The sequence below is a fragment of the Photobacterium sp. DNB22_13_2 genome (assembly GCF_052873915.1).
The window spans coordinates 403,700-461,370 of sequence record NZ_JBNNXU010000001.1; the positions used below are offsets into that span (position 1 = coordinate 403,700).

Sequence of the window (57,671 nt, forward strand, 5' to 3'; positions counted from 1 at the left end):
GAAACATGCTATTGAAACTCTGAAAGACAAAGGTTTTCTTTCTACTGGTGACTTAGTCATCGTCACTCAGGGTGATGTCATGGACACAGTAGGCAGTACCAACAACATGCGTATCCTAAGCGTAGAGTAATCTACAGCCTGAATACAAAAAGCGTGATGGTGTTCGCCATCACGCTTTTTTCTATCCATTTCCCAATGCTCTCACCACTTACGGATAAGTTTTATCTACCCTCACCCCGTTGGCGAAGTAGAGGATCCTCACTTTATCCTTTGGCTGGAATAGCATCGTGCTATCGACATCTTGAATGACATCAATCAAGGTTCCGTCATCTGCTTTAATCAGTAACTCAACTAACCTGTACTGGACTATCTGTTGAGTTGTCTGCCGCTGATGAGCAATACCCGCCCCAGCCACTGCACCAACTGCTGTCGCAACTTCTCGTCCCGTTCCGCCTCCAAACTGATTGCCGACCAAGCCGCCGATAACTCCGCCCAATAAGGTCTCCCAGCCATTTCGCTGAGATTCAATCACATCTTGGTGGGTGATATAACGAACACTATCAACCATTCCAAAAACCACCTTGTTAACGGTTCTGGCCTGATTTCTGTTATATGGCGCAGCAGAAAGAGTCAAAGGCAAAATTAACAATAACACTAACCATTTTCTCATCATATAATCCTCTTTCCGGTCTCACCTGAGCCCCTTTATCTATAAATAAAATAAGCTACATTTAGTGTAATTATGGCAATTTATCTTCCGGAACTTGATCCGGTCAATATTGATTTTCCTGCCCCTGAAACGGCGCTAGCAGATCCTAATGGTCTGCTTGCCTTTGGTGGCGACCTACGACCTGAACGCCTTGTCAGTGCCTACCGCCAAGGCATCTTCCCATGGTTTTCCGAAGGTGAACCTTTGCTCTGGTGGAGCCCGGCACCAAGAGCCGTCTTCGTGCCAGATCAGTTCCAGCCCAGTAAGAGCTTACGGAAATTCTACCGAAAGTCTGACTACCAAGTCACACTGAACCGAGCTTGCCACGATATTATTGAACTCTGTGCCAACACCCGTAAAGCAGAAGAAACCTGGATCACCGCCGAGATGATCCAAGCCTACCAGCACCTGCATGACCTTGGCTATTGCCATTCAGTGGAGGTATGGCTGCAAGGGCAACTCGTCGGTGGGCTGTATGGTATCAGCGTGGGTGGCATGTTTTGCGGCGAATCCATGTTCTCACTGGCAGACAATGCGTCAAAGATTGCCCTCTGGTTGTTTTGTGAACACTTTAGTGCCCATGGCGGCCAGCTTATCGATTGCCAAATCATGAATGACCACCTTGCCTCACTTGGAGCTGCCGAAATGGAGCGAAACCTGTTCACCCATTTTCTCCACCAGCAAAGAGATGCCATACTCAATGAAACGTGTTACCACAGTCAGGAGTTAACTTACCCACCATCATGACCAACCTTAACAAGCTCCCGCTGCGCATTGGCCTGACGCCGGAGTCTCATTGCAGCTACCTTCCTGGTCAAGATGAACAGCTTGGGGTAGTAATGGATCAACACTGGCTTTCACCGCCTGGCTATGGCGTGTTGCTGGCATCAGGCTACCGTCGCAGTGGCAGTGCCGTCTATAAGCCAATGTGCCAACACTGCAGTGCCTGTGTGCCTCTTCGAGTTGATTGTCCCGCTTTTTACCCATCGAAAAGCCAAAAACGCCAGCTCAACCAAATGGCTAAACTGCAATGGGAATTCAAGACTGAGCTGGATCCCGGCTGGTATCCATTGTATGAGCGCTATATTACCCAACGCCATGCCGATGGCAGTATGTACCCGCCTAACAAAGCGCAATTTTTTGAATTTTGCACCGCTCCATGGATGGATACCCTCTTTCTCCATGTTTATGAGGAAGAACGGCTGATAGCCATTGCGGTCACCGATGTGTTCGACGATGCAATGAGTGCGGTGTATAGTTTTTTCGACCCCGATAGCTCGTTATCCCTCGGCACGCTCTGTGTCTTGTATCAAATCCAGTACTGTAAACATTCGGGACGTCGCTGGCTGTACCCCGGGTACCAAATCGATCAGTGCAAAGCCATGAACTATAAAACTCGTTTCAAGCCATACGAAAAGCTTACAGCAGAGGGATGGCAACATTTTGATGAAAACTAAGCTGCATTTTTCACCGCTGCCTGAGGTAAATACGATAAAATACGTATTAATGCGTTAGAGTAGCTGACAAAGTACACCCGCAGATGTAAAATTGCGGCCTAAACTTTACACTCAAACAGTTTCAAGGCATTATCCAGCCCGATCAGATGAATGGCTGGTAGCCTAAGAGGATTCAATGGCAAAAGAAGACGTAATTGAAATGCAAGGTACTGTACTTGATACACTGCCTAACACCATGTTCCGCGTAGAGCTTGAGAACGGTCACGTTGTTACCGCTCACATTTCTGGCAAAATGCGTAAAAACTACATCCGTATTCTTACTGGTGACAAGGTAACTGTGGAATTGACTCCATACGACCTAACCAAAGGCCGCATCGTCTTCCGCGCCCGTTAATCTTAAAATAAGATTACAGAATACAAATAAAACCCGGCCTATTGCCGGGTTTTATTTTTTCTGGGCGCCAAAAATAGGCCCCTTTTAAACCTATCGGTGATAGATTCGAAAACTAGGTTTGCTAAACAGATTCGATAAGTAATACTCATCAACACCACAAAATTATTTTATTTGCCTCGATCCACATTCGGTTGTCTAATCCCCCTGCACCCAAAGGCCATAAGCGAACGAGGTGTATGCGAGGGAGCCGCCCTCACCTTACTCTGTCATACCGTGAAATCTGTCAGCAGCACGGCCGTTTAGGAATGACAATGAAAGCTATCGCAATGCATGATATGCAGTTAGAACTTAGCCTATTGAACATGTGCGACATCGCAGCCACCATTCACCCCAAAGACCGACCGCTTAACACATCGCCACAACTTGGCCGTCGTAAAAAGCGTATGTCGCAAAGGCGAACACAAAGGACGCTATCTAGCTCCGTCTAAATCAACTTGGTTCACCGATGATGTTGCTGAAGCCCATAGCATTCCCTGCACTTCGCACATCTGCATGATGAGTTTTAACTAACCTGGTGCTTACAGTCCTGAGGCTGGGCCTTGCCGCAGCTATCGATACACTGTCTGTACCCAATCACTGTTCGAGGACAAATTAATGAGTGATTGGCCTATCCAAAATGCGCGTGACGTTTACAACATCCCTTACTGGGGACAAGGCTACTTTGACATCAACCCTCAGGGTGAGGTGGTTGTCAGACCCGATAGCCAAAACCCGTTCAATACTATTGCCTTGTCCCAGCTGGCTGATCAGTTAATTGCCAAGGGCGCGTCTTTACCTGTACTGGTACGATTTCCCGATATTCTTCACCACCGGGTCGATACCCTGTGTACGGTATTCAACCAGGCGATCGACCACTACCAATACCAAGGCGAGTATTTAGCAGTCTACCCAATCAAGGTTAACCAACAGGAAGCTGTGGTCAGTGAGATCCTCGCTAGCCAATATGCCAAGCAGCAGCGTCAACTGGGTTTGGAAGCCGGCAGTAAGCCTGAGCTGATGGCGGTACTGGCCATGGCTCAACAAGCCAGCTCAGTGATTGTCTGTAACGGTTACAAAGACAAAGAGTACATCCGCTTAGCGCTTATCGGCGAAAAACTCGGCCATGACGTCTATATCGTGCTGGAAAAACTGTCCGAGCTTAAAACCGTGATGCAAGAGGCTATTGAGCTTGGCGTAAGGCCACGCCTCGGCCTGCGTGCTCGACTGACTTCACAAGGCAAGGGGAAATGGCAGGCCAGTGGCGGTGAGAAGTCCAAATTTGGTCTGTCGGCTTCACAAGTGCTATCGGTGGTCAATCAACTGCGCGACAGCGATATGCTCGATTGTCTGCAGCTGTTGCACTTCCACCTCGGCTCGCAAATCGCCAATATCCGCGATGTTCGCAATGCTGTCGGCGAAGCCGGTCGAGTCTATGCCGAGCTGAAAAAGCTTGGGGCAGGGATCACTACGGTGGACGTGGGTGGTGGCTTGGCTATCGACTATGAAGGTACCCGCAGCCAGAGCAGCTGTTCAATGAACTACAGCCTGCGCGAGTATGCTAACAATATTGTCTACACCCTGGGCGATATCTGTAAAGAATACAGTATCCCTATGCCGAGAATCATCTCGGAATCCGGCCGTAATCTGACCGCTCACCATGCGGTACTGATCACTGACGTCATCGGGGTAGAAAGGTATAAACAAGAGCAGGTGAATCCACCAGAGACAGCAGCACCGCAGATCCTGCACAACATGTGGCACTCCTGGCGTGAGCTCATGACACTGAACGATGCCCGCTCTCTGATTGAGATTTACCATGACAACCAAAGCGATTTAGCGGAAGTACATACTCAGTTTGCCCTAGGGATGCTGAGCTTTACCGAGCGGGCTTGGGCGGAACAAATTAGCCTTAGGCTGTGCTACGAGCTGGAAAAAATGCTGTCAGCGAAAAACCGGGCCCACCGCCCGCTGCTGGATGAACTGCATGAGCGCCTTGCTGACAAGTTTTTTGTCAACTTTTCGCTGTTCCAGTCGCTGCCTGACGCATGGGGAATAGACCAAATCTTCCCAATCCTGCCGCTGAGCAATCTCGACAAGGAGCCTGAGCGCCGAGCGGTGATCTTGGATATCACCTGTGATTCTGACGGCGCCATCGAGCAATACGTCGAGGGCCAGGGGATCGAAAAGACACTAGCTGTACCTGCTTGGAGTGATGAATCACCATATCGTATGGGGTTCTTCCTTGTCGGCGCTTATCAGGAGATCTTGGGAGATTTGCACAACCTGTTCGGTGATACCGATACCGCGATTGTCCGCGCCCAGCGAGAAGGCGGTTATGAGATCGAGCGAATTGATCACGGCGACAGCGTCAAAGACGTCCTACGTAGTGTCCATCTCGACTCTGCTAAATTCTTGGCGCAATACGAGCAGATGGTCAAACAGCATCTGCCTGAAAGTGAACATCGCGCTATCTTAAGCGAGCTTGAAGAAGGGCTGAACGGCTATACCTACTTGGAAGATGTCCAAAGCCAGCGCTAATGCGTTAACCAAAACTATAAACACAACTGGCCACCAGCCCACTGGTGGCTTTTTACTGACTCTAGGAGCCAATTATGGCCACGCTTGCCACTCATCCTGATTATTCGCTAACGGCGAATGCCTTCGGCTTTCTGCGCCAACCGCTAGAATTCACCCCACTCGCAACCGATGCAGATGTGATCATTACCGGTGTCCCGTTCGATATGGCGACCACAGGACGCTCAGGCAGCCGCATGGGGCCTAATGCGATTCGCCAAGTGTCCACACATCTTGCTTGGGAAGGAAAGCGCTGGCCATGGACATTCGAGCTAAAAGACAAGCTCAGTATTGCTGATTGCGGCGATTTGATATTTGACAGCGGTGATGCTGCCCAGATGTGTGAGCGCCTTGAGCACCATGCGACGTCACTGCTTGAAGCAGGCAAAACGCTACTGACCTTCGGCGGCGATCATTTTGTTACCTTGCCGCTATTGCGCGCCCACGGCAAGAAATTCGGCAAGATGGCCCTGATCCATTTTGATGCCCATACCGATACCTATGATATGGGCAGCCAATTTGACCATGGTACCATGTTCTACCATGCGCCAAACGAAGGCTTGATTGACCCAGAGCACTCTGTTCAGATTGGGATCCGTACTGATTATGACAACAATCTTGGTTTCAGTGTACTGGATGCCGGCACGGCCAACGACTGGTCGGTCGAGCAGATTGTCGAGAAAATCAAACTGACAGTGGGTGACATGCCGGTATATCTCACCTTCGATATCGATTGCTTAGATCCTGCCTTTGCCCCAGGCACAGGTACCCCAGTATGTGGTGGACTGACATCAGATAAAGCACTGAAAATCATCCGCGGTTTGCAGGGTATAAATCTGATCGGCATGGATGTCGTTGAAGTTGCGCCTGCATACGATCATGCTGATATGACCGCCTTGGCCGCAGCGACCATTGCAACGGATTTGTTGCATTTGTTCGCGAGTGGAAAATAGTACCTAAGGCCAGCTCTTCCTGGGGCCAAATAAAAAAATAACCGCCAGCAGGCGGTTATTTTATATCAGAGCTAAATATGCTGTGATTTTAGTGGGCAGGTTCGAGATCGCTACTGAACTGGAAGTCCAATTCATCGTTAACGATATTTACGCGCACCGAACCACCATTGACCAAGCTACCAAATAACAACTCGTTTGCCATAGGCTTCTTCAGATTATCCTGAATCACGCGGGCCATTGGGCGCGCGCCCATAGCCTTGTCATAACCTTTATTGGCCAACCACTCACGGGCTTTCGACGATACTTCCATCGATACACCGCGAGCATCCAACTGGGCCTGCAGTTCGACAATGAACTTATCGACCACCAGAGAAATCACATCTTTCTCAAGGTGGTTAAACCAAATAATGCCATCTAGGCGGTTACGGAATTCAGGTGTGAAGACGCGTTTGATTTCGCCCATAGCATCAAGGCTGTGATCCTGCTGGATCAAACCGATCGACTTGCGGACGGTCTCGGTAACACCGGCATTGGTAGTCATCACCAAAATCACATTACGGAAATCCGCCTTGCGACCGTTATTATCCGTTAGCGTACCGTTATCCATCACCTGGAGTAGCAAGTTAAAGACATCCGGGTGGGCTTTCTCGATTTCATCTAGAAGTACAACCGAATGTGGATTTTTGATCACGGCATCAGTTAACAAACCGCCCTGATCGTAGCCCACATAGCCCGGAGGCGCACCAATCAAACGGCTCACCGTATGACGCTCCATGTACTCGGACATATCAAAGCGAAGCAGTTCAATACCCAGCGTACGAGCTAGCTGTACCGTCACCTCTGTCTTACCTACGCCCGTCGGGCCAGCAAACAGGAATGAACCCACAGGTTTATTTTCGGCACCCAGTCCTGCACGGCTTAGCTTAATGGCCTCGGTAAGGACATCGATAGCCGGGTCCTGACCGAACACCAGCATCTTGAGCTTGTTATCGAGCTTCTGCAACACATCACGATCACTGGAAGAAACCGACTTTTCAGGGATACGTGCCATCTTGGCAATCATCGCCTCGATATCACTGACATTAACGGTTTTCTTACGACGGCTGGCCGGTGCCAAACGACAGCGGGCACCCGCTTCATCGATCACGTCAATGGCTTTATCTGGCAAGTGACGCTCATTGATATACTTAGCTGATAACTCGACAGCCGCACGAATAGCCTTGTTGGTAAAACGAACTTCATGGTGCGCTTCGTACTTCGGCTTCAAGCCCATCAGGATCTTGGTTGTATCGTCGAGCGATGGCTCGATAATATCAATTTTCTGGAAACGACGTGACAAGGCACGTTCTTTCTCGAAAATGTTGCTGTATTCCTGATACGTCGTCGACCCCATACAACGCAGCTTACCATTGCTCAGCAAAGGCTTAATCAAGTTAGCCGCATCGACCTGACCACCGGAAGCTGCACCCGCACCAATGATAGTGTGGATTTCATCAATGAACAGGATGGCTTGATCTTCTTTCTCAAGCTGCTTCAGAATCGCCTTGAAACGCTTCTCGAAGTCACCTCGGTATTTGGTTCCAGCCAGCAGTGAACCGATATCCAGAGAGTAAATAACACAATCTTTGATAACATCAGGTACTTGGCCTTCAACAATACGCCATGCCAGACCTTCAGCAATCGCGGTCTTACCTACACCCGCTTCACCGACCAATAATGGATTATTCTTACGACGGCGGCACAATACCTGCACCGTTCGCTCGAGCTCAGTATCACGGCCAATTAGCGGATCAACCCCACCAGCACGGGCAAGTTGGTTGAGGTTAGTCGCAAAGTTCTCGAGTTTATCTTCCGAGTTCTGCTCTGCACGTGGCTCTTCGCCCCCAACTTCTGGGCCGTTGATATCGTCGTTGTCGCTGTCTTTGACCGTTCCGTGTGAAATGAAATTAACGACATCCAAACGGCTGATATCACTTTTCTTAAGCAAGTAAGCCGCATGGGATTCCTGCTCGCTGAAAATAGCAACCAGTACGTTGGCTCCAGTCACTTCGCTGCGACCAGAAGACTGAACATGAAATACAGCGCGTTGTAATACACGCTGGAAGCTGAGTGTAGGCTGAGTTTCCCTGCTTTCATCATCCACTGGGATCAGTGGCGTCGTTTGTTCAATAAACGAATCAAGCTCTTTGCGTAGCGTATCCAGATTAGCTCGGCAAGCCAGTAAGGCCTCCTGTGCTGCTGGGTTTTCCAATAATGCCAACAGCAGATGTTCAACCGTCATAAACTCATGACGTTTCTCTCTCGCTCGCGCAAAAGCAGCATTCAAGCTCGCTTCAAGTTCTTTATTTAGCATAAGGCACCTCCCCTAAATACCACTCAATTATGGCGTGCCGGAAAAAGACTAAGCCTTTTCCTTCGTACACAGTAGCGGATGTTCATGCTCCCTCGCATACATCATCACCTGGGCTACCTTCGTTTCGGCAACCTCGGCGGTGAAGGTTCCGCACACCGCTTTCCCCTCGTAATGCACAGTTAGCATCAACTGTGTTGATTTCTCCAGATCCATGGAGAAGAACTTCTGTAACACTTCTATCACAAAATCCATCGGTGTGTAATCATCATTGCTCAAAATTACTTTGTACATCGATGGTGGTTTGACTTGGACTTCCTCTTCTTCCAAAACATCAGAGTCAGGAATTATCCACTCGTATAACTTACTCATAAACTTAACTTACCAGTACGGTAGGAATAGTCTACCAAGAAACAATGAGTTATCACTCAATAGTGCTTACATGGCTTAACCGACTAACATTTCCCTACCTCTATATTCAGACTAATGCACACATTGTATTCCAGCAAATCAGAGATGACTATGACTAAGCCGACAATCCGGACTAATTGCCGCCGTTTTGAGTCAAACTGGGAGATACCGCCACAACGCCACATGTTGCATAAGATATATACCAAAAAAGCAAAAAAATGCAGTAAAACGTGAAAAACGTAATGTAGCACCATATTTTAACAAAATGTTATGCAACCAGCTTGACTGCCCAACTCTTTTTACTAAAGTGTAACTTGTAGTAGATATTAACTGCATCAAATTAGCATTAGTATGCAAGTCATGTTAAAAAGAGATAGCAGACTAATGCAAAATGGAACTTGAATGCACAGAAGGAAGTAAGCATGGCAACAGGTACAGTTAAATGGTTTAATAACGCTAAGGGATTTGGTTTTATCTGCCCTGAAATAGGCGAAGGCGATATTTTCGCCCATTATTCAACTATTCAGATGGATGGCTACCGTACACTTAAAGCAGGCCAGCAGGTCAACTATACAGTTGAGACTGGTCCTAAAGGGTTCCATGCCAAGGAGATCGTTCTAGTTGAGGGTGAAGCCATCAAATAGCCACTTTCATCTTTACGATTCTTTCTGAAGGCGAGCAACTGCTCGTCTTTTTATTACCTTCTGTCTTTCTATACAACAAAACACGATGTTCCCCCAGAAAACATCCCTCTTCGACCTCGCAAGAAACTGCATAATTAATGCATATCCCATCACTGAAAAACACCCGCAAGAATTAACACGACGATTACAACACCTCATGACTATCCAACTTTATAGCATTAAACAGGCACAAAAAAGCCCAGCACTTGGCTGGGCTTTTTCTTACTTTATCGCAATGATGACACAGAATTACATCTGTTCAATCATATCATCAGCAAACTCAGAACACTTACGCAGTGTTGCACCTTCCATTTGGCGCTCGAAATCGTAAGTCACCGTCTTGTTGCTGATAGCCGCTTCCATCGAACTGATGATCAAATCAGCCGCTTCAGTCCAACCTAGGTGACGAAGCATCATCTCAGCCGAAAGGATCAACGAACCAGGGTTCACTTTATCTTGGCCTGCGTACTTAGGTGCTGTGCCGTGTGTTGCTTCAAATAGCGCCACACCATCACCGATATTAGCTCCTGGTGCGATACCGATACCACCAACTTGTGCAGCCAGTGCATCAGACACATAATCACCGTTCAGGTTCATCGTCGCAATGACATCATATTCAGCAGGGCGAAGCAGGATTTGCTGTAGGAATGCATCAGCAATGCTGTCTTTGATGATAATTTCTTTACCCGTATTAGGGTTTTTCAGTGTCATCCACGGGCCGCCGTCTAGCAACTCAGCGCCATACTCTTTCGCTGCCACTTCGTAACCCCAATCTTTGAAGGCACCTTCCGTGAACTTCATGATGTTACCTTTGTGGACTAGCGTTAGCGAGTCACGGTCGTTGTCGATAGTGTACTGAATAGCAGCACGAACAAGACGTTTAGTACCTTCTTCAGATACAGGCTTGATACCGACACCACATTGCTGTGGGAAACGGATTTTCGTGGCACCCATCTCATCTTGCAAGAATTTGATGACTTTATCAGCTTCTGCAGTACCCGCCTGGAACTCGACACCTGCGTAGATATCTTCAGAGTTTTCACGGTAAATAACCATGTCAGTCAGATCAGGGCGTTTAAGTGGGCTTGGTACACCATCGAAATACCGTACTGGGCGAGCACAGATGTATAGGTCGAGCTCTTGGCGAAGTGCAACGTTGAGTGAACGGATACCGCCACCTACAGGAGTCGTCAAAGGACCTTTGATTGCAACTTTGTAGTCGCGGATATAATCAAGGGTTTCTTGCGGTAACCAAGCATCTTCACCGTATACTTGCGTCGATTTCTCACCGGTGTAGATTTCCATCCAGGCAATCTTGCGGTCACCGCCATACGCTTTATCGATAGCGGCATCAACGACTTTAATCATAGCAGGGCTTACATCAACCCCAATACCGTCACCTTCAATGTAAGGAATGACAGGGTTGTTAGGAACGACCAGTTTACCTTCAGAATCCAGAGTGATTTTCTGACCTTCAGCTGGTACAACTACTTTACTATCCATTTAAATCTCCTAGCGTCCATTTGTTATCTTTTTGTAAGATGCGCGCAAATCATACTTGAATTTTTATCGATACGCCACTCATGGAATTTTTCGAGTATAATAGGCTTGTCAATTTTCATTTCCCTTGTACAACACGCTATTTATGAAGCCAAACACCTCTTCGCGTCAACCCAAACGTGCCAATAATGAGCGCCGACCATCAAGAATGCGCAATAAACCAAGGCGTCCTCGCGGCCCCACAAAAATCATATTATTTAACAAACCTTATAACGTTCTCACCCAGTTTACTGGTGAGCCAGGAGATCAAACCCTGTCGGATTTCGTTCCGGTCAAAGATGTCTATCCCGCAGGTAGACTGGATAAAGACAGTGAGGGCTTGTTAGTGCTGACTAACGACGGCGTGTTGCAAGCGCAGTTGACCCAACCTAAATCCAAGCAACCAAAAACCTATTGGGTTCAGGTTGAAGGAGCACCTAACGAGGAAGAACTTGAACAGTTGCGCCGAGGCGTGACTTTAAAGGATGGTCCGACCCTACCGGCTGGCGTCGAAGTGATCGACAGCCCAGAAGTTTGGGAACGTGTTCCGCCAATCCGCGAACGCAAAAACATACCGACCACTTGGTTGGCGATAACCCTCAAAGAAGGCCGTAATCGGCAGGTACGTCGAATGACCGCCCATTTAGGCTATCCAACCCTGCGCCTTATTCGTTATCAGATGGCAGACTGGACAGTCAGCGACCTCGCCCCGGGCGAGTGGAAAGAAGTCCAAATTAGTCGCTCTTGATCCGGTTTACTGGCAGTATTTCGCTGCCGGTAAACACTTCACATTTTGACGCTGCACTTTTACGAAATTAACATTAAAAACACTACACTTTTGCCTCTCGCTCATCTATCATTGCCACCACAAGCAAACGTTTGCGCAAGTAATGAAATGAAGTCGGTAAAATTATTAAAGTGTGATTCCGCTCTCGGTCTGTTTCGGCCTGTAGCTTTCTGTTAGAATCGCGACCTTAACTTTTATTAACGACTGAAGAGTAAAATGTCAGATAACAGCCAGAAAAAAGTCATTGTCGGCATGTCCGGCGGTGTAGATTCCTCGGTATCCGCGTACCTTCTTCTTCAACAGGGTTACCAAGTTGAAGGCCTGTTTATGAAAAACTGGGAAGAAGACGACAACGATGAGTACTGCTCTGCAGCCGAAGATCTCGCTGACGCACAAGCTGTATGTGACAAACTGGGTATCCACCTGCACACCATCAACTTTGCGGCCGAGTACTGGGACAATGTCTTCGAGTACTTCCTAGCAGAGTACAAAGCAGGTCGTACACCAAACCCAGACATTCTTTGTAACAAAGAAATCAAATTCAAAGCATTTTTGGACTTTGCTGACGAAGTGCTGGAAGCCGATTACATTGCAATGGGTCACTATACCCGTCGCAGCTTCCCAACCGCTGAAGGTGAACTGCCAAAAATGCTACGCGGTGTCGACAATAACAAAGATCAGAGCTACTTCCTGTACACCTTGAGCCACGAGCAAATTGGCCGCAGCCTATTCCCTGTGGGTGAACTGGAAAAACCAGAAGTTCGCCGCATTGCAGAAGAGCAGGATCTGATCACCGCGAAGAAAAAAGATTCAACTGGTATCTGTTTTATTGGTGAACGTAAGTTCACTGAATTCTTGAGCAAGTACCTACCTGCACAGCCAGGTAATATTGAGACAGCTGACGAAGGCAAAGTGATTGGCGAACACCAAGGTCTGATGTACCACACCCTAGGCCAGCGTAAAGGTCTACTGATCGGCGGCCAGAAAGGTGGCGGTGGTAATGAAGAGCCGTGGTTTGTTGTCGATAAAGATGTAGAACGTAACGTTCTGATTGTTGGGCAAGGTAAAGATCACCCTCGCTTGAAATCAGATGGCTTGGTTGCCGCTCAGCTACATTGGGTTGATCGCCAACCTATTCGCGAACCGTTCAAGTGCACGGTTAAAACACGCTACCGTCAGCAAGATATCCCTTGTACTGTCATCCCGGTTGATGATGAAACTATCAAGGTCATCTTCGACGAACCGCAAATTGCGGTAACGCCGGGACAGTCTGCCGTATTCTACAGCGGTGAAATCTGTCTAGGCGGCGGTATTATTGAGAAGCGTATCTAAGGGAGTTGAGGCACGTGGCACACACTGTATATGACCGTACCATTGCTTTTGCCGGTATTTGCCAGGCAGTAAAACTGGTTCAGAAAATTGCCCGAGACGGCCATTGTGACCATGACGTACTGGAAGCCAGCCTAAGAAGTATCATGGCGACCAACCCGTCGAACACCATTGAGATTTTTGGCAACGAAGCCAATTTGAAGGTAGGTCTCGAAGCATTGGCAGCCGAGATTGATAACACGCCTTCGGGTAATGAAATGACTCGCTACTTAGTCAGTGTTATGGCGCTGGAACGTAAGCTGGACAGCCGCCGAGACAGCATGGCGCAGTTGGGTGATCGTATCAGTACGGCTCAACGCCAGACGGATCATTTTGAACTGCTGGAAGACCAGATGATCAGTAATCTGGCAAGCATTTACCTGGACATCATTAGCCCGCTAGGGCCTCGAATCCAAGTAACGGGCACACCAGCCCAACTTCAGCAACAGAGTGTGCAGCACAAAGTGCGTGCCCTACTCCTCGCCGCGATTCGCTCCGCGGTACTATGGCGCCAAGTAGGTGGCAAACGCCGCCATTTGATCTTCGGACGCAAGCAAATGGTCGAGCAGGCAAAAATCTTGCTCGCACGCTGCTAATAAATATTTAGTGCCAGCATTGCTGGCACTTTTTCATCCCCTAGCTATATCTTAGCAAGGGCGGAAGTTACACCTTGTTTAAATCTTAATTGATTCAGGAGAGAGCAACATGGAACTGTCAGCATTGACTGCTGTTTCCCCAGTAGATGGCCGTTACGGAAGTAAAACGATTTCACTTCGCAGCATTTTCAGTGAATATGGTCTGCTAAAGTACCGCACAATCGTTGAGGTCCGCTGGCTACAAAAACTTGCCGCTACTGATGCTATCGTGGAAGTACCTGCGTTTAGTGCTGAAGCCAATGCGTTTCTAGATCGCGTTGCAGCTGAGTTCAGCGAAGAAGATGCAATGCGTATCAAGACCATTGAGCGCACAACTAACCACGATGTAAAAGCTGTTGAATACTTCCTGAAAGAAAAAGTCGCTGAAGTACCAGAGCTACACGCAGTGAATGAATTCATTCACTTCGCATGTACATCTGAAGATATCAACAACACGTCTCACGCCCTTATGCTACAAGAAGCGCGCGAGCAAGTTATCCTGCCTGAAATCCGCAACGTTATCGACGCGATCAAAGGCCTTGCTAACGAATACCGTGAAGTACCACTTCTTTCTCGTACACACGGCCAGCCAGCTTCTCCATCAACGATGGGTAAGGAAATGGCTAACGTTGCATACCGTATGGAGCGCCAGTACAAGCAGATTGCTAACGTTGAAATTCTAGCGAAAATCAACGGTGCTGTAGGTAACTACAACGCCCACATTTCTGCTTACCCTGAAGTTGACTGGCACCAGTTCAGCGAAGAGTTCATCACTGAATCTCTTGGCGTAACGTGGAACCCATACACAACTCAGATTGAACCGCACGATTACATCGCAGAGCTATTCGACGCTATCGCTCGCTTCAACACAATCCTACTGGACTTTGATCGTGACGTTTGGGGCTACATCGCACTAGGCCACTTCAAGCAGAAGACTATTGCGGGTGAAATTGGCTCTTCTACAATGCCGCATAAAGTTAACCCAATCGACTTCGAAAACTCAGAAGGTAACCTTGGCCTAGCGAACGCTATCTTCAGCCATCTAGCACAGAAACTACCGGTTTCTCGCTGGCAGCGTGACCTGACTGACTCAACAGTTCTGCGTAACCTAGGCGTAGGTTGTGGTTATGCAATCATTGCATACACTTCAACGCTTAAAGGTATTAGCAAGCTGGAAGTAAACCAAGCAGCACTAGAAGCTGAACTAGACAAAAACTGGGAAGTACTGGCTGAGCCTGTGCAAACAGTAATGCGTCGCTACGGTATCGAAAAGCCTTACGAGAAGCTAAAAGAGCTAACTCGTGGCAAGCGTGTTGACGGCGAAGGCATGCGTAACTTCATCGACGGTCTGGAACTACCAGAGCACGAGAAAGCACGCCTGAAAGAAATGACACCAGCGAACTACATCGGTGACGCAGTTAAGCTAACTGATCAACTGTAATCGCTAAGATATTTACCGCTTAATTCAAGGCCAGCTTTTGCTGGCCTTTTTGTTAGTTATCTTCTATTCAAGATTTTTTCACGAACTTCGCTGTAACCATCATTTCGCCAGCACTATCAACTTTGCAATCCAGTTGGTGATCCTTGCCTTCGACGATACGACGAATAACCGCTTTAGTGCCAATCTTCATCACCATAGAGCTACCTTTGACTTTGAGATCTTTGGCTAGGGTGACTTTGTCCCCTTCTTCCAACAGCGTTCCGTTGGCATCTTTTACGGTCAATACATCTTCTTCACCAGAAGCTTCCGACGGATTCCATTCATGCGAACACTCAGGGCATATAAGATGGTTTTGATCTGGGTAAACGTATTCAGAATTACACATGGGGCAAGGAGGAAAAGGCATAAACAACTACTTCTTTCAATGAGTCCGGCGTATATGGTAATGGCTCCTTTTGACCTACGCACGTACATTCGCTTTGTTTTTGGGATATCTAATAAGTGCCGGTTTGAAGTCAGTCATTTGCAGATGTGGTATCTACCTTATCGTAGGCTGCTCGCAAATAAGCCATACCCGAGACATAATTATGAGTATAATCCTCACACAATAGTCAGCATATAAAAGCAATCCTATGTATCAATTCACCTTCTCCTTCGAAGAATTCCTTGCCGAGTTCTGGCAAAAAAAACCGACCATCATCAAAGGTGGCTTCAAAGATTTTATCGATCCTATCAGCCCAGATGAGCTGGCAGGCCTTGCCATGGAAGAAGAAGTCGACTCCCGCTATATCGCCAAACATGGCGACGAGTGGGATGTAAAACACGGCCCTCTTACCTTCGATAACGTACCTGAAGATAACTGGTCGTTCATCGTTCAAGCAGCCAACCATTGGCACGAAGGTGCTGCTCGCCTCGTCACGCCATTTCGTCAAATGCCCAATTGGCTGTTCGATGATTTGATGATCAGCTACTCAACTTCAGGCGGCGGCGTTGGCGCTCACATCGACCAATATGATGTCTTTATCGTTCAAGGATCGGGGAAACGCCACTGGCGAGTCGGCCCGAAAAAAGATGATTATGAAGAGGAATTTGGTCATCCGGCACTTCGCCAGATCAAAAGCTTCGATCCTATCATTGATGATATCCTTGAGCCGGGTGATATTCTTTACATTCCCCCCGGTTTCCCGCATGACGGCTACGCTATCGATACCTCGATGAGCTTCTCTATTGGCTTCCGCTCGCCGAAGAAGCAGGAATTGCTCAGCAGCTTTGCTGACTTTGTTATTGCCAACGAAGTGGGTGATGTCCATTACCACAACCCAAAACTACCAGCACGCAAGACACCTGGGGCTATTTTGTCCAACGAGTTTGCCGATATGGAAGCCATGATGCGTAGCCTGCTGGATCACCCTGACATGATGAAAAAATGGATGGGTGAACACTTGAGCCAAAGCCGACATGAGCTAGATGTGATCGCTGCCGAGCCACCGTGGCAACAGGCCGAGATCTACCAGTTCCTCGAAAGTGGCGAAAACCTCAAGCGACTGGGTGGTCTGCGTGCATTCTACTACCCAGAACAGCCTCACCTGCTGTATATCAATGGCGAAACCTATGAGCTACCAGAAGAGTGTGGCACCGCAGCTAGCTATTTGTGTGATGCCGAAGATGTCAGCCAAGACTTGCTGGGTAAGCTCATTGATCACCCTGCTTTTATCGCATTACTAACCCAACTGGTTAATCATGGTTACTGGTACCCCAATGAGTAGGAAATAAACGTCCAAAATGAAAACACCGGGTGATTACCCGGTGTTTGTGTGAGCTATTGATGTCAGGCACTTAATTAGACTTTAAATTGACCAGCCAGCGATTGCTGGTGATGGGACAGTTCAGCCAGCCGTTCACCTATCCCTGCCGACTTTTCAGCCTGATCAAGAATACTCTCACTCAAGCCACGAATATTCGACACATTGCGGTTAACCTCGGCAGAAACAGCCTGTTGCTCTTGAGCTGCGTGCATGATCTGTTCGTTCATCGACTGGATAGAGGCCACCGCCTCGGTGATCTGTCCCAAACTGATCACTGCCTGTCCAACTTGGGAGGATGTTTCCCCAGCCAATTGGTTACCCTCTTCAATTGCGACAACCACATCGCGCGTTCCCTGCTGCAGCACTTCAATAACGGTGCGGATCTGGCCAACCGAATCATGTGTACGACTTGCTAACTGGCGAACTTCATCAGCGACAACCGCAAAACCACGACCTTGCTCACCGGCACGGGCTGCTTCAATCGCCGCATTCAATGCCAGCAAGTTAGTCTGCTCTGAAATGCCTTCAATAACCTGAAGGATCTGGTTGATATCTTCACTGTTGGTTTCAAGCTCTTTAGCAACAGGAACGGCATTTTCCATTCTGACTACCAAGTTATCCATCGAAGTGGCAGATTGCTTGATCACTTGATGACCATCGCGCACTGCGCTATCAGCCTGCCCTGCCGCAACCACTGCCGTTTCGGTATAACCCACAACTTGTTCAGCGGTCTGCGCCATTTCCTCTGAGGCTGTTGCCACCATATCCACTTCACGGAACTGAGCTTGGCTACCATCTCGGGTATGATTAGCCACCTCAGCCGCTTCTTTTGACGTTGTACCAACGTCATTCACGGCAATGACAACATCGCCGATTGTCGCCTGAAGTTTATCCAGGAAACGGTTGAACCACAGTGCAAGCTGACCAACTTCGTCATCCTGCTCGACATGTAGTCGTTGGGTAAGATCCCCTTCTCCGGTTGCTATATCTTCAAGCCGCTCTGCTACATGGCGAATCGGTGCGACCAAGCGAGAGGCAACAAATACCATCAACAGTAAACCAGCGATAGCAACCGCCAAACTGGTCACCAATTGTACCCAAGTCGACTGCTCACGCTGCTGAGATATATCTGAGTCCAAGGCAATGGCTTCGGCCAGTACACGCTCAACAGGTAACTGGATGATAATGCCCCAGCTAATCTGCCCCAGCCTAACCGGCGTGTAGGCATACAACCACTGCTCATCAGGGGTCCAAAATATGTGCTCTTCACTACTTTTCAGCCACTGTGTTAATTCACTAGGCAAGCCATCTGCTTGCGTAACCTTCAAGCCTATTCGGTTTTGGCTCTGATCCCACGCGACAATCGTATTATCCTGACTTATCAGGCTGACATTACCGATACCGTCAAACAAACCTTGATCAACGGCTTGTACCAGAGGCTGTAGCGGAGCCAATCGGATATCAATCCCCATCACGCCAGCAACTTCACCGTTTACATCTAATGGCACTGTTATCGTACTGACTAATGGCGCTTGCTGACCAAACCCTGCCAATTGAGGGTTGGAGACACACAACTCAGCAGAATGATTCAGACATTGTGACCAGCCTGTTTGGCTAGAAAGCAATTGCTGTTCAGAGAATATAAATTGCTCGGCTTCGCCTAATGGTGACTTAGCCCAGTACGGCGAAAAACGTCCCTGCTCATTGGCACCAACATAATCAGCATTCACATAGTTGCTGTCTTCACCGTCGAGTGCATCGGGGTTGAACACCACAAATGCGCCATGAATATTACCGAACTCATTAACGGATCGACGAAGAAGTTCGCTAATAGAACCACGCAGTTCAGAGCTGTTGGTATAGTTTTCTTCCGCATTCAATTTTAGAAAAAGTACACTTTGTGCCAGCATCTCGGCGCGGTATGCAGCTTCATCAAGATACTGCTGAACGGTGGTACTTTGCTTTTCGGCTTGGGCCTGCACCACAAGTTGTGATTTTGTCCTGAGGGTAGAAAACACCTGCTGGCTAACGAGCTGCTGGTTCTGGGAGGCAAAATAAAAAGAGAGGCCTGTTAATACAGTTACTGTTGCCAGTAACCCTAGCCCGGCCATCAGGGCTATTTTCCATTTAACGGATAATGACCGCATACAACAATCCTTGTTTTACTGCTATTCCACTACCACCAACAGATTCCACACTATCCAAGCAAGAACCCGATGATTGGTGACAGCTTATTGTCACATGTTAGTTACACTCTCATCAATAGCATAAGTATTTATTTTATAGGCATTTTTACCAATACTTCCATATAAAAAAGGCGCGGCTTTTACACCGCGCCCAAAGCCTGTCACAGGCTTGAATTATTGAGCGTTCAGACAAGAAACCGCATGAACCTCATCGCCGGTTAAAGTTGGCTTTTTATTCGCACACTCTGTGGTCGCAACAGGACAGCGAGTACGGAATACACAGCCTGATGGCGGGTTCATCGGCGAAGGCAAATCCCCTTCCAGCAACTCAATGTGCTTAGCCCGCTCCAAATCTGGGTCAGGAATAGGCACTGCCGACATCAACGCTTTGGTATAAGGGTGCTTTGGCTCACTGAACAATGCATCGGATTCACCCATCTCAACCGCATTGCCGAGATACATAACCAAAACCCGGTCAGAAATGTGTTTAACCACCGATAGATCGTGAGCGATGAAAATTAGGCTCAAGCCCATTTCTTGCTGCAATGATTTCAGCAAATTAACTACCTGCGCCTGAATTGATACATCTAGCGCTGAAACAGGCTCATCACAAATGATCATTTTAGGCTTAAGGATCAAAGCACGGGCAATACCGATACGCTGACACTGGCCCCCAGAAAATTCATGTGGGTAACGGTTAATCACGTTAGGCAGTAGACCTACTTTGGCCATCATAGCTTTAACTTGATCTTTAACGTCATCGCTAGAAAGCTCTGGGAAATATGCTTTCAAAGGCTCGGCAATGATCTCACCAACCGTCATACGAGGGTTAAGTGATGCCAGCGGATCCTGGAAAATCATCTGGATATCTTTACGCTTTTCACGCATCGCTTTGTGATCAAGCTTGGTCAGATCCTGACCGAGCCAAACCACCTTTCCATCTGTTGCTTCAACCAAACCGATCACAGCACGGGCAAAGGTCGATTTACCACAACCTGACTCACCAACTACACCCAGTGTTTCACCTTCATACAGGCGGATATCAACACCATCAACGGCTTTTAGGCTCATTGGCTTTGTCCACGGCCATGCTGATTTCTGGGCAATACTGAAATGAACTTTCAAATCATGAATATCGAGTAGTACTTTCTTTTGAGCTTCCATTACCACGTCCCCACATCAGAAAAACACGCGCGTAAGCGACCTTCAGTAAATGCCTTCAATTGAGGCGCTTCTTGCGAACAGCGGCTAGATGCACGGTGACATCGTTCCTGATAAGGACAGCCGACAGGCAAACGCAGTAAGTTAGGCGGGTTACCCGGGATAGTTGGTAGCTCTTCACCATCGGTATCCAAACGCGGGATCGCTCTGAGCAGCCCCTCGGTATACGGATGCGATGGCTTGTAGAATATCTCATTGATTTTGCCGTATTCCATGGTACGGCCGGCGTACATCACCAGTACTTTGTCACAACTACCGGCAACCACACCAAGATCGTGAGTGATCATAATGATCGCCGTGTTGAAATCAGTTTTTAGCTCGTTTAACAGTTCCATGATCTGTGCCTGTACAGTCACATCCAGTGCTGTCGTCGGCTCATCAGCAATCAGTAACTTAGGGCTGCACAGCAACGCCATTGCTATCATCACACGCTGACGCATACCGCCAGAGAACTCGTGTGGGTACATGGTAATACGCTTACGTGCTTCCGGGATTTTTACCGCATCCAACATGCGAACACTTTCTTCGAACGCTTCGGATTTCCCCATGCCTTTGTGCAGCATCAGCACTTCCATCAGCTGATCACATACTTTCATATAGGGATTGAGCGAAGTCATCGGATCCTGGAAAATCATCGCGATTTGTTCGGCACGGATCCGGTTTAATTCTTTTTCCGGCAGATTGAGGATTTCTCGGCCTTCAAATTTGGCGCTACCGCCAATAATGCCGTTTTTGGCCAGCAGGCCCATGATGGCGAAAACCGTCTGGCTCTTACCTGAGCCGGATTCACCAACAATACCCAGAGTCTCACCCTGGTTGAGCGAAAAGTTTAGATCGTTAACCGCGGTGACAATACCGTCTTGAGTTTTGAATTCTACGCGTAGATCTTTGACATCTAATAAGCTCATAGTACTTCCTTATAATCTATCTACCTTTGGCCTGCCCACCGTTCCAGCGTATGCAGGCCTAGGTCTTCTTGTTATCTGTCTTTTGGATCCAGTGCGTCACGCAAGCCGTCACCCACATAGTTAAAGCAGAACAGCGTCACTACCATAAAGGCTGCAGGGAACATCAACTGCCAAATAGCCACTTCCATGGTCTGGGAACCTTCTTGTAACAGGGCCCCCCAGCTGGTCATCGGCTCCTGAACACCCAAGCCTAGGAAACTTAGGAATGACTCGGTCAGGATCATCGATGGCACTAGCAAAGTTGAGTAAACCGCTACAATACCCAGTACATTCGGTACGATATGGCGGGTAATGATACGCCACTGGCTAACACCAGATACACGCGCCGCTTCGATGAACTCTTTACTGCGCAATGACAGAGTTTGGCCACGAACGATACGTGCCATATCGAGCCATGAAATTGCACCAATCGCCACAAAGATCAGCATGATGTTACGGCCAAAGAAAGTCACCAATACGATCACGAAGAACATGAACGGGATCGAGTAGAGGATTTCCAGAATACGCATCATTACTCGGTCGGTACGACCACCGATAAAACCAGAGGTTGCACCGTAAAGAGTACCGATCAGGACCGCAACCAATGCGCCCATGATCCCCACCATCAGTGAGATCCGCCCCCCGACTAACGTCCGGGTAAACAGGTCACGACCCAGACTGTCGGTGCCAAAGAAGTGACCTTCAGCACCGAAGCTTGGCGCGGCATGCAGTGCGTACCAGTCGGTATCATCAAATGCATAGTTACTAAACATCGGGCCAAAGATAACCGCCAAGGTGATCAAAGACAGAATCGTCAAGCTCACCATCGCCGCTTTATTTCGCATAAAACGGATACGGGCATCCTGCCACAAACTTCGGCCTTCAATTTCCAATTGCTCGGAAAAATTCTCAACCGCTTCTACGTTTTCTTTTTTTGTCAGCATCATCGGTTGGGCCCCTTAGTAACGGATTTTTGGATCAATGTACGCCAGAACAATGTCGACTATGGCGTTGAAGATAATGGTCAAAGAACCAATCAGAATAGTGATACCCAATACTAGAGAGTAGTCACGGTTGAAAGCTGCGTTAACAAACAACTTACCGATCCCCGGCAGGCCGAAGATGGTTTCGATAACAACCGAGCCGGTGATGATACCGACGAAAGCCGGCCCCATATAAGAAACCACCGGTAATAATGCAGGCTTCAGGGCGTGCTTGATGATGATGTAGCCATAACCCAAGCCCTTCGCACGAGCGGTACGAATGAAGTTACTGTTGAGAGTTTCGATCATGCTACCACGGGTAATACGGGCAAAGGTTGCCACATAAAGCAAAGACATACCCATCATTGGCAACAACATGTATTTCATGCCACCGTCGTTCCAGCCACCAGCAGGTAGCCAGCCCAAGTTAATAGAGAAGATATAGATCAGTACCGGGGCGAGAATAAACGACGGCATCACCACCCCGGCCATGGCCGTCGACATAATGCAGTAATCTATCCAACTATTTTGTTTCAATGCGGCAATGGTGCCGACGGTGACCCCCATCACCAATGCAAAGATAAACGCAAAGAAGCCAATTTTCGCCGAAACAGGTAAGGCTTTGGTAACCAACTCGTTAACGGTGAAATCTTTATATTTAAAAGATGGACCGAAATCACCCTGCACGATATTGCCAAGGTAAGTGGTGTATTGCTCGAATACAGGCTTATCCAGACCGTACTTGGCCTCAATGTTAGCCATTACTTCCGGAGGAAGCGGACGCTCGCTGGAAAATGGATTGCCTGGTGCAAAGCGCATCAGGAAAAAGGATATTGTAATTAGCACCAACAGGGTTGGTATTGCTTCAAAAATCCGTTTTGCGATGAATTTAATCATAAACTCCACCGTTCTTTTTAGTCTGTGACAGTCAATTAATACTGGTGTGAAATACCAGAAAGGGCACTGCTCTCGTCCTGAGAGCAGTGCTTATTATCATGCTTCTTGCTGGTTATTATTCAGCAATGATGTACATATCTTTGGAGAATAGCTTGTCTTCTGCGTTATTCGCAGGGTAGCCACCCACTTGTGGGTTAACCAGACGCGCTTTCACATATTGGTAGATAGGTGCAATTGGCATATCTTCGGCTAGCAACTGCTCAGCCTGGATGTATAGCTGCTCACGCTCAGCATCTGAGGTAGACTCCAGCGCTTTCGCCATGATCGCATCGTATGCCTTGCTGTTGTAGCGAGGATCATTCGAGCTGTTATTGCTCTGCATGAGTGACAGGAAGCTTGATGCTTCATTGTAGTCACCACACCAACCAGCACGTGTTACGTCAAAGTCACCCTGACGACGAGTATCTAGGTAAGTCTTCCACTCCTGGTTTTCCAGGTTAGCTGTCACATTCAGGTTCTTTTTCCACATAGAAGCAACTGCGACTGCAATCTTCTTGTGGTTTTCTGATGTGTTGTAAAGCAGTGTGAAGTTAAGTGGGTTACCAGGACCAAAGCCGGCTTCTTCTAGCAGCTCTTTCGCTTTCGCGTTACGCTCTTTCTGAGTCATTTGACCGTACTCAGGCGTCACTGGGTTGAAGTTAGCGGTAATTTCAGGTGTTAGGAAATAGCCCGATTTCTGGCCTTGGCCAAGCAGCGCTTTGGTCACGATGTCACGGTCGATAGCGTAAGACAGGGCTTTACGGACACGTACGTCGTCAAAAGGCGCTTTTTGGTTATTAAAGCCGTAGTAGTAAGAACACAGGTTACCTGAGATAGACACTGAATCAGCGTGCTGCTTCTCAAGACGGCGGAAGTGTTCGTTTGGTAGTTCGTTGGTGATATCAATCTCGCCTGCTAGGAAGCGGTTCATTTCAGCCACTTGGTTTTCGATTGGCAGGAACGTAACCTTGTTGATAACAGTATTTTTGTTATCCCAGTAGTTCTCGCTACGAGTCAATACGATACGCTCGTTCACAACCCAGTTGTCTAGAGTGTATGCGCCATTACCTACGAAGTTTTCTGGTTTAGTCCAGTTATCACCAAATTTTTCAACAATCTTGCGGTTTACGGGTTTAACCGTGGTGTGACCCATCATCTTAACGAAGTATGGAACAGCCTGCTCAAGCTCGATAACCAGAGTGTTGTCATCAGTCGCTGAAACACCCAGTGTATTCTTATCGGCTTTACCTGCGATAATTTCATCTGCATTCTTCATGGTGGTCATTTCTAGGTACCATGAATACGGAGACGCTGTTGCGGGGTCAACAGCACGCTTAAAGCTGTAAACGAAGTCATGTGCAGTCACAGGATCGCCGTTTGACCATTTTGCATCTTTACGCAGGTGGAATGTGAAAGTGCGGTTGTCGGTAGTTTCCCAGCTTTCAGCAACACCAGGGACAGTGTTACCGTTTTCATCTTGGTTTACCAAACCTTCAAGCAGGTCACGGATAACGTGTGACTCAGGCACACCTTCTGTTTTGTGTGGGTCAAGTGAGGCAACTTCAGTACCGTTACCACGAACCAATTCTTGCTTGGCAGCAAGTTTTACCCCTTCCGGTACGTCAGCAGCAAGAGTGGAAAAAGAAGTGGCTGCTACAGCCATACCAGCGCTCAGTAGAATCGTCTGGGTAATTTTATTCTTATACATGCATTAGCTCCAATACATCGTTAAATACGTCCTTGCGTTCTCCAGTCGGTGCCATCTCACAATATTTGCATCATTAATCCTAAACAACACAAAGCAAACCGAAGAATTGGTCAAAACATTATCAGGCATTGAAGTAATTTGCCACATTTTGATTACAAAAACCGACATAATTCTTAATGGAGACTGAATATCCAGCACAAGCAACTAGTTGACACTTTTGTTGCAGCCAGATGTGTCACAAAACCCAAGATATAGAGAAAAATCCGCCAAATACGCCAAAAAAAAGGCATATTTGAATAATTAATTGTAGAAATGAATAAATATACAGCAGAAACGCCTTGGGTTATTTACACTAACGCAATAAGTCAACAACATTTACGCAAAATCATGATATCTAGTCATAAAAAAAGCGCCTTTCGGCGCTTATTATTTGTTCTCGCTATCCATGTTGATATTGGGGGGGACTTCATTTATTGATTGTTCTTTTCCCTCAACCATGGATTTATGCTCGTTGCTTATAGCTTCATCAAACAAACCATCGTGGTTGATGTCTTCCATCATTTGCTTGATTCGACGATTAGACATTCTTTTGTGCTTCATGGAACCCTCCGCTGTTAACCACAGCAATTTTGACCCATAAATGTAATATCCTATGTCTATAATAACATTGCCACAGACGGACTCTGTTCCTCAGACACAGCAATAAGCATGGCACAGGATCCGCATTTTTTCCTTCCTCTCCCCCAACGATTATGCCGCCAAAATAACCAAAATGTATATAAAGCAACCCCGATAGATTAAGTTGTTACATAGCTGAACTTTTCAACTTTGATACGTTTCTCTCACCTCTGATTAACGCTACTATATTTTTGTAGGGTAAATCTTTGGTTTAACCTGCATTCCGTTCCCGTTCCGTTATCCTTGAGAGTCAGAAAGTATGAGACCAGCTGGTTGTTTTTCGCGTCCAAGTCCTTCCCGCGTTCGCCACGGCTATGTGCCACCATCGCGCAAGCCAAAAGCAGAATAAGCGTATCAACTAAACCTTGATAGACAAGCCTACAAGCCCCTCTATGAGGGGCTTTTTTTCGTTCATGTGGCACCAACATGTTAAATACTTGTGATCCACTGCATGTTATGGAATGATCATCAGTAGATCACGGATTTGATCTCAGCGCGTATAAAAACAGTTCAAGGATAGAATCAATGAGGGACGCCACTAAGCAAGAAGTTGTGTACAGCATTTCACAGCTCGCGGAAGAGTTTTCGCTAACGCTACGCAGTATCAGGTTTTATGAAGATCAGGGGCTAATAATACCGCTTAGAAAAGGGAATACCCGGGTGTTCACACGCCAAGACCGAGCCCGGCTAATCCTAATCTTGCGTGGCAAGCGTCTTGGCTTCAGCCTGCAAGAGATACAGGAATTATTCCAGCTCTATGATTCAGGTGCTCAGAGCCCCTCCCAAGCACAACATATGCTCCACACCATCCAATCACGCCAACAAAAACTCAAACAACAACAAGCCGATATCAACCGCTTAATGATGGAACTCAATGCCGCAGAAAGAAAATGCTATCAGCACCTGAAAAAATTCGAGTAAATCCCCTCCTTTATATACCTTTTAGATATCCCCCTCTTTCAGGAATAAAAAAGCCCGGCGCATGGCCGGGCAAAAATAAATAAGACAATGAACGTTGGGAGGATTACCAGTAGACGCGGGCACCCACAGCGAAGTTACTTTCGCCATCTGCTGATGTTACGCCAACGAAGCTGTCGCTACCTTTGTTGGTGTAACCTAGGGTATCACCATCTGCGTAAGCGTACTCAACGTAGATACGAGACCAGCTGTTGAAGTGGTAATCGGTACCGATGTAGAACAGTTTGCCGTCACCGTCAGCATTCAGTGATTTAGACTCCTGCTCTGTGTACTCATAACCAGCATAAGCGGTTGCATTGTCTGCCCAGCTGTAAGTACCGGCAAGGCTGTAACCATCTTCATCGATAGTCGCGCCATTACCCTTGTTTTCAAGTTCTGCATTGTAGTAAGTGAAACCGATTAACGCAGCGCCAAACGTGTACTCAACCGTACCCTCAAAGTAGGTGTTTTCCAAATCAGCAGTAACATCTTCGCTTTGAGTAAAATCAGGTGCACTTGGAACTGGAGTGGTTTCAATTGAGCCAACTTTGAAAGATTTATCACGGTTTACACCACCACCCACGTGGAAGTTGAAACCACCGTAGCTAGATGCAATAAACAGTTCTGCTAGCTCTTGGTTGGTATCATCTTCGGCCAAACCAACGTTACCCGCGACGATGAAATTTTCACCTTCGTAGTTATACTTAATTAGCGAGTCGTGGCGGGCACCAGAAAGGGTTGAATAACGTAGAGCAGTACCGCCGAAGAAGTATGAGTAATCTGCGCCGTAAATATCATCCGCAACCACCCACTGGCGACCGAATGATAGCTTACCGAAATCTGTATCTACACCGGCGAAGTGTAGCCGGTTTTTCATGGTGTAATCTTCATCAGCGGTGTTGTAGTTCAAACCAAACTCAACCTTACCGAAGATATCTACCGAATCTGTGACAGCGTACTGTGCCTGTACACCTGCACGTGAAGAACCAGCATTAAGAGTGACATCCTTATCATCTAATTTTTTCACTTCAGTACGAAGTTGGCCATAGAAGTCGACAAGTGCTTCGTCGGTTTTTAGAATTTCTACGGCGGATACGGAATGAGCGAAAAGTACTGCTGGGATTGCTACTGCTAGAAGTGTTTTTTTCATTTTTACTTACCTGTAATAATAATTTTTGTAATCTTGCTGACTCGTCCTGAGTCGAAATGAAACATATCAACAACAAAAAAATACATCAACAGTGCAAAAAACTGACATGAAAAAATATCACAGCACTTTCCGCCATCTAAAAAAACATAAATAAAACACATAAAAAACCACAAAAAACCTCAATAAAGACATTAATATTCAGATAAACCCATATCTTGTTCAGGTTTTATTCAGGGCACCATCGGTGCAAATCACAAGCCTCTCAATAACAAAAAGGAATAAGAGATTTATAAAAAAGGAAAATCGGTATAAGAAAAGCAACCAATAGGCTATTTTTTGAGCACAAAGAGAAACAAACCGATAACAAGTGGTACATTTTCCCCGAGCTACAGCAAATAAATACAATAAGAAACTTATTTAATAAAAAAGGGGAATGACATGATAGTCATTCCCCTTTTTCTAGCGGACGATATTGGCAGGTGGTTATGCTGTTAATGCAGCGGTATGCTAACTATCCAAATTTTGTGCTGTTCTTGGTGATATGCACCTTGCTCAATAATTTTATTCAAATATGCCATGCGATGGTGCCCTTCCAGTAAATTGTAAGGGGCCTTAAGCGACTTACCGTTTGTCATCGGTATATCTCGAGCATAGCGAAGCACAATTGGGGCTTGTGGCCAGGTTCCCGTTTCCTGCATTTGCTGTACCAACCAACTGCGCTGAAATACCGGGTTCGTCATACGGCGCGATAATTTATCAACAACTTCTTGATGTGGCGTATGAATTTGTGACTGAATTTGCTCACTGGTCCAAGACTCAAGTTCAAAGCGCATTGACTGAAAATCCAACCAACCCCAGTTGCAGAGCACCCCTTTCCAGTGCCTGAAAAGCCATTGCTTCAATACATCTTCGGGGAAGTTAGGCAGAGCCTGACTGGCTTTCGGCTGCCACTCTTCCCAAGACTCGCAGTGGCGGCCGCCAAAACCATCAGGTTCAAGTTCGTAGAGTAGTCGATCGCTCCTGATCATTAGCATACTCCTCTGTTGCTTGCTTTTGCATTTGACCGATTCCAACCGGCCATAAAAACCATAACCATTCACTTTAATTGGTTATTTATACCTTTAAATTCAAGGTAGCACAGAGGTTGGTGAAAAAATAGCTGAATAATAAAGAAAGATTATGCAGCTTGAGGCTTGAGGCTTGAGGCTTGAGGCTTGAGGCTTGAGGCTTGAGGCTTGAGGCTTGAGGCTGAGCATGTTGGCACCTGCATGAGACAGGTGCCAGTATTACATAACTATTTATCCTGCCAGCGATCTGCTGCTGAGGTATCTGTCTCACGGGCATCCACCCAACGCGATTCATCCGGTGTTTGTTCTTTCTTCCAGAACGGCGCACGGGTTTTCAGGAAATCCATAATAAACTCGCAGGCTTCGAAAGCCGCACCACGGTGAGCGCTGGTCACACCAACGAATACAATCTGATCACCCAACGCTAGGTCACCCACACGGTGGATAACGCGAGTTTTCAGCAGCGGCCAACGCTCGCCAGCTTGCTCTACGATGGCAGCTAAGGACTTTTCGGTCATCCCTGGATAATGTTCCAGCGACAAACCGGTGACAGCATCACCTTGGTTGAAATCACGTACTTTACCAACAAAGGTTACAACCGCGCCGGCATCTGTCCCTTGGGATAGTTGCTCATATTCATCAGCAACAGAAAAATCTTCGAACTGAACAGAAATCATGACTAGCCTCCAGTCACTGGTGGGAAGAAGGCCACTTCGTCGCCATCTTTGATTTCGCCATCCAGAGAACTGATTGTCTGGTTAATCGCTACCAGCAGTTTGCCCTGCTCCAACGCTAACGGCCACTTGTCACCTTTCGTAACCAGATGCTGACGCAACGCTTCAGCGGTAGCAAATTCAGCAGGAACTTCCAGGCGGTCAACGCCAACAAGCTCTTTAACCTGCGCAAAAAATAATACGTTGATCATGATTCCACCTTGAAATGCCCAGATTTGCCGCCCGTTTTTTCCAGCAGACGAACTTGTCCAATCACCATGTCTTTCTGGACAGCTTTGCACATGTCATAAATGGTCAATGCCGCAACAGAGGCTGCAGTCAGCGCTTCCATTTCTACACCCGTTTTACCAGCCAATTTACAACAAGACTCAATACGAACCATGTTTTCTGCTTCAATCGCTTCAAGCTGAACTTCAACTTTCGACAGCAGCAGTGGATGACACAGTGGGATCAAATCCCATGTTTTTTTAGCAGCCTGAATACCGGCAATACGGGCAGTGGCAAATACATCGCCCTTGTGGTGCTGGCCAGAGACGATCAACCCAAGTGTTTCCGGCGCCATATGCACAAATGCTTCTGCACGCGCTTCTCGGACCGAGTCAGTTTTTGCTGACACGTCAACCATGTTTGCTTCACCAGAAGCATTAATATGCGTAAATTGGTTCATCCGTCTGTCCCAAAAAAGAAAATTTGAAAAGGTGGCGATCAGCCACCAATAGAGGCTAGATTTGGTGTCATGCCAGTATTGCCATCATCAAGAAAGTGACTGACCGCTTTTTCTGCCAAACCACCCTGGATACGGGCGATCAGCTCATCACGTTGTTCATCACCCTGAAGCAGGTCGCGCAACTCCACACCATGATCACCAAATAGGCACAGATGCAGCTTACCCAAGGCAGAAACACGCAGACGATTACAGCTTTTACAGAAATCTTTCTCGTAAGGCATGATCAGGCCGATCTCACCCTTGTAATCAGGATGACAGAATACTTGAGCCGGGCCATCATTGTTACTTTTCAGCTTCAATAGCCAGCCATTGGCAATCAGGTAATTGCGGATACTGACACCGGAAACATGATGATTGTTAAACAGATCATCCATTTCACCAGTCTGCATTAGTTCGATAAAGCGCAGTTGAATTGGCCGAGTCTTGATCCAATCAAGGAACTGCGGCAACTGCTGGGAATTGAGATCTTTTAGCAGTACGGTATTGACCTTGACTTGTTCAAAGCCAGCATCAAAAGCCGCATCAATGCCTTCCATAACCTGATTAAACATATTCTCACCGGTGATTTGGTAGAACATCTTTGGGTCAAGGCTATCAACACTCACATTGATATGGGTCAAACCGGCTTCACGCCACTCATGGACATGCTTTGCCATACGGTAGCCATTGGTCGTCGTCGCAACTTTGCGGATACCAGGCTGCTCAGCAACCGTGCGGATGATATCAGTAAAATCACGGCGCAGGCTTGGCTCACCGCCAGTAATGCGCACTTTTGACGTACCACATTCAGCAAACGCGCCTGTTACACGCTGGATTTCATCTAGCGTTAGGAATGATGGCTTTTTCTTCTGTTGAGGGTGGTAGCCATCAGGCAGGCAATAGGTACATTTAAAGTTACAGACGTCTGTAACCGACAAACGCAAGTAATAAAACTTGCGATGGTGATTATCTTCAAATTGTTTCGCCACGGAACACCTTTCCAAGTACGGGAGGCCGATTCATTTCTTTATCGACCCTGGTGACAACTTGTCACTGGCTTGAATCACATATCCCCCACAATGAGGCACTTAGTGAAAAAAGCTCGGAGCATGGCAATTGTACAGCACAGGATAAAACCAAAATGCGCACAACAGCGTATTAGTAATAAAAATATCAGAGGAATCACCATACAGGCAAACTCTCTCTTTTTTTCGTGCTGCATTCTACCTTTCAGCCGAATTCGCGACAATACTACTAAAGGGAATACCGGTAAAATTTCTTACTAAAAGTGAGGATATTATGTCCAATATTATTGAATCAGCGACAGTCGATGATGTTGCCCTCTACTTACAGCGTGAAGAAGGGTTAGATTCGGCTCATGCCCACGAGCAAGCCAAGCTTGTCATCAACGGTTTTATTGATATGCAGGAGAAAGGATTAATCAAGGGCTGGTACTTCGATGAACAAAGCCATCTTGAGTTACTCCCAAGCGATAATGCGATGAAAATAATTGCGAATCAGAAATAATTCGCAAAATGAAAATTGCGGATTAGTACTTTTTTGCATTTTAAAAAGATAAATAGAGTCAAACGCGCTGAAAACCTATTTTAAGCGGTATGTAATCTTGGTATCCCATTTGCAGTGTCTATTTCATCAGACAATCAGTAACCGGATTAGACTATGAATACTTACATACCGCTACTATTCCAAAAACGCCACGTCTTACCCGGTGGACGCATCCCTCTTCGTATTGCTCCGGGGCCACAAATGGCAGCTTTCAAAGCCGCAATGCGAGAAGGCAACAGTTTTGGTGTTTGTATGTTTGACCAAGATGAACATGGCCACCATTTCTTTCAAATCGGTACACGTGTCACTGTTGAAGATTTTGATGTTTCTCCCAATAACGGTTGTTTAATCGTTACCGTGGCAGGACACGAAAATTTCACTATTGATCACATGGAAGAAAGCGACGAAGGCTTCTTCTGCGGTGATTGTCAATTCATCCCACCATGGCCAGAAACCGAAGTCCGCCAGGATCAAGAAATTCTGGCTGAAAAGCTTAAGCAAATGTTCAGCAAGCACCCTGAACTCGGCGATCTTCATCACAATAAGCAGTTCGATAACCTTAGCTGGTTGTGCCAGCGTTGGTTAGAACTGCTGCCAGTACCTGCCAGTGAAAAGCAAATGCTGCTGAGTGCACCTAGCTGCCTTGATACCTATGATTACCTGATCAGTATTATGCAACAGCCGCACTAGTCGATTTAACCGCTTCAACTGCCTTTACCCTCAGCCTAGTTGAGGGTTTTTTTTTATCCACTCGCCCCCACATTTCGTGACAGATATACCATCATAAGCACATAGTTTGTATTCATTCCAGCTTACGCGATACACTGCAAATAACCTACTCAGCTCACATTTTTTAGCAAGCGATGGTACATACGACAGTGAAAAATATTACAGATGCCAAAATTGTCGCAATTGGTGGCGGTCATGGTCTTGGCCGTATGCTCTCGGCTCTATCAGAGTTTGGCGGAAATGTAACCGGTATTGTCACCACTACCGACAACGGTGGCTCAACAGGCCGGATCCGTGCCTGCCAAGGAGGGATCGCTTGGGGAGACACACGCAACTGCATTAACCAGCTGATTACTGAGCCATCCGTCGGGTCTATGATTTTTGAATATCGGTTCCGTGGCAATGGCGAGTTAAATGGTCATAACCTTGGTAATCTGATGCTAAAAGCACTGGATAACCTCTCCGTACGCCCACTAGAAGCCATCAATTTGATCCGCGATATGCTTCAAGTAAAAACCCATATCGTGCCAATGACTGAACACCCTGCCGATTTGTCTGCAATGACAATGAACGGGGAGATCATCTGTGGGGAAACAAGTGTGGATGAATTGGCTGATGTGCCGCAGCGACTTTATATTGAACCAGCGGTTCCTGCGACCAAGGAAGCTGTCGTCGCTATACAGCAAGCCGATATTATTTTGCTTGGCCCCGGTAGTTTTCTGACCAGCGTTATGCCACCGCTTCTGCTCAAAGACATTGAGCAAGCCCTAAAAAAATGCCAAGCCAAGATTGTCTTTGTGACGAATCTAGATAAAGAAAATGGGCCAGCAGGCATGATGGGGTTACAACAGATGCTCAGCTGGTGTGAACGTTCTATGGGGGGCCGGCAGATAGATACCGTGCTCACTGACACACAACATGAGGAGCTGGATGAAAAATACAACCAGCATATTACCTCACTAGCATCGAACAACCACCAGTGGCGACATGATAGGGAAAAATTAAAACAGGCTATTCACCGGATTGTCGTGGCTGGCTAAGCGCTTATACTCAATCGCCATACCTTCTACCATCTGCCTAAATTCAGGCAGGTGGTCTAGAATCCATTCATCTTGTCCTTGTCGAACTCGTGACTCACATTCCTGTGCCATATCAGCGAGATCGTCGGCGCCAAAGCTGGCGGCGCTGCTCTTGATCGCATGGCTAATCTCTCGTACCTGCTTTATTGATGGGCGTTCTGAAAGCTGACGCTGGTATTGTTCCAATTCATCGCTAAATACATTGAGGAGAAGTGTCAGAGTTTCCTGCCCGACTTCATCTTCCATACGCTTGATGGTCTCAGCATTAATTGTCATTGCCATGTATCTCTCTCCCTACAACTAACCTTGTGCTTCCTGCCAGGTTTGTAATTTACGGTATATTGTTGACGGGCTAACTTCCAACAAACCCGCAGCACGTGGAATATTGCCGTCACAAGCATCGATTGCGGCCTGAATTGCACGCTTTTCAACAATCCATAGTGGCTCAACCTGCGACTTATCTATTATTGGTGTTACGCTGGACTCTTGTGAAGGAAGTTCTCCCACCATATTTCCAGCAACAACTGGTTGATAGGATGCAATTTTAACGCCACCTTGATTAATCGGTGGAGGCACCATATCCAGTGACACTTCTTGACCAGAATTTAACACAACAATATTTCGAATAACGTTTTGCAATTCACGAACGTTACCCTGCCAGTGGTACTGCTCGAACAGTGCTTTCACATCCGGTGAAAAACGGGTGAAATCCTTACCTTCCTCAACAGACATCAATGCCAACAAGGCGTGGGCTATCTCCAACACATCGCCACCTCGCTCGCGCAGTGGTGGCAAAGTGACGGGAATTACATGCAGGCGATAATAGAGATCTTCGCGGAACCGCCCTTCCTGGACTTCAAGCCATGGGTTACGGTTAGTCGCACACACAAATCGGACATCAACCGTACTGGTTTTGGACGAACCGACCTTTTGATACGTCCCAGTTTGGATAAACCTGAGCAATTTGCTTTGCAAGTCCAAGTCCATTTCGCAAAGCTCATCGAGAAATAGTGTTCCTTTATTCGCTAACTCAACAGCCCCTTGGCGCTCGGTCGACGCGCCAGTAAAGGCACCCTTCACATGGCCAAACAATTCACTTTCAATCAGTTCTTTAGGGATAGCGGCACAATTAAGTGCAACAAAAGGTTTATCATTTCTAGGACTGGCCGCATGAACGGCCTCGGCACACACTTCCTTACCGGTACCACTTTCGCCAGTAATAAATACGGTGGCCTTACTTGAAGCGGCAGACTCAATGACGCGGTAAACCGCCTGCATGGGCAGGCTGTTGCCAATAAAGCCTTGGTATTGGGCACCGGATTGTTTGGAAGAGGATTGAGAGGTTTCCCCCTTGGCCTTTCTATCTTCATCTTTCAAGGCATTGTTGACGGTGACCCTTAGTCGGTCTGCCTCACAAGGCTTGATGAGAAAATCTTTAGCCCCATAGCGCATGGCTTCGACCGCTACATCAATCGAACCGTGTGCCGTCATTATTACCACAGGGATACTCGGGTTATCCCCTTTTACGACATCCAGTACTTGCATGCCTTCCATGTCGGGCAGGCGCAAGTCGAGCAGAATAAGATCGGGGGTGACCTCTTTAACGAATTCCAACGCCTCAGTCCCCGTACCAACGATAGTCACGTTGACACCCAAAGGATTAAGATATGACTTATATAGCGCTGCAACTGATGCTGTATCTTCAACCATCAGAATACAGCGTTGATGTGATCTGCTTTCCATTGCCCCTCCAAGTCCCATCACTCTTTACTAATTGTAAACAAAAGAAAAAAAACGATGTGACTTTTTCTACGTTATCGCTCAAATATAGCTGACTATAAAGCCTTTAGCATTATGAATCGCACATTGCTTTGCAAAATGCAAATCAGCGTCCACAAATAAGTACTATACACGACTAATTTTGCTGCTAACCCCTTTAAAAAGTGCAATAAAAGAGGACTATGAAAAGTTGGCACGCATACTGCTTTAATCAGTATGACTCTTCCTGAGAGTCAACCTAGCCAACTGACGTTGTTTGTGGAATTTTTTCACTAAAACAATGACGCCAACCGAACTTATTATCGGTTGGCTTTTTTTTTGCCTATTTTTCACTGCCCCATATATTTGAGCCATTAGCTATTAGCAATAAACTGCTCACGATAGGTGTGGATTTTATCTCTCAGCTCAGCCGCTTTTTCAAACTCCAAGTTCTGAGCGGCATCGTACATCTCTTTTTCAATCTTCAGAATTTCCGTTTCTAACTCCTGAGGTGACATAGTGGAATACGTGCCCTTCTTCTCGGCAACCTTGTGAAGCTGCGCGGCACGATTGGCTCTATTGCCCTTACCTGGTGCCCCCAACTCCATAATGTCAGACACTTTCGTCTCGAGCGCCTGAGGGACAATGCCATTTCTTTCATTATGAGCTTTCTGCTTATCACGGCGACGGCTTGTTTCGCCCATTGCCCGCTCCATCGAGCCAGTGATCCGGTCGGCGTACAAAATTGCCCGGCCCTCTAAGTTACGGGCAGCGCGGCCGATGGTCTGGATCAACGAACGCTCCGAGCGCAAGAAACCTTCCTTATCAGCATCAAGGATCGCCACCAGCGACACTTCCGGCATATCCAGCCCCTCACGCAGCAAGTTGATCCCCACCAGCACATCGAATTCGCCTAAACGTAAATCGCGAATGATTTCCACCCGCTCGACTGTATCGACATCTGAGTGCAAATAGCGCACCCTGACACCGTGCTCGCTTAGATACTCGGTCAGATCTTCCGCCATTCTTTTGGTCAGGGTCGTCACCAGCACCCGTTCTTGCTTAGCTTCACGGATCCGGATCTCTGACAAAAGATCATCGACCTGCGTCGCGACCGGGCGCACTTCAATTTCCGGATCCAGCAAGCCAGTTGGCCTCACAACCTGCTCTGCAATATCCTCTCCGGACTTTTCAATTTCGTACTTACCCGGAGTCGCCGAGATGTATAACGTCTGGGGTGCTAAAGACTCGAACTCTTCGAATTTCAATGGCCTGTTATCCAATGCAGATGGAAGGCGGAAGCCATACTCCACCAAATTTTCCTTGCGCGAACGGTCTCCGCGAAACATGGCACCAATTTGCGATACCGTGACATGGGATTCATCGATAATGAGCAAGCCATCGGCTGGCAAATAGTCAAATAGTGTCGGTGGCGGTTCACCCTCAGCTCGGCCACTGAGGTAGCGGGAATAGTTTTCGATCCCCGAGCAGAAACCCAACTCCATCATCATTTCAATATCAAACTGGGTTCGCTGACTAATACGCTGCTCTTCAACCAATTTATTATTTTCTAACAGCTGCTTCTTACGACTTTCCAGTTCAACTTTGATCCCTTCAATGGCTTCAAGTACCTTTTCTCGGGGAGTCACATAGTGTGTTTTCGGATAAATAGTACAACGCGGTAAATCACGATTTAACAGCGTCCCCGTTAGGGGGTCGAAGACACTAATGCACTCGACTTCATCATCAAACAGCTCTAGACGGATGGCATCTTTCTCAGATTCCGCAGGAAAGATATCAATCACCTCCCCTCGCACCCTAAATGTTCCTCGTTCGAACGCCATGTCATTGCGTTTATATTGCAACTCCGCCAACCTACGTAATATGTCTCGCTGATCGAGCATATCGCCACGACGAACGTGCAACATCATTTTCAAGTAGGAATCAGGATCACCCAGACCATAAATAGCCGATACCGACGCGATGATGATGACATCACGCCTTTCCATCATCGCCTTCGTCGCGGAGAGCCTCATTTGTTCGATGTGCGCATTCACCGACGCATCTTTTTCAATAAAGGTATCCGTCGTTGGTACGTATGCTTCAGGTTGGTAGTAATCGTAATAAGAAACAAAATACTCAACGGCGTTTTCCGGGAAGAATTCCTTCATCTCACCATACAATTGTGCCGCCAATGTCTTGTTCGGCGCCAAGATCATCGTTGGCCGCCCCGTCTCGGCAATAACATTGGCGACAGTGAAAGTTTTACCCGTACCCGTGGCCCCCAATAGGGTCTGATGGGCCAGTCCGGCATCCAGTCCTTCAAGTAACTTACGGATAGCCGTAGGCTGATCACCAGAAGGAGAATAGCGGGAAGAGAGAGTAAAGGTTTTAGAGCTAGACTTGTCCATCATGATTCCGTACTGGCTATATGATCAGTGTTGCTAACCATTGTCCTACGACTGAAAGTTATGTCAATAACCCCTACTGGTTTTAGCCCCATATTTTAAGGGCCCGTTTACAGGGCTAGGGGGAACTTAATCATAATAATAAATCTTGACCACTGCCCATTTTCTACGTACTATCACCGCCCACGCAGCAACCCTAGTCTGTTTACCCTCCAGTCAGTTAAACTTTTATATAAAAAATTCAAAACTGTATTTAAACTAGCTTTCCACAGCTTATCCAAGATTTGATTTATATCAATTCACAGCACACTTATATCTACATATCCGCTAAAGTAATCACTCTAACTTTTTATACCAGCACATTATTCCCCTCTATCACTCCCCCTATAACAGTGGTTTATTGCATATCCGATCTTGCTCACAATTTAACCGCAATGCCATGAGGATGAACTCTACCCCGAGTTCCCAAGGATCAATTAACACACTTATCCACAGTTTCCGTGGATAACTAAGCTAAACCCTTGTGCCGACTGGGCTGATGGAAATCAAGCCTTTTTTAGACAGGAAAATGACTAGTGCATTAAATTTCTGCGTACAAATGATTAGGTGTACATAAATCAACCAGTAATAGTCTGGAAAATTTTTCATACCGATTCTGACCACCCATTCAAGAATCTCATAAAGTCATCTGGGCACATAAAATCACCGACTTAAATGTTAATAACAGATAATGTTGCATTAACTTTGCAGCAATGAATGGCGAAAAGGTCGTCGAAGTGGAAAAACCCTGCTGCTGGGGAGTTGTTATAGGTGCGACAAAGGAAGATAATATAAAGATCTTTTGCAAATAATATTATGCGGTATGACTGAATACCTACTCCTTCTCGTAGGTACAGTGTTGGTCAACAACTTTGTACTGGTTAAATTTTTAGGACTTTGTCCCTTCATGGGGGTTTCCAAGAAACTGGAGACTGCCATTGGGATGGGGCTTGCTACGACTTTTGTTCTCACATTGGCGTCAGTGTGTGCTTACTTAGTCGAAACTTATATTCTTGTACCTCTGGGTATCCAATACCTCAGAACGCTGAGCTTTATCCTTGTGATCGCTGTCGTCGTGCAGTTCACTGAAATGGTGGTTCACAAAACAAGCCCAACCCTTTACCGTCTTCTCGGCATCTTCCTACCATTGATTACATCGAACTGTGCCGTTTTGGGTGTTGCCCTACTCAACATCAATGAACGTCACAACTTTATCGAATCGGTTATTTATGGTTTCGGTGCTGCTGCTGGTTTCTCTCTGGTACTGATTCTATTCGCATCGATGCGTGAACGGATTGCTGCCGCAGATGTACCTGAACCATTTAAGGGTGCCTCGATTGCCATGATCACTGCAGGCTTGATGTCACTTGCCTTTATGGGCTTTACTGGACTGGTGAAACTGTAACATGAGTGGATTAATCATTGCTGTGATTGCCATTGCAGCCCTGGCCGCTATTTTCGGTCTGATTTTGGGCTTTGCCTCGATCCGATTCAAAGTCGAAGCCGATCCTATAGTCGAGCAAATTGATGCGATTTTACCGCAGACACAATGCGGTCAGTGTGGCTACCCAGGCTGTCGCCCTTATGCCGAAGCCATCGCAAATGGCGATGCCATTAATAAGTGCCCACCTGGTGGCCAACAAGCAATCGAGAAGCTAGCAGACTTGATGGGCGTTGAAGTCCAAGAGTCAGCCCATGATGCTGAAAGAAGTATCAAGAAAGTGGCCTTTATTCACGAAGACATGTGTATTGGCTGTACCAAATGCATCCAGGCTTGTCCTGTCGATGCTATTGTCGGTGGCACCAAAGCGCTTCATACCGTTATCAAGGATGAATGTACCGGCTGTGATCTTTGTGTTGCGCCTTGCCCAACCGATTGTATTGAAATGATACCGCTAGAAACGACGCCAGAGAACTGGAAATGGGATATGAACCAGATCCCGGTTACAAATATTCCAGTCGAAAACACTGAAAGCACGGTGAAGTAACATGCTGTCTATTATCGAACAAATCAAGCAGGGTCAGCTGTGGGATTTCCCAGGCGGTATTCACCCATCCGAAAATAAAACACTGTCGAACCGTACTGCAATTACACCAGCTGGCATCCCAGACGAACTGGTGTTACCGCTCAAGCAGCACATCGGTACCAAAGGCGAGATCCTCGTCAGTGTCGGCGACAAAGTACTAAAAGGCCAGCCACTGACCAAAAGTGACATGAGTATGTGTGTACCTATTCATGCCCCGACATCTGGTATCGTGACGGCGATTGAACAAAGAACCACAGCTCATCCTTCTGGCCTTAGCGATTTAAGTGTTGTCATCAAGAGTGATGGCGAAGATCTGTGGGGATCACAACATAAGATTGCCGACTACGAATCACTTGAACCTGCAGAGCTGATCGATGCGATCCGCCTGAGCGGAATAGCTGGTCTTGGTGGTGCAGGCTTCCCTACCGGGCGTAAACTGCAGGGTAGTTTAGGGCTGGCCGATATTCTGATCATTAATGCAGCTGAGTGTGAACCGTACATTACTGCCGATGACCGCTTGATGCAGGATTATGCCGCTGAAGTGCTCGAAGGAATACGGATCCTACGCCATATAGTGAAACCAAAGCTCACCTTGATCGGTATTGAAGATAACAAACCGGATGCGATCAAAGCGCTTGAAAAGTGTGTCACTCCAGAAGACAACATTATTATCCGAGTGATCCCGACCAAATATCCTTCTGGTAGCTCCAAGCAACTGGTTAAAGTGCTTACCGGCCGTGAAGTACCAAGCCAATCACGCTCATCTGCAGTGGGTGTCGTGATGCAAAACGTCGGGACGGCCTTTGCGGTCAAACGTGCGATTATTGACGGCGAACCGTTGATCGAGCGCGTCGTGACCCTGACAGGTGAAGCCTTCAAACAGCGCGGCAACGTATTTGCTCGCTTGGGTACACCGATATCCTTCCTGCTCGACAACTTTGGCTATAAACCGGACAAAAAATACCCGCGTGTGATTATTGGTGGCTCTTTAATGGGTTTTACCCTGCCCCATGCCCATGTGCCGATCACCAAGATCACTAACTGTATCTTGACGCCTAAGCGTCGCGAACTGCCAGTTCATACCCACGAAATGGCATGTATCCGCTGTAGCGCTTGTGCTGATGCCTGCCCGACATCACTGTTGCCACAACAGTTGCAGTGGTATGCCAAGGATAAAGACTACGATAAATGTGAAGAGTATAACCTGTTCGACTGTATCGAATGCGGTGCTTGTGCTTACGTTTGTCCTAGTGAAATCCCACTGGTTAACTATTACCGCAAGGCCAAAGCCGAGATTTGGGCTAACCAGCAAGAAGCAGCCAATGCAGAACGTGCTAAGCAGCGCTTTGAAGCTAAACAAGCTCGATTCGAGCGCGATAAAGCTGCCCGTGAAAACCGCTTCAAAAAAGCGGCTGAAGACAGACGCAAAGATATGGCCACTAAAGGCGGTGATGATGCCGTTGCAGCAGCTATTGCCCGGGTTAAGGCCAAACAAGCCGCTGCCACACCTGACAATGGTGACAAAAAGCCGGCCGTTGCTGCCGCCATTGCCCGCGCTAAAGCCAAGCAAGCAGAAGCTGCCAATGCCGATAAAGCAACACCAAAAATTAGCAGTGCCGTGCCTGACAACAGTGACATGGCAAAACTACGCAAAGAGCGTAAACGCCAAGCCCGTGAACGCAAGGCGGCTAAACTAGCGACTTCAGAAATTACATCTGAAAACGCATTAGATACCGCTTCCAACCAACCTGCCGACAGCAAAAAAGATGCTGTTGCTGCAGCCATTGCCCGTGCCAAAGCGCGCAAGGCAGCCCAAGTCACGGAAGGTGAACAGGAACAAGCTGATGCTCCAGCCACTGAGGCCGATCCGAAGAAAGCCGCTGTTGCTGCCGCCATTGCCCGTGCCAAAGCCCGTAAAGCGGCCCAAGCCACAGAAAGTGGGCCGGAACAAGCTGATACTCCAGCCTCTGAGACCGATCCGAAGAAAGCCGCCGTTGCTGCAGCCATTGCCCGAGCCAAAGCCCGTAAAACGGCCCAAGCCACGAAAAGTGGGCCGGAACAAGCTGATACTCCAGCCTCTGAGACCGATCCGAAGAAAGCCGCTGTCGCGGCTGCCGTTGCCCGTGCTAAAGCCCGCAAAGCGGCGCAACTGGCTCAAACTGATTCTCAAGCAGAAGACGTAAAACCTGCAGAGCCTGTTGCTGAAGCCGAGGTGGATCCGAAGAAAGCTGCTGTCGCGGCTGCCGTGGCCCGCGCCAAAGCACGCAAAGCGGCGCAACTAGCTCAAACTGACTCTCAAGCAGAAGACATAAAACCTGCAGAGCCTGTTGCTGAAGCCGAGGTGGATCCGAAGAAAGCTGCTGTCGCGGCTGCCGTTGCCCGTGCTAAAGCGCGTAAAGCGGCGCAACTGGCTCAAACTGACTCTCAAGCAGAAGACGTAAAACCTGCAGAGCCTGTTGCTGAAGCCGAGGTGGATCCGAAGAAAGCTGCTGTCGCAGCTGCCGTTGCCCGTGCCAAAGCACGCAAAGCGGCGCAACAAGCTCAAACTGACTCTCAAGCAGAAAACGTAAAACCTGCAGAGCCTGTTGCTGAAGCCGAGGTGGATCCGAAGAAAGCTGCTGTCGTGGCTGCCGTTGCCCGTGCCAAAGCGCGCAAAGCCGCTAAAGAAGCACAAGAAAAAAATGAGGAAAACTAACAGTGGCTTTTAATATTGCAAGCTCTCCCCATGCCCACAGTCGCCGAAGCACCAGTAGCTTGATGCGTACTGTTATCCTTTGTACAACATTGGGCGTCGCCGCCCAGTGGTACTTTTTTGGCTGGGGCGTACTGCTCCAAATCGCATTGGCGGCGTCATTATGTGTCACAACCGAAGCGATCATTTTAAAGTTACGTCAACGCCCTTTAATACCCTACCTAAGGGATAATAGCGCACTGCTAACCGGTGTATTAATTGGCCTTTCCATCCCGCCTTTGGCTCCTTGGTGGATCTGCGTGATCGGTTGCTTGTTTGCAATTGTCATCGCCAAGCACCTTTATGGCGGTTTGGGGCAGAACCTGTTCAACCCGGCCATGGTCGCCTATGTCGTTCTGCTTATTTCGTTCCCATTGCAAATGACCACTTGGCTACCACCGCAGTCACTGGCTGCCGAGCCTGTCACTTTAGTTGATAGTGTGAACGCGATCCTAACGGGCTTCACCCAAGATGGATTCAGTGTCCACCAACTTCGCATGTCAGTAGACGGCGTAACGATGGCGACACCGCTCGATACCCTGAAAACGTCGCTGACCACGGGTCACACTGCAACAGAGATCCTATCCGGTCCCGTCTTTGGCCTGATTGGTGGTATCGGTTGGGAATGGGTCAACCTTGGCTTCTTGCTTGGTGGCCTAATCATGCTGAAAATGCGCGTGATCCAATGGCATATCCCGGTAGGGATGCTGGGTGCCCTATTTATTATCAGCACCTTGGCATTTATGATCAGCCCGGATAATACGGCTTCACCGCTATTTCACTTATTTTCTGGGGCAACCATGCTCGGTGCCTTCTTCATCGCAACCGACCCGGTTTCTGCTTCGACCACAGTCAAAGGCCGTTTGATCTTTGGGGCCTTGATTGGTGTGCTTATCTTTTTGATCCGAACCTTCGGTGGCTTCCCTGATGGGGTGGCATTCAGTGTCCTGCTTGCCAACATGTGCGTACCACTGATTGACTACTACACCCGCCCACGCACGTTTGGCCACTAAGGAAGCAACCATGTTTAATGCAATGAAGAAAAATGGTGGCACCTTGGCAATTTTCGCCATTCTGGCCACCAGTTTAGTGTCGGTAACCAACCTCCTTACGGCGGGTAAAATTGAGCAACAGCAACAACAAGAGCTACTCAAGGTACTCAATCAAGTTATCCCAGCAGAAAGCCATGACAACGAGCTATACAAAAGCTGCACCTTGATTACCAGCGAGCAGTACTTGGGTACCGACAGTCCAATGCCTGCATATATCGCAGAGAAAGGCGGCAAGAAAGTCGGTATGGCTATCGAGGCGATTGCACCTGATGGCTACAGCGGTGCCATTAAGCTTATTGTCGGGCTCAACCTAGAGGGTACCGTTACCGGTGTTCGGATCCTGAGCCATAATGAAACCCCAGGACTGGGTGATAAAATCGAAACCCGTATCAGCGACTGGATTTACAGCTTTACAGGCAAACGTCTAGACGGTGAGAAAGACACCCGCTGGGCCGTCCGCAAAGATGGAGGGGATTTTGACCAGTTTACCGGGGCAACCATTACCCCTCGTGCTGTCGTGGGCTCGGTAAAAAACGTATCGCTATATTACCAAGCAAACCAGCAACGCCTTTTCGAACAGCCACTGAACTGTCAGGGGGAGTAAAGATGATGAATAAAGAACTGATGAAAAATGGCTTGTGGAACAATAACCCGGCAATTGTCCAGTTATTGGGCCTCTGCCCGCTTCTTGCCGTATCAGCGACGGTCACCAATGCTCTCGGCCTCGGGTTGGCAACCACTGCCGTACTGGTTGGCTCAAACCTGATTGTCTCTTTGGTTAGGCAATGGGTTCCGTCAGAAATCCGTATTCCGGTGTTTGTGATGATCATTGCTTCACTGGTTACCTGTGTACAGTTGCTTATGAATGCCTTCACCTATGGCTTGTATCAATCACTGGGGATTTTCATCCCATTGATCGTGACCAACTGTATCATCATCGGCCGCGCTGAAGCCTTTGCCTCTAAGAATGATCCTATCCCAGCCCTACTGGATGGATTATGGATGGGCTTAGGTATGACCGCAGCCTTGGTCGTATTGGGCGCGATGCGAGAAATTCTGGGTAACGGCACACTGTTTGATGGTGCAGACCGCCTACTCGGCGATTGGGCCGCCTCATTGCGTATCGAAGTATTCAGCTTTGACAGTAGCTTCTTGCTTGCCATCCTACCGCCGGGTGCTTTCATTGGTGTAGGCTTTATGATTGCCCTAAAAAATGTTATTGATAACAAGTGTGAACAGAAAGCCGCCAAGGCGCAGGATAAGCCTGTTATTGAGCGTGCCCGCGTCACGACGACAAATTAAAATAATCTTAAACTGCTGGTGAAGGATCACCAGTAGAACAATGTTGGCTATATCGCTGGAAGTAAGTATGAACAATCAAAAGCGCATCGAAATTCTGGAACGATTACGTGCGGAGAATCCCCACCCAGAAACCGAGCTAAACTGGAGCACCCCTTTCGAGTTGTTAATTGCAGTTTTGCTCTCTGCCCAAGCAACTGATGTAAGTGTCAATAAAGCCACCGACAAGCTCTATCCTGTCGCTAATACCCCACAATCCATATTTGATTTGGGAGTAGAAGGCGTAAAGGAATATATCAAAACCATCGGTTTGTTTAACTCCAAAGCTGAAAATGTCATCAAAACCTGTAGGATCTTGCTTGAGAAACATGCAGGTGAAGTACCTGAGAGCCGTGAAGCACTTGAAGCCCTACCGGGTGTTGGCCGTAAAACAGCGAATGTGGTACTCAATACTGCCTTTGGCTGGCCGACGATAGCTGTCGACACCCATATCTTCCGTGTATCGAACCGCACTAAGTTCGCCATGGGGAAAAACGTCGATCAAGTCGAAGATAAACTACTGAAAGTTGTTCCTAAAGAGTTCAAGATTGATGTCCACCACTGGCTGATCCTGCATGGACGTTACACCTGCGTAGCGCGCAAGCCACGCTGCGGCAGCTGTATCATTGAAGATTTGTGTGAATACAAAGAAAAAACTGAGATTTAACTCAGCTTACCCCACTTAATGCTGCCGGTTAACCCCAAAAGTGACTGGCAGTATCTTTACCTACATTCACCTCCCTTTCCTCTACTTTTCCGATGCTTAAATTGTTCCTTTTTTATTTCATGTGAAAGCTAAAATATTTCATAATAATTTAAAAGGCAGAAATCAATACTTTTAACGTTAATAGTTTATGAATTAAATAAATATCATCACAAGATAAAAACGCTATTAATAGAATACAAATAAAAAATATCGATGTTATAAATCACAAATAAAAGTAAATACATGCCACCACAAAAATTGGTGATGACGTAACAAAATACATAAGATTCAATAGTATAAACTCAATTGAAATTAAAGCATAAATAAAAATACAATCGTTATTACTGGTAATGTCATCTACGCTGAATATTTTCTTAATATTGGTGTAGTAAAAAATAAACAATTCATCGTCAATATTGCCGGAAATTTTTATTTGGTCTGCACGATGAAGTTTTACAGAGCGTCACTTTACTTTGCTAGGAATACGAACTGGTTAGAGCTATTACTGCTTATTTCCTTTGTTGTATTCTTTATTAGTCCGCTGACTAATATGGTTATGGAAGCATTTAGATACAATGCATTCGAGCGAAACTATATTCCAGAGCAAATGTCTCTGCGCTGGTTTCAATTTATTATCGAGCGAGACGGTGTGGCGAGTGCTTTCTATAACTCGTATATGATTGCTATTGTCTCAACCGCTCTATCCTTGCTGGTATGTATTCCAGCCGCCTATGCACTGGCCCGCTTGTCGTTCCCCTTCAAGCACTTCTTCCTGTTCTCATTCCTGCTGTCAAATGCATTCCCGAAAATGGGGTTGTACATCAGTATTGGTGTCGTTTTCTACAAATTCGACCTTATCGGGACCCTAACCGGTGTGATGATTATCCATATCATCAACTCGCTAACCATCATGACTTGGATCACCAGTGCCGCATTCAAGAACATCCAGCGGGCCCAAGAAGAAGCTGCCCGTGATGTTGGCGCAAGCCGTTTGCAAACCTTCTGGTGGGTCACATTACCGCTCGCATCCCCGGGGATTGCCGTAGCCACAATTTTCACCTTCCTCGAATCACTGGAAGAATCTACCGGTACCCTATTGGTTGGCATGCCAAATTACAAAACACTACCGACAGCGATGTACGGCGTTATTTTTGATACCCCTATGCCAGCCGCGGCGGCATTCGCCATGGTCTATATCGTGCCAATCATTCTCCTGCTAACCGCCGTGTATTTCATTGCAAAACGCAGCGTACTGTTTAAATCAATGTTCGAAAGTAAAGGGATGTAAGATGCCTGCTCATAAGCTAAAAGTTCATCAATTAAAGAAAGTTTTCCCAAGTGGCGATGGCGTCAAAGGCGTTAACTTCCATGTCAGTGACGGTGAACTCGTCTCTTTACTTGGCCCATCAGGCTGCGGAAAAACCACCGTTCTTCGCGCTATTGGTGGCTTCAATGATATCGACTCGGGCGAAGTGTGTATCGACAGTGATGATATTTCATCGCTGAGCCCAGATGAGCGCCCTACCTCAATGGTCTTCCAAGGTTATAACCTTTGGCCGCACATGACGGTATTCGAGAACCTGGCCTTGGGCCTGAAGCTTCGCAAAGTCGACAAGCAGGAAATCAAAGCCCGTGTTCGCGAAATGCTTGAGATCCTCAAGATGGATGATCACATTGATAAATACCCCGATCAGCTTTCTGGTGGTCAGCAGCAACGTGTCGCCATTGCCCGTTCGTTATTGCTGAAGCCGAAAGTACTACTGATGGATGAACCCTTCTCGGCGCTCGATGCCAAGATCCGCCGCTATATGCGAGAAGAGCTGCGTAAGATCCAGCATCAACTGGGGATCACTATCTTGTTTGTTACCCACGATCAAGAAGAGGCCTTGAGCCTGTCTGATCGGATCATCGTTATGAATAAGGGCTGCATCGAACAGATCGGCACGCCAGATCAAATCTATCACCAGCCGCAAACGCGATTTGTTGCTGAGTTCATCGGTGAGATGAACTTCATTGAAAAAGGTGAAGAGACCATTGCCTTCAGGCCTGAGCATATTTCAGTAGCAGAAGACGATTTCGACTTCACCGGTGTCGTGCAATCGAAAATGTCATTCGGCTTGTACTCCAAATTAATCCTCGACACCCAATACGGCGAAATTCGTGTCGCAATGACCTCCAACGAATACCCACATATCCAAGCCAACGAAACCGTTGGTTTGAAAATCAATAACTCTATGTCTATTTAATCGAAATCTAAGGGAATACTGCGATGAAATCTACTGTTTCTCGTTTGGCTGTCGCTATCAGCCTGTTAGCTTCTGGTGCCTCGTTTGCAAGTACGGTTGAAACCATCAACCTATACTCTGGTGGTTCTGACAACGTTAAATCAACTTGGGACAAAGTGATCCAAGATTTCGAAAAAAGCCATCCAACCATCAAGGTCAACCTTGAGTTCTTGCCATCTGGCACTGGCGGTATGGTAGGTGCTGATCGCCTGATTGCTTCTCATAAAGCCGGTCGCAACTCTGGCATCGACCTTCTGGAAGTCTCTCAGTCAGAGCTTACCAATATCATCTCACAAGCTGGCGTTGAATCACTTGCGAAGTTGGACGAAGCATCTATTCCTAACCTGAAAAACGTCATTGCGAATAACGCAGATTCACATGGCTATTCAATCCCTTACCGCGGTACCACCGTCGTGCTGGCCTACAATCAGGAAGATGTGAAAAACGTCCCGACAACATCTGCCGAGTTGGTTGAGTGGATCAAAGACAACCCGCAACGCTTTGCCTACTGTGAGCCTGGAACCGGCGGTGCGTGTGACTCATTCCTTGTGAGCTCGGTGTACAACACCCTGCCACAAGAAGCGATGACGTCAAGTGACGATAAATGGTCACAACAATGGTCTGAAGGCTTTGAACTACTGGAAGAGCTTCACCCTTTCATGTACCAAACAGCCAACCGCGTTCATTACCCGTTCAAGAACCAAGGTGCACTTGATTTGCTTGCTATTGGCGAAATCGACATGACGCCGATGTGGGCTGACATGGTACTGGATCAAAAATCACGCGGTCTGATCCCTGACTCTATTGCCATCACCCAGCTTGAACCGGCATTCACCGGTAGCTTGGTTTCCCTTGCCATCCCTGAAAGCTCAGATAAAAAAGCAGCAGCGAAGAAGTTTGTAGATTACGTTGTTTCATCCGAAGCACAGAACCTGTTCGTGAAAGAGCAAAAAGCGATCCCTGTTATTGCCAATGCAGAGCTAGATAGTGACGTTGTTAATTCACTGAGTGGTCTAGAGGTCAGTGAATATCGCACTTACACACTGGGTAACCTAGAAAACCAACTGAAACGCCAGTGGGCAAATAAAGTTGCAGTGCTAAACAAGTAATTGAAAAGCGGGGTATGTTGCAATGAATAAGCTAATGAATAAATTTGACAAACAAGCAGTACTGGGAATAAGCCTAATGATGCCAGCGATGGCAATTTTATTATGCTTTGTTGCCTACCCCGTATTTTCTTCTTTTGTTACCAGCCTCTCTGATGGGGCTGGCGGTTATAACTTTGATGTCTACATCAGTCTGCTAACAGACAGTAACGTTCAAACCAATATCAAGTACACCATCTCTATTGTGTTATGGACTGTGGCACTGACCGTGCTGTTCTCACTGACACTATCGGTTTACTTGCGGTTTACCTCATCCAAAAATGCGTTTTGGATCGGAAAAATTATCCTGTTGCCAAAATTTGTTCCGGGCGTGATTGCGGTATTTGCCTTTATGTCGGTGATCCGCAATGGTGGTGGCCTAACCCGTATCGGTTACCAACTAACCGGCGAACGTTTCCTACCTCAACTGCTGCACACCGATACCGGGATTATTATCATGAACCTGTGGTTCAACATCCCTTTTGCCACCTTGTTGATCATGAGTGCACTTTACAAAATCAGCAACAACCAAATTGACTCAGGCAGGGACATTGGCCTTAAGAGCCTCGATATTCTGTTTAAGATAGTGATCCCACATATTAAAAATACGATCTATCTTGCGGCAACCTTCGTTTTCATCAGCACCATGGGTGCTTTCACCACCCCGTTCCTAATGGGTGAGAATGCCGTGAAGATGCTAGGGGTAAACTTGTTCCAAGAGTTCTCTGTTTACCAAGATTACTCACGAGCAGCAGCACTGTCGGTCATTATTTTCGCTATCTCATCGATCGTCGGTGCCTTGTATATCCGCATCATGTTTAACGATAAAAAAAGCACGTTTAATTAATCGATCTCATTTTCACATTAAATTCTTATGGATGGCTCAGTGAATACCGTGATACACCCAACATTGCCGCTAACTATTGATGTTCAGTTTAGTGATCCCCAAACGATCAGAAATAATCTTGATCCATACTCGCCAAAAGCGATGACGTATCATTTCGTCGCGAACGCTGGCCACCCATTGAATATCCAATTAATCGATGTCCCTTTTGAGCATGCTCTTGTCAGTATTTACTCACCATCGAATAAGTTTGTTTGCTCGCTGACTTTCAAATCCCAATTAGCTCATTTCCACCTGCCAGCACTTGAAGAGTCAGGGTTATGGCAAATCGTGGTCAGCCACTTTCATCCTCTTAGCGGTTATGGACAAGTTTCGCTTCATCAGGGTGAAATCCATGCTGACAGTACCAATATGGCATTTGACTTCAAAAAGACGGCAAGCGCGGCAACAAGCAGTGCACCGAGATGGTACAAAGGCGATTTCCATATGCACACCCACGTGTCCGATGGTAACGAATCGAGACAACACCTGGATGAACTATGCCGCCAAGGAGGATTAGATTTCTATACCATCACCGATCACAACCTTGCTGTTCGCTCGCTACGTGATGACAAGCAACCGACATACTCCATGGAACTGACCTTAGATGATAATGGTCATATCAACTTCATTGGTTTAACCCAGCCGCTGGACATTCACTCACTCACCAAACAGGCCAAAACAGTCCATGAAGCCGCAGAGCTGTGTATCAAGGCAGCCAAGGAGCAAGGTGCACTCATTTCTCTTAACCATCCATTCAACCCGCACACTGGGGCAAGATACAATTTCGATATTACCCTGTTCGACACCATTGAGGTTTGTCGCCCTTACCGAGAAGGCAAAATAAGCCTTGACGATGTCAAAACAGTGAAAGCCTTTGATGAACTATGGCGCCGCGGTTACCGACTTTTTGCCGTTGGTGGCAGTGATTTTCACGCCAAAGCCAGATCGGAATATATTTTGCCAGGCAAACCCATCACCCACTTTTTAGCCAATTCACTCAGCCCAGCCTCGGTTGTCTCTGCCCTTAAACAAGGGAGCAGCTTCATCACAAAAGACTGCGAGGTTGAATATCAACTTAGTGAACAGGACACAGGAGCATCTTTGCTGTGGGGCCAAACGGTTGATGCTCACTCACCAATCCACTTCAATGGTGCCTGCCAAGACAGCGTTAAATGGCAACTAATATTGAGTGGCGAGATCGTGGAACAAGTTGAGAGCAGTGAAGTAGGATTTAGCTTCACCCTAACAGAAGGTGACTTTGCCCGAATAGAGGCCAGAAATGGCGAGGGAAATCTCAAGGCCTTCTTCAACCCGATTTTTTGCGGCGAGCGCAAGCGGAAACCTATAGAGTGGTTGGCATTGAAGAGCCACATTGATTTCTATTATCACTAAGACAAAAGATTTCTTCTTCCACTAAGACAGAAACGCCCGCAACAGCGGGCGTCTTTCCACATCAGCACCAGAGATTACTCAACTTTACCGAAATATTCAGTGACCGTCGCAACATAGCTCTCATCGTCACTGGTAGGATCGTTAAACTCTATCGAGTAATAAGGCATGATGCTGTCTTTGAGCTTCTCAGCAATTTGAATCTCTAGGTTATCAACACTGACTGTACTAGAGACCTCATAGGTCTCAGCACGATTAAGATCCATTTCTTTGGCCTGCTCTTGGGTTATGCGCTGTGATTTTACTTCAGCCGCTAACTCTTTATCAATTTGGTCAGCACTACTGTCTACCACCACATCATTCTGGGCAAAAGCACAGCCAGCACCAAACAGCAAAATCCATAGAATGTTTTTCATAGCCACCACCTTACTTAGTTATTATTCCCCAATAAATCTAGCTTGTTGGGCGTAAGCTGATGTATACAAATTTAAGACAGCACATTTATGCCATCAAGTCAGTGTATTAATAGAGCCGCTAAATGATGGTACGGCCAAGAGAAATGACAACCCGACGGTTTTTATTGCGGCCAATTGGTGTGCTGTTATCCGCAACGGGACGGCGCTCACCGTAAGCTTCAACCTGAATACGATCTTCCGGAAGGCCCATTGCCATAAAATAGTCCTCTAGACGCTCAGCACGGCGTTCAGACAAGGATTGGTTTGCCGTTTTACCACCTTGACCATCGGTATAGGCCGCAACCAAAACCAAATCCACATCATCACTATAGCGAACAAAGTCTGAAATCTGGGCCAGGCGCTGCTGTGACGCTTTGTTAAGTTGATCGCTACCCTGATCGTAATGCAGTACCGTAAACGCGATATCCTCAAAGCTGTACGGCAACAAATTATCCAGGCACTGGCTGAACTGATTGTACGCCGGACGAAAGGTAACCGCTGACAATGCCACATCAATGCGCTTGTTTCGCTGCTGCCAGTCCTGATAACTGAACGTTGGGTAACGCCCCGCTTCCAACTCAGACAATATGACCCAAGCAGTTTGTCCACCCACATAGCCGTCAAACTGTTTAAAGAATGTCAGGTTGGTGATCGGCTGTGCAGCATCTCCCGGCATCCAGCGCGGGGGCATCGAGACAAGGTTTACATTGCGCGTCTCACCCATCGGCCGACGCATCTTCAATTCGAAGTCGAGATTAATTTTCTTACTCGCTTTCGACGTAAATTGGGCCTCGCCATAATTGGGGATCGTATGAAGCATCCGGCATTCAAGTGGTGTATCTACCGCTACTTTCCACGTCGACTGTGAAGGTTGGGCAACATAGACCGGTGTTGCGCTCGCTGCACTGGCCATCACCATGGCGAACAGAGATGCCATAGTGCAATATTGAATTTTCGAGATAGCCATTGTTCCACCCATTGCTGCTGTCCTGCCCTTCACGCTGCTTGTTCGTACGCGATATCTTTTCGGCTGTTTATTATATCGGAAAATACCGAAAAAACTTTATACCCAAGTCACTCACCTTTCCGCTACATGATATTGTATCCGGACAGGAAAGGTTTAGCTCATCCATCGAATCTGACATAATGGCCGACTATTTTACATTGATTTGCCGGTTTATGAGCCAAGATAACGAACTAAATACTTTGAAAAGTCGCTTTCGCGGCTACTTCCCAGTCGTCATTGACGTGGAAACTGCAGGCTTCAATGCCAAAACGGATGCATTGCTTGAGATTTGTGCCGTCACACTTCAGATGGACGAAGATGGTTGGCTGAAACCAGCGACGACCCTGCACTTTCACATCGCCCCCTTCGAAGGCGCAGTGATTCACAAAGAAGCTTTGGAATTCAACGGTATTCGCGACCCATTCAGCCCACTACGTGGCGCTGTTTCGGAAGAAGCGGCCCTGAAGGAAATTTACAAGCAGATCCGCAAAGAGCAAAAAGCGCAAGGCTGCTCTCGTGCCATCATGGTGGCCCATAACGCCAACTTCGACCACAGCTTTGTCATGGCAGCTTCAGAACGAGCAAAGTTGAAACGAAATCCATTCCACCCATTCGCGACTTTCGACACTGCAGCATTGAGCGGTTTGGCATTCGGGCAAACGGTATTAGCTAAGGCTTGTGCCACTGCCGGAATCGATTTTGACAACAAAGAAGCCCATTCCGCATTGTACGATACCGAAAGAACTGCTGAGTTATTTTGTGAGATTGTTAACAAATGGAAAAAATTGGGCGGATGGCCACTGCTAGAAAGTCAAACAGACGATAGCGTCGAGAGCGAATAATTCAAACAAAACCAACTCATCAGACCTCCGACCAAGCCCGTTAAGTATGGGCTTGGTCACACTTCTATTCAAACAAGCTCATATTTTTAAGCGATTGTTTTAAACGCAACCCAATTAAACATTGCTCAATTAGACATGTTTTTCAAAAACAATGCGTTACACTAGGTTAACAATTCTAAATTCCCGTTTTATACTGCCCCAACTGTTTCATATTGTTTCAAGTGGTATCACTACATAAACGATAACCTCTGGCTATTTATCGTTTATGCGTCCCTGCGTGTGAACAAATATGCTGTTCCCCTGTCACCAAGGACTCCCTCCGAAACCCCATGGTTCAGTAACACCTTTTTGCGTTTTTCATTCATGGATCGAAGAACAAGAAGTAACCCACTCTAAAAGGCACGTATAATAATGACAAAGAAAATTACTCTAACGGCTCTCGCCGTATCCGCAGCGCTACTCAGTCTCAATGCTCATTCTGCCGGCTTTCAAGTTAACGAACATTCTGCCTCCGGCCTTGGCCGCGCATTCTCAGGGGAAGTTGCAGTCGCAGACAATGCATCAGTCCTTGCCCGTAACCCAGCGGCGATGACTATGTTCGACCGGATGCAGTTTTCCGGTGCTATCTCTTACATTGACCCACAAATAGATATCACAGCACAATCAAGCGGTGAAAAGGCCACAGATGTTGCTCCAACAGCCGTCGTTCCAGCAGGCTACTTCATCCAGCCTATTAACGACAAGTTTGCTTGGGGTCTGGCAATGTTTACCAACTATGGTTTTGCCACTGAATACCCATCCGATTTCACTTATGGCACCGATGCAGGTACAACCGATCTTCTGACCCTGAACCTTAATCCTAATATTGCTTACCGTATCAACGAAAATTTCAGTATTGGTGCAGGGGTTAACTTGGTGTATGCCGATGCTGAGCTAATTCGCCACTACGGCGGCCTTCAGCCATCAAACCCAAGTGCAGATTTCCTAAAACTAGAAGGGGATACTTGGGAGTGGGGTTGGAACATCGGTTTCCTTTATGAAGTAAACAAAGATAACCGATTCGGCCTAAGCTACCGCTCGGAAGTTGAACTGAAGTTTGACGGTGACTTCACCGACTACACCGGTGCGTTTCTAAAAGACGGGGATGCAGGCGATACCGTACCCGGCAAATTGAACGTGATCACCCCGGCTATCGCTGAGTTTGGCGGCTTCCATCAGCTAAACAACCAATGGGCAGTTCACTACGGCGTACAGTGGATCCAGTGGAGCAAGTTCAAAGAGCTACGTGCCACTAGCGATCAGTGTGTCGACAATGTGTGCCTACTGAAAGAAGAAGACTTTGACGATAACTTCCGCTATTCCATTGGTGCAACCTACAACCTAAACCCAGACTGGATCCTTCGCGCCGGCTTTGCATTCGATGAACAAGCAGGCCAATCAACCCTAAGTATCCCTGATACCGATCGCTACTGGTACTCCGCTGGCTTTACTTACAACTACAGCAACCAGATGACGTTCGACTTTGGCTTTACCTACCTCTACGGCAAGAGCAATAGCTTTGAAGAAAGTGGCGAGACATTCCACGCCAGCAATGATGCGTACCTGACTTCTGCGCAGATCAATTACATCTTCTAAACCGCTAGGTAGACATAAATTCAGTTAAGGGAACACCACAATGAAAAAAAGTATTTTAGCACTGAGCATTGCAGCCTCATTGGCACTGGCTGGCTGTGGCAATGACGCCAAAGTCGAGAATAAAGTCAGCTACGAAGATCACATCGTCAAAAGCCTTCAGGCCGACACCAAAATCAAATTTGATGTATTGACCGCCCCGATCCTACCAACGTTCTTGGCCATGGATAGCACTGACGGTACCCTATCAACCGAAGGTAGTGTGGGGGATGAAAACTACAACACAGATTTGTCTGATCCGCTAACCGCACTGGGTAAAACCGACGGCTGGAGTGTCTCGCAGCCAATCGTCATGCCGTTCGATGGCGATTTAAATATGATGAGCGCACAAGGCGCATTCCACCTGATTGAGACCACCAGCCCACTTTCAGGCGACCTGCAGGTGAAAGATCTCTTGGTCAATGGTGAAGATTTCACGGTTGTGGCCCTGAATGGCAATCTAACCGTTATTCCGACCAATCCATTGAATCCAAAATCAGAATACATGTTTGCAGTAACCGATACCTTGGTTGATGGCGAAGGCGAACCTGTAGGTATGTCTGAATCATATGCTGCATTGAAAACAACCGTTAAGCCACCAAGCAGTGACCTTATTGACGCGCAAAAAGTCACCCATGCAATAGAAGCCACTATCGCAGCAGCAAAAGACATCGATTCCGAGTCAATCATCTACTCAAGCTGGTTCACAACAGCATCTGTGGGTGATGTACTTGATACCACCAAATCAATCATTGCCCAGACGATTGCTACGGTACAAGCCGGCGGCAAAGCTGAAGATATTCTGAAGGGTGAAGCCAACCCAAATAATGCTGATTTGTCTACCTTATACCAGATGAATATCAGTGAAGTCACTGATATTGAAAGCTTCTTCAATGATAATGCAACTCTGAGAGCCTTGGTTGGCAATGACCAAGACACTATTGACGCGCTAGTTGCAGGTTACACTGGAAATGCTATTAGGATTTATACTGGTACCGTCAGTTTACCAAACTTCCTCAACAGCAACACTGAAGACGAAGCATGGAAGAAAACCCCTTGGCAGAGTGCAGTACCTAGCCTTGCCAAAATCAGCAATGTCATGACCAACGGCTCTGATGCTGATAAAGCTGCAGTTCAGGCATCCTTAGACGGTATCGATATTGCCAAGCTGCTTGCTGGCGACAGTACCGAGTTCATCAAGCTAATTGGCCTTAAAGTCACGCTGGCTGATGGTTCGCAACTTGACGAAGAGCGTCTAGTGACCCAATACAGTCCACTACCGCAAATACAATCAGTTGACCAAGTACCGGTTCTGATGATTCTCCCACCTAACGCAACACCCGGTGCTGTTGTTTACCAGCATGGTATTACTTCAGTTAAAGAAACCGCTTACCTATTTGGTGCTCAGCATATCGGTGCTGCAGCGGCTGCATCTCTTGCTCCGAAAGCCATTGTTGCTATTGACCACCCACTTCATGGTGAACGTGCCCTTGCCGACGGTACAGTGACCACCGGCGCAACCGCTGACGTTTATATGAATCTGGAATACTTAAACGTTGCCCGTGACAATATTCGCCAGAGTATCATTGATGATCTCGGTGTTCGTACATCACTAACCGTCATGGCAATGAGTGGACTACCTACCTTCCCAAGCTTGAACGTCATGGATGTCAGCTTCTTCGGTCATTCACTGGGTGCGATCACTGGTATTGGTACTTACCGCTTGGGTAATGACAACATGGGCATACCTGCTGCGGATGCGATGTTTAACTTCACCTCAGGGGCATTTGCCAACCCAGGTGGTGGCATCCCATCTCTATTGCTAGAGTCTGCAACCTTCGGCCCGACCATCAAACACTCACTATTAGTGGGTGCCGATGAAGCGGCGTATATTGCAGCTTGTGGCAGCGCTGAAGATGGCGGCGCATGCTTTACAACTTTCTATAACAGCCTAGATGATACAACCAAAGCCAAGATTGACAGTACGTTCACCTCATTTGCCTATGCTGCCCAAACCGTGTTGGATACCGTCGATCCTTATAACCTAGCCAAAGGTGTAAACGGCCCAGTTTATGTGATGCAAGCAGAGGGCGATAGTGTAGTACCAAATGACACAGGTATGTTCGGTATTGGTGGTACTG

Annotated in this window: 55 protein-coding genes and 1 riboswitch (2 of these 56 running past the window's edge); of the genes, 32 read left to right on the top strand and 23 right to left on the bottom strand. The window is 47.2% G+C overall.

Annotation, left to right across the window (positions count from 1 at the left end; genetic code table 11):
• Positions 1 to 130 carry the 3' end of a pyruvate kinase gene (gene pyk / locus ACVA58_RS01715; protein ID WP_446508735.1) on the top strand. Its footprint begins 1,316 nt before the window's first position, so the window shows 130 of its 1,446 coding nt (coding positions 1,317-1,446); the start codon falls outside the window, past its left edge; the stop codon is at positions 128 to 130.
• Between the two features lie 78 nt (positions 131 to 208).
• Here the strand turns inward: pyk and ACVA58_RS01720 are convergent, their stop codons facing one another.
• Positions 209 to 670: a glycine zipper 2TM domain-containing protein gene (locus tag ACVA58_RS01720; protein WP_446508983.1), complete on the bottom strand. Its 462-nt coding sequence runs from the start codon at positions 668 to 670 to the stop codon at positions 209 to 211.
• A 72-nt stretch (positions 671 to 742) separates the two neighbouring features.
• Between ACVA58_RS01720 and aat the strand changes: the two genes are divergently transcribed.
• From aat to speB, 6 genes are all read left to right on the top strand, one after another.
• A complete protein-coding gene (gene aat / locus ACVA58_RS01725) occupies positions 743 to 1,456 on the top strand; it encodes a leucyl/phenylalanyl-tRNA--protein transferase (RefSeq protein WP_446508736.1) in 714 nt (237 codons plus the stop codon).
• Positions 1,453 to 2,166 carry an arginyltransferase gene (locus ACVA58_RS01730; protein WP_446508984.1) on the top strand — a complete coding sequence of 238 codons (714 nt, stop codon included), beginning with the start codon at positions 1,453 to 1,455 and terminating at the stop codon, positions 2,164 to 2,166. The genes aat and ACVA58_RS01730 overlap by 4 nt, the downstream gene beginning before the upstream one ends.
• Positions 2,167 to 2,341: 175 nt before the next feature.
• Positions 2,342 to 2,560: a translation initiation factor IF-1 gene (gene infA / locus ACVA58_RS01735; RefSeq protein WP_005298441.1), complete on the top strand. Its 219-nt coding sequence runs from the start codon at positions 2,342 to 2,344 to the stop codon at positions 2,558 to 2,560.
• A gap of 236 nt (positions 2,561 to 2,796) precedes the next feature.
• A complete protein-coding gene (locus ACVA58_RS01740) occupies positions 2,797 to 3,048 on the top strand; it encodes a hypothetical protein (protein WP_446508737.1) in 252 nt (83 codons plus the stop codon).
• Between the two features lie 166 nt (positions 3,049 to 3,214).
• A complete protein-coding gene (gene speA / locus ACVA58_RS01745) occupies positions 3,215 to 5,137 on the top strand; it encodes a biosynthetic arginine decarboxylase (protein ID WP_446508738.1) in 1,923 nt (640 codons plus the stop codon).
• Between the two features lie 74 nt (positions 5,138 to 5,211).
• Positions 5,212 to 6,126 carry an agmatinase gene (speB, locus tag ACVA58_RS01750; protein WP_446508739.1) on the top strand — a complete coding sequence of 305 codons (915 nt, stop codon included), beginning with the start codon at positions 5,212 to 5,214 and terminating at the stop codon, positions 6,124 to 6,126.
• Positions 6,127 to 6,214: 88 nt separating this feature from the next.
• Here the strand turns inward: speB and clpA are convergent, their stop codons facing one another.
• Positions 6,215 to 8,479, bottom strand: coding sequence for an ATP-dependent Clp protease ATP-binding subunit ClpA (gene clpA / locus ACVA58_RS01755; protein WP_446508740.1), 2,265 nt, complete (start codon positions 8,477 to 8,479; stop codon positions 6,215 to 6,217).
• Between the two features lie 48 nt (positions 8,480 to 8,527).
• On the bottom strand, positions 8,528 to 8,848 hold the full coding sequence (gene clpS / locus ACVA58_RS01760) for an ATP-dependent Clp protease adapter ClpS (protein ID WP_446508741.1): 321 nt from the start codon (positions 8,846 to 8,848) through the stop codon (positions 8,528 to 8,530).
• Between the two features lie 461 nt (positions 8,849 to 9,309).
• On the opposite strand from clpS, the gene cspD reads away from it, so the two are divergent.
• On the top strand, positions 9,310 to 9,531 hold the full coding sequence (gene cspD / locus ACVA58_RS01765; protein WP_446508742.1) for a cold shock domain-containing protein CspD: 222 nt from the start codon (positions 9,310 to 9,312) through the stop codon (positions 9,529 to 9,531).
• Between the two features lie 288 nt (positions 9,532 to 9,819).
• On the opposite strand, the gene icd is transcribed toward cspD, so the two are convergent.
• On the bottom strand, positions 9,820 to 11,073 hold the full coding sequence (icd, locus tag ACVA58_RS01770) for an NADP-dependent isocitrate dehydrogenase (RefSeq protein WP_446508743.1): 1,254 nt from the start codon (positions 11,071 to 11,073) through the stop codon (positions 9,820 to 9,822).
• A gap of 142 nt (positions 11,074 to 11,215) precedes the next feature.
• On the opposite strand from icd, the gene ACVA58_RS01775 reads away from it, so the two are divergent.
• The 4 genes from ACVA58_RS01775 (at position 11,216) to purB (ending at position 15,340) form a co-directional block, all read left to right on the top strand.
• A complete protein-coding gene (locus tag ACVA58_RS01775) occupies positions 11,216 to 11,857 on the top strand; it encodes a pseudouridine synthase (RefSeq protein ID WP_446508744.1) in 642 nt (213 codons plus the stop codon).
• 255 nt (positions 11,858 to 12,112) lie between these two features.
• Complete coding sequence (gene mnmA / locus ACVA58_RS01780) at positions 12,113 to 13,228, top strand: tRNA 2-thiouridine(34) synthase MnmA (protein ID WP_446508745.1); 1,116 nt, start codon at positions 12,113 to 12,115, stop codon at positions 13,226 to 13,228.
• A gap of 14 nt (positions 13,229 to 13,242) precedes the next feature.
• The gene (gene hflD / locus ACVA58_RS01785; protein ID WP_255042066.1) at positions 13,243 to 13,860 is read left to right on the top strand and encodes a high frequency lysogenization protein HflD; all 618 of its coding nucleotides are present in this window, start codon (positions 13,243 to 13,245) and stop codon (positions 13,858 to 13,860) included.
• Positions 13,861 to 13,969: 109 nt separating this feature from the next.
• Positions 13,970 to 15,340 (top strand): adenylosuccinate lyase, encoded by a 1,371-nt coding sequence (purB, locus tag ACVA58_RS01790; protein ID WP_446508746.1) that lies wholly within the window; start codon positions 13,970 to 13,972, stop codon positions 15,338 to 15,340.
• Between the two features lie 67 nt (positions 15,341 to 15,407).
• On the opposite strand, the gene ACVA58_RS01795 is transcribed toward purB, so the two are convergent.
• Positions 15,408 to 15,746 (bottom strand): zinc ribbon domain-containing protein YjdM, encoded by a 339-nt coding sequence (locus ACVA58_RS01795; protein ID WP_446508747.1) that lies wholly within the window; start codon positions 15,744 to 15,746, stop codon positions 15,408 to 15,410.
• 226 nt (positions 15,747 to 15,972) lie between these two features.
• Here ACVA58_RS01795 and ACVA58_RS01800 point away from each other — a divergent pair, with 226 nt between their 5' ends.
• Positions 15,973 to 17,106, top strand: a complete 1,134-nt coding sequence (locus ACVA58_RS01800; RefSeq protein WP_446508748.1) for a ribosomal protein uL16 3-hydroxylase — start codon at positions 15,973 to 15,975, stop codon at positions 17,104 to 17,106.
• Between the two features lie 74 nt (positions 17,107 to 17,180).
• Here ACVA58_RS01800 and ACVA58_RS01805 read toward each other — a convergent pair whose 3' ends face one another.
• The 7 genes from ACVA58_RS01805 to ACVA58_RS01835 form a co-directional block, all read right to left on the bottom strand.
• Positions 17,181 to 19,292 carry a methyl-accepting chemotaxis protein gene (locus tag ACVA58_RS01805; RefSeq protein ID WP_446508749.1) on the bottom strand — a complete coding sequence of 704 codons (2,112 nt, stop codon included), beginning with the start codon at positions 19,290 to 19,292 and terminating at the stop codon, positions 17,181 to 17,183.
• A 213-nt stretch (positions 19,293 to 19,505) separates the two neighbouring features.
• A complete protein-coding gene (gene oppF / locus ACVA58_RS01810) occupies positions 19,506 to 20,495 on the bottom strand; it encodes a murein tripeptide/oligopeptide ABC transporter ATP binding protein OppF (RefSeq protein WP_446508750.1) in 990 nt (329 codons plus the stop codon).
• Positions 20,495 to 21,460, bottom strand: coding sequence for an oligopeptide ABC transporter ATP-binding protein OppD (gene oppD, locus ACVA58_RS01815; RefSeq protein ID WP_446508751.1), 966 nt, complete (start codon positions 21,458 to 21,460; stop codon positions 20,495 to 20,497). Before oppD ends, oppF begins: the two co-directional genes overlap by 1 nt.
• A gap of 71 nt (positions 21,461 to 21,531) precedes the next feature.
• Positions 21,532 to 22,443, bottom strand: a complete 912-nt coding sequence (oppC, locus tag ACVA58_RS01820) for an oligopeptide ABC transporter permease OppC (protein ID WP_446508985.1) — start codon at positions 22,441 to 22,443, stop codon at positions 21,532 to 21,534.
• Between the two features lie 15 nt (positions 22,444 to 22,458).
• Positions 22,459 to 23,379 carry an oligopeptide ABC transporter permease OppB gene (gene oppB / locus ACVA58_RS01825; protein ID WP_446508752.1) on the bottom strand — a complete coding sequence of 307 codons (921 nt, stop codon included), beginning with the start codon at positions 23,377 to 23,379 and terminating at the stop codon, positions 22,459 to 22,461.
• Positions 23,380 to 23,494: 115 nt separating this feature from the next.
• Positions 23,495 to 25,126 (bottom strand): ABC transporter substrate-binding protein, encoded by a 1,632-nt coding sequence (locus ACVA58_RS01830; RefSeq protein WP_446508753.1) that lies wholly within the window; start codon positions 25,124 to 25,126, stop codon positions 23,495 to 23,497.
• A 426-nt stretch (positions 25,127 to 25,552) separates the two neighbouring features.
• Positions 25,553 to 25,726 (bottom strand): hypothetical protein, encoded by a 174-nt coding sequence (locus ACVA58_RS01835; RefSeq protein WP_446508754.1) that lies wholly within the window; start codon positions 25,724 to 25,726, stop codon positions 25,553 to 25,555.
• Positions 25,727 to 26,329: 603 nt separating this feature from the next.
• Between ACVA58_RS01835 and ACVA58_RS01840 the strand changes: the two genes are divergently transcribed.
• Positions 26,330 to 26,725, top strand: a complete 396-nt coding sequence (locus ACVA58_RS01840) for a MerR family transcriptional regulator (RefSeq protein WP_446508755.1) — start codon at positions 26,330 to 26,332, stop codon at positions 26,723 to 26,725.
• 103 nt (positions 26,726 to 26,828) lie between these two features.
• Here ACVA58_RS01840 and ACVA58_RS01845 read toward each other — a convergent pair whose 3' ends face one another.
• The 6 genes from ACVA58_RS01845 to moaA all read right to left on the bottom strand — a co-directional run bounded on the left by ACVA58_RS01845 (position 26,829) and on the right by moaA (position 31,407).
• The gene (locus ACVA58_RS01845; protein WP_446508756.1) at positions 26,829 to 27,911 is read right to left on the bottom strand and encodes a porin; all 1,083 of its coding nucleotides are present in this window, start codon (positions 27,909 to 27,911) and stop codon (positions 26,829 to 26,831) included.
• Positions 27,912 to 28,402: 491 nt separating this feature from the next.
• Positions 28,403 to 28,939, bottom strand: a complete 537-nt coding sequence (locus ACVA58_RS01850) for a hypothetical protein (RefSeq protein ID WP_446508757.1) — start codon at positions 28,937 to 28,939, stop codon at positions 28,403 to 28,405.
• A 266-nt stretch (positions 28,940 to 29,205) separates the two neighbouring features.
• The gene (moaE, locus tag ACVA58_RS01855; protein WP_446508758.1) at positions 29,206 to 29,655 is read right to left on the bottom strand and encodes a molybdopterin synthase catalytic subunit MoaE; all 450 of its coding nucleotides are present in this window, start codon (positions 29,653 to 29,655) and stop codon (positions 29,206 to 29,208) included.
• A 2-nt stretch (positions 29,656 to 29,657) separates the two neighbouring features.
• Positions 29,658 to 29,903, bottom strand: coding sequence for a molybdopterin synthase sulfur carrier subunit (moaD, locus tag ACVA58_RS01860; protein WP_446508759.1), 246 nt, complete (start codon positions 29,901 to 29,903; stop codon positions 29,658 to 29,660).
• On the bottom strand, positions 29,900 to 30,379 hold the full coding sequence (gene moaC, locus ACVA58_RS01865; RefSeq protein ID WP_446508760.1) for a cyclic pyranopterin monophosphate synthase MoaC: 480 nt from the start codon (positions 30,377 to 30,379) through the stop codon (positions 29,900 to 29,902). Before moaC ends, moaD begins: the two co-directional genes overlap by 4 nt.
• Positions 30,380 to 30,417: 38 nt before the next feature.
• Positions 30,418 to 31,407 carry a GTP 3',8-cyclase MoaA gene (gene moaA, locus ACVA58_RS01870; RefSeq protein ID WP_446508761.1) on the bottom strand — a complete coding sequence of 330 codons (990 nt, stop codon included), beginning with the start codon at positions 31,405 to 31,407 and terminating at the stop codon, positions 30,418 to 30,420.
• A riboswitch (molybdenum cofactor riboswitch) is annotated at positions 31,396 to 31,538 on the bottom strand. (Overlaps the previous gene by 12 nt.)
• A 179-nt stretch (positions 31,539 to 31,717) precedes the next feature.
• Here moaA and ACVA58_RS01875 point away from each other — a divergent pair.
• The 3 genes from ACVA58_RS01875 (at position 31,718) to yvcK (ending at position 33,753) form a co-directional block, all read left to right on the top strand.
• Positions 31,718 to 31,945, top strand: coding sequence for a hypothetical protein (locus ACVA58_RS01875; protein ID WP_446508762.1), 228 nt, complete (start codon positions 31,718 to 31,720; stop codon positions 31,943 to 31,945).
• Between the two features lie 153 nt (positions 31,946 to 32,098).
• Positions 32,099 to 32,674 carry an LON peptidase substrate-binding domain-containing protein gene (locus ACVA58_RS01880; protein ID WP_446508763.1) on the top strand — a complete coding sequence of 192 codons (576 nt, stop codon included), beginning with the start codon at positions 32,099 to 32,101 and terminating at the stop codon, positions 32,672 to 32,674.
• 188 nt (positions 32,675 to 32,862) lie between these two features.
• On the top strand, positions 32,863 to 33,753 hold the full coding sequence (gene yvcK / locus ACVA58_RS01885; RefSeq protein WP_446508764.1) for a uridine diphosphate-N-acetylglucosamine-binding protein YvcK: 891 nt from the start codon (positions 32,863 to 32,865) through the stop codon (positions 33,751 to 33,753).
• On the opposite strand, the gene ACVA58_RS01890 is transcribed toward yvcK, so the two are convergent.
• The 3 genes from ACVA58_RS01890 to uvrB form a co-directional block, all read right to left on the bottom strand.
• The gene (locus ACVA58_RS01890; RefSeq protein WP_446508765.1) at positions 33,715 to 34,074 is read right to left on the bottom strand and encodes an Hpt domain-containing protein; all 360 of its coding nucleotides are present in this window, start codon (positions 34,072 to 34,074) and stop codon (positions 33,715 to 33,717) included. The two genes, yvcK and ACVA58_RS01890, sit on opposite strands and share 39 nt — an antisense overlap.
• Positions 34,075 to 34,092: 18 nt before the next feature.
• The gene (gene luxO / locus ACVA58_RS01895; RefSeq protein WP_446508766.1) at positions 34,093 to 35,535 is read right to left on the bottom strand and encodes a quorum-sensing sigma-54 dependent transcriptional regulator LuxO; all 1,443 of its coding nucleotides are present in this window, start codon (positions 35,533 to 35,535) and stop codon (positions 34,093 to 34,095) included.
• A gap of 389 nt (positions 35,536 to 35,924) precedes the next feature.
• The gene (gene uvrB / locus ACVA58_RS01900) at positions 35,925 to 37,961 is read right to left on the bottom strand and encodes an excinuclease ABC subunit UvrB (RefSeq protein ID WP_446508986.1); all 2,037 of its coding nucleotides are present in this window, start codon (positions 37,959 to 37,961) and stop codon (positions 35,925 to 35,927) included.
• A gap of 859 nt (positions 37,962 to 38,820) precedes the next feature.
• On the opposite strand from uvrB, the gene rsxA reads away from it, so the two are divergent.
• The 12 genes from rsxA to ACVA58_RS01960 all read left to right on the top strand — a co-directional run bounded on the left by rsxA (position 38,821) and on the right by ACVA58_RS01960 (position 51,559).
• Positions 38,821 to 39,402, top strand: coding sequence for an electron transport complex subunit RsxA (gene rsxA, locus ACVA58_RS01905; RefSeq protein ID WP_446508767.1), 582 nt, complete (start codon positions 38,821 to 38,823; stop codon positions 39,400 to 39,402).
• Between the two features lies 1 nt (position 39,403).
• Positions 39,404 to 39,985, top strand: coding sequence for an electron transport complex subunit RsxB (rsxB, locus tag ACVA58_RS01910; RefSeq protein WP_446508768.1), 582 nt, complete (start codon positions 39,404 to 39,406; stop codon positions 39,983 to 39,985).
• A gap of 1 nt (position 39,986) precedes the next feature.
• A complete protein-coding gene (gene rsxC / locus ACVA58_RS01915; RefSeq protein ID WP_446508769.1) occupies positions 39,987 to 42,719 on the top strand; it encodes an electron transport complex subunit RsxC in 2,733 nt (910 codons plus the stop codon).
• A gap of 2 nt (positions 42,720 to 42,721) precedes the next feature.
• Positions 42,722 to 43,768, top strand: a complete 1,047-nt coding sequence (gene rsxD / locus ACVA58_RS01920) for an electron transport complex subunit RsxD (protein ID WP_446508770.1) — start codon at positions 42,722 to 42,724, stop codon at positions 43,766 to 43,768.
• A 10-nt stretch (positions 43,769 to 43,778) separates the two neighbouring features.
• Entirely contained in the window at positions 43,779 to 44,411 is a 633-nt protein-coding gene (rsxG, locus tag ACVA58_RS01925) for an electron transport complex subunit RsxG (RefSeq protein WP_446508771.1), read from the top strand.
• 2 nt (positions 44,412 to 44,413) lie between these two features.
• Positions 44,414 to 45,109 (top strand): electron transport complex subunit E, encoded by a 696-nt coding sequence (locus tag ACVA58_RS01930; RefSeq protein WP_446508772.1) that lies wholly within the window; start codon positions 44,414 to 44,416, stop codon positions 45,107 to 45,109.
• 67 nt (positions 45,110 to 45,176) lie between these two features.
• Positions 45,177 to 45,812, top strand: a complete 636-nt coding sequence (gene nth / locus ACVA58_RS01935) for an endonuclease III (RefSeq protein ID WP_446508773.1) — start codon at positions 45,177 to 45,179, stop codon at positions 45,810 to 45,812.
• A 484-nt stretch (positions 45,813 to 46,296) separates the two neighbouring features.
• On the top strand, positions 46,297 to 47,139 hold the full coding sequence (locus tag ACVA58_RS01940; protein WP_446508774.1) for an ABC transporter permease: 843 nt from the start codon (positions 46,297 to 46,299) through the stop codon (positions 47,137 to 47,139).
• A 1-nt stretch (position 47,140) separates the two neighbouring features.
• Positions 47,141 to 48,097 (top strand): ABC transporter ATP-binding protein, encoded by a 957-nt coding sequence (locus tag ACVA58_RS01945; RefSeq protein WP_446508775.1) that lies wholly within the window; start codon positions 47,141 to 47,143, stop codon positions 48,095 to 48,097.
• A 23-nt stretch (positions 48,098 to 48,120) separates the two neighbouring features.
• On the top strand, positions 48,121 to 49,245 hold the full coding sequence (locus ACVA58_RS01950) for an extracellular solute-binding protein (RefSeq protein WP_446508776.1): 1,125 nt from the start codon (positions 48,121 to 48,123) through the stop codon (positions 49,243 to 49,245).
• A 34-nt stretch (positions 49,246 to 49,279) separates the two neighbouring features.
• Positions 49,280 to 50,128 (top strand): ABC transporter permease, encoded by an 849-nt coding sequence (locus tag ACVA58_RS01955; protein WP_446508777.1) that lies wholly within the window; start codon positions 49,280 to 49,282, stop codon positions 50,126 to 50,128.
• Positions 50,129 to 50,167: 39 nt separating this feature from the next.
• The gene (locus ACVA58_RS01960; RefSeq protein WP_446508778.1) at positions 50,168 to 51,559 is read left to right on the top strand and encodes a CehA/McbA family metallohydrolase; all 1,392 of its coding nucleotides are present in this window, start codon (positions 50,168 to 50,170) and stop codon (positions 51,557 to 51,559) included.
• Between the two features lie 74 nt (positions 51,560 to 51,633).
• On the opposite strand, the gene ACVA58_RS01965 is transcribed toward ACVA58_RS01960, so the two are convergent.
• Entirely contained in the window at positions 51,634 to 51,972 is a 339-nt protein-coding gene (locus ACVA58_RS01965) for a hypothetical protein (RefSeq protein ID WP_446508779.1), read from the bottom strand.
• Positions 51,973 to 52,090: 118 nt separating this feature from the next.
• On the bottom strand, positions 52,091 to 52,948 hold the full coding sequence (motY, locus tag ACVA58_RS01970) for a flagellar protein MotY (RefSeq protein ID WP_446508987.1): 858 nt from the start codon (positions 52,946 to 52,948) through the stop codon (positions 52,091 to 52,093).
• A gap of 242 nt (positions 52,949 to 53,190) precedes the next feature.
• On the opposite strand from motY, the gene rnt reads away from it, so the two are divergent.
• The 3 genes from rnt to ACVA58_RS01985 form a co-directional block, all read left to right on the top strand.
• A complete protein-coding gene (rnt, locus tag ACVA58_RS01975; RefSeq protein ID WP_446508988.1) occupies positions 53,191 to 53,859 on the top strand; it encodes a ribonuclease T in 669 nt (222 codons plus the stop codon).
• A 411-nt stretch (positions 53,860 to 54,270) separates the two neighbouring features.
• Complete coding sequence (locus ACVA58_RS01980) at positions 54,271 to 55,494, top strand: outer membrane protein transport protein (protein WP_446508780.1); 1,224 nt, start codon at positions 54,271 to 54,273, stop codon at positions 55,492 to 55,494.
• A gap of 40 nt (positions 55,495 to 55,534) precedes the next feature.
• Positions 55,535 to 57,671 carry the 5' portion of a VolA/Pla-1 family phospholipase gene (locus ACVA58_RS01985; RefSeq protein ID WP_446508781.1) on the top strand. 263 nt of this gene lie beyond the right edge of the window, so the window shows 2,137 of its 2,400 coding nt (coding positions 1-2,137); it begins with the start codon at positions 55,535 to 55,537; its stop codon lies off the right edge, out of view.

What these genes read in the sequence shown, in the direction of transcription:
- ACVA58_RS01795 (WP_446508747.1), bottom strand. Translation starts at nt 15,746, where the DNA reads ATGCCTTTTCCTCCTTGCCCCATGTGTAATTCTGAATACGTTTACCCA.
- clpS (WP_446508741.1), bottom strand. Translation starts at nt 8,848, where the DNA reads ATGAGTAAGTTATACGAGTGGATAATTCCTGACTCTGATGTTTTGGAA.
- speA (WP_446508738.1), top strand. Translation starts at nt 3,215, where the DNA reads ATGAGTGATTGGCCTATCCAAAATGCGCGTGACGTTTACAACATCCCT.
- ACVA58_RS01980 (WP_446508780.1), top strand. Translation starts at nt 54,271, where the DNA reads ATGACAAAGAAAATTACTCTAACGGCTCTCGCCGTATCCGCAGCGCTA.
- ACVA58_RS01845 (WP_446508756.1), bottom strand. Translation starts at nt 27,911, where the DNA reads ATGAAAAAAACACTTCTAGCAGTAGCAATCCCAGCAGTACTTTTCGCT.
- ACVA58_RS01740 (WP_446508737.1), top strand. Translation starts at nt 2,797, where the DNA reads ATGCGAGGGAGCCGCCCTCACCTTACTCTGTCATACCGTGAAATCTGT.
- ACVA58_RS01800 (WP_446508748.1), top strand. Translation starts at nt 15,973, where the DNA reads ATGTATCAATTCACCTTCTCCTTCGAAGAATTCCTTGCCGAGTTCTGG.
- moaC (WP_446508760.1), bottom strand. Translation starts at nt 30,379, where the DNA reads ATGAACCAATTTACGCATATTAATGCTTCTGGTGAAGCAAACATGGTT.
- icd (WP_446508743.1), bottom strand. Translation starts at nt 11,073, where the DNA reads ATGGATAGTAAAGTAGTTGTACCAGCTGAAGGTCAGAAAATCACTCTG.
- ACVA58_RS01775 (WP_446508744.1), top strand. Translation starts at nt 11,216, where the DNA reads ATGAAGCCAAACACCTCTTCGCGTCAACCCAAACGTGCCAATAATGAG.
- cspD (WP_446508742.1), top strand. Translation starts at nt 9,310, where the DNA reads ATGGCAACAGGTACAGTTAAATGGTTTAATAACGCTAAGGGATTTGGT.
- luxO (WP_446508766.1), bottom strand. Translation starts at nt 35,535, where the DNA reads ATGGAAAGCAGATCACATCAACGCTGTATTCTGATGGTTGAAGATACA.
- rsxG (WP_446508771.1), top strand. Translation starts at nt 43,779, where the DNA reads ATGTTTAATGCAATGAAGAAAAATGGTGGCACCTTGGCAATTTTCGCC.
- rnt (WP_446508988.1), top strand. Translation starts at nt 53,191, where the DNA reads ATGAGCCAAGATAACGAACTAAATACTTTGAAAAGTCGCTTTCGCGGC.
- oppC (WP_446508985.1), bottom strand. Translation starts at nt 22,443, where the DNA reads ATGCTGACAAAAAAAGAAAACGTAGAAGCGGTTGAGAATTTTTCCGAG.
- speB (WP_446508739.1), top strand. Translation starts at nt 5,212, where the DNA reads ATGGCCACGCTTGCCACTCATCCTGATTATTCGCTAACGGCGAATGCC.
- ACVA58_RS01965 (WP_446508779.1), bottom strand. Translation starts at nt 51,972, where the DNA reads ATGAAAAACATTCTATGGATTTTGCTGTTTGGTGCTGGCTGTGCTTTT.
- rsxA (WP_446508767.1), top strand. Translation starts at nt 38,821, where the DNA reads ATGACTGAATACCTACTCCTTCTCGTAGGTACAGTGTTGGTCAACAAC.
- ACVA58_RS01955 (WP_446508777.1), top strand. Translation starts at nt 49,280, where the DNA reads ATGAATAAATTTGACAAACAAGCAGTACTGGGAATAAGCCTAATGATG.
- nth (WP_446508773.1), top strand. Translation starts at nt 45,177, where the DNA reads ATGAACAATCAAAAGCGCATCGAAATTCTGGAACGATTACGTGCGGAG.
- ACVA58_RS01835 (WP_446508754.1), bottom strand. Translation starts at nt 25,726, where the DNA reads ATGAAGCACAAAAGAATGTCTAATCGTCGAATCAAGCAAATGATGGAA.
- oppD (WP_446508751.1), bottom strand. Translation starts at nt 21,460, where the DNA reads ATGAGCTTATTAGATGTCAAAGATCTACGCGTAGAATTCAAAACTCAA.
- ACVA58_RS01945 (WP_446508775.1), top strand. Translation starts at nt 47,141, where the DNA reads ATGCCTGCTCATAAGCTAAAAGTTCATCAATTAAAGAAAGTTTTCCCA.
- ACVA58_RS01840 (WP_446508755.1), top strand. Translation starts at nt 26,330, where the DNA reads ATGAGGGACGCCACTAAGCAAGAAGTTGTGTACAGCATTTCACAGCTC.
- ACVA58_RS01730 (WP_446508984.1), top strand. Translation starts at nt 1,453, where the DNA reads ATGACCAACCTTAACAAGCTCCCGCTGCGCATTGGCCTGACGCCGGAG.
- ACVA58_RS01850 (WP_446508757.1), bottom strand. Translation starts at nt 28,939, where the DNA reads ATGATCAGGAGCGATCGACTACTCTACGAACTTGAACCTGATGGTTTT.
- aat (WP_446508736.1), top strand. Translation starts at nt 743, where the DNA reads ATGGCAATTTATCTTCCGGAACTTGATCCGGTCAATATTGATTTTCCT.
- ACVA58_RS01930 (WP_446508772.1), top strand. Translation starts at nt 44,414, where the DNA reads ATGATGAATAAAGAACTGATGAAAAATGGCTTGTGGAACAATAACCCG.
- purB (WP_446508746.1), top strand. Translation starts at nt 13,970, where the DNA reads ATGGAACTGTCAGCATTGACTGCTGTTTCCCCAGTAGATGGCCGTTAC.
- clpA (WP_446508740.1), bottom strand. Translation starts at nt 8,479, where the DNA reads ATGCTAAATAAAGAACTTGAAGCGAGCTTGAATGCTGCTTTTGCGCGA.
- motY (WP_446508987.1), bottom strand. Translation starts at nt 52,948, where the DNA reads ATGGCATCTCTGTTCGCCATGGTGATGGCCAGTGCAGCGAGCGCAACA.
- ACVA58_RS01720 (WP_446508983.1), bottom strand. Translation starts at nt 670, where the DNA reads ATGAGAAAATGGTTAGTGTTATTGTTAATTTTGCCTTTGACTCTTTCT.
- ACVA58_RS01805 (WP_446508749.1), bottom strand. Translation starts at nt 19,292, where the DNA reads ATGCGGTCATTATCCGTTAAATGGAAAATAGCCCTGATGGCCGGGCTA.
- oppF (WP_446508750.1), bottom strand. Translation starts at nt 20,495, where the DNA reads ATGGAAGCTCAAAAGAAAGTACTACTCGATATTCATGATTTGAAAGTT.
- moaE (WP_446508758.1), bottom strand. Translation starts at nt 29,655, where the DNA reads ATGATTTCTGTTCAGTTCGAAGATTTTTCTGTTGCTGATGAATATGAG.
- ACVA58_RS01875 (WP_446508762.1), top strand. Translation starts at nt 31,718, where the DNA reads ATGTCCAATATTATTGAATCAGCGACAGTCGATGATGTTGCCCTCTAC.
- ACVA58_RS01830 (WP_446508753.1), bottom strand. Translation starts at nt 25,126, where the DNA reads ATGTATAAGAATAAAATTACCCAGACGATTCTACTGAGCGCTGGTATG.
- mnmA (WP_446508745.1), top strand. Translation starts at nt 12,113, where the DNA reads ATGTCAGATAACAGCCAGAAAAAAGTCATTGTCGGCATGTCCGGCGGT.
- ACVA58_RS01950 (WP_446508776.1), top strand. Translation starts at nt 48,121, where the DNA reads ATGAAATCTACTGTTTCTCGTTTGGCTGTCGCTATCAGCCTGTTAGCT.
- moaD (WP_446508759.1), bottom strand. Translation starts at nt 29,903, where the DNA reads ATGATCAACGTATTATTTTTTGCGCAGGTTAAAGAGCTTGTTGGCGTT.
- rsxB (WP_446508768.1), top strand. Translation starts at nt 39,404, where the DNA reads ATGAGTGGATTAATCATTGCTGTGATTGCCATTGCAGCCCTGGCCGCT.
- ACVA58_RS01940 (WP_446508774.1), top strand. Translation starts at nt 46,297, where the DNA reads ATGAAGTTTTACAGAGCGTCACTTTACTTTGCTAGGAATACGAACTGG.
- oppB (WP_446508752.1), bottom strand. Translation starts at nt 23,379, where the DNA reads ATGATTAAATTCATCGCAAAACGGATTTTTGAAGCAATACCAACCCTG.
- infA (WP_005298441.1), top strand. Translation starts at nt 2,342, where the DNA reads ATGGCAAAAGAAGACGTAATTGAAATGCAAGGTACTGTACTTGATACA.
- ACVA58_RS01880 (WP_446508763.1), top strand. Translation starts at nt 32,099, where the DNA reads ATGAATACTTACATACCGCTACTATTCCAAAAACGCCACGTCTTACCC.
- ACVA58_RS01890 (WP_446508765.1), bottom strand. Translation starts at nt 34,074, where the DNA reads ATGGCAATGACAATTAATGCTGAGACCATCAAGCGTATGGAAGATGAA.
- rsxC (WP_446508769.1), top strand. Translation starts at nt 39,987, where the DNA reads ATGCTGTCTATTATCGAACAAATCAAGCAGGGTCAGCTGTGGGATTTC.
- uvrB (WP_446508986.1), bottom strand. Translation starts at nt 37,961, where the DNA reads ATGGACAAGTCTAGCTCTAAAACCTTTACTCTCTCTTCCCGCTATTCT.